51 protein-coding genes are annotated in these 50,639 nt (G+C 62.9%); 19 read left to right on the top strand and 32 right to left on the bottom strand.

Going from position 1 to position 50,639, the window contains the following annotated elements:
• Nucleotides 1-232: 232 nt before the first annotated feature.
• Complete coding sequence (locus tag FJ414_RS27825) at nt 233-1,150, bottom strand: hypothetical protein (protein ID WP_246672515.1); 918 nt, start codon at nt 1,148-1,150, stop codon at nt 233-235.
• Nucleotides 1,151-1,263: 113 nt separating this feature from the next.
• Here FJ414_RS27825 and FJ414_RS27820 point away from each other — a divergent pair, with 113 nt between their 5' ends.
• Nucleotides 1,264-2,643 carry a glycosyltransferase gene (locus FJ414_RS27820; RefSeq protein ID WP_140647567.1) on the top strand — a complete coding sequence of 460 codons (1,380 nt, stop codon included), beginning with the start codon at nt 1,264-1,266 and terminating at the stop codon, nt 2,641-2,643.
• A 150-nt stretch (nt 2,644-2,793) separates the two neighbouring features.
• On the opposite strand, the gene FJ414_RS27815 is transcribed toward FJ414_RS27820, so the two are convergent.
• Nucleotides 2,794-4,023 (bottom strand): MFS transporter, encoded by a 1,230-nt coding sequence (locus FJ414_RS27815; protein ID WP_181181734.1) that lies wholly within the window; start codon nt 4,021-4,023, stop codon nt 2,794-2,796.
• Nucleotides 4,024-4,134: 111 nt separating this feature from the next.
• Here FJ414_RS27815 and FJ414_RS27810 point away from each other — a divergent pair, with 111 nt between their 5' ends.
• Entirely contained in the window at nt 4,135-5,004 is an 870-nt protein-coding gene (locus FJ414_RS27810) for a helix-turn-helix transcriptional regulator (RefSeq protein ID WP_140647565.1), read from the top strand.
• Nucleotides 5,005-5,127: 123 nt separating this feature from the next.
• Nucleotides 5,128-5,697 (top strand): dihydrofolate reductase family protein, encoded by a 570-nt coding sequence (locus tag FJ414_RS27805; RefSeq protein ID WP_140647564.1) that lies wholly within the window; start codon nt 5,128-5,130, stop codon nt 5,695-5,697.
• Here the strand turns inward: FJ414_RS27805 and FJ414_RS27800 are convergent.
• From FJ414_RS27800 to FJ414_RS27770, 7 genes are all read right to left on the bottom strand, one after another.
• On the bottom strand, nt 5,694-6,629 hold the full coding sequence (locus FJ414_RS27800) for a ribose-phosphate pyrophosphokinase (protein WP_126059768.1): 936 nt from the start codon (nt 6,627-6,629) through the stop codon (nt 5,694-5,696). The two genes, FJ414_RS27805 and FJ414_RS27800, sit on opposite strands and share 4 nt — an antisense overlap.
• A 159-nt stretch (nt 6,630-6,788) precedes the next feature.
• Nucleotides 6,789-7,412, bottom strand: coding sequence for a hypothetical protein (locus FJ414_RS27795; protein WP_140647563.1), 624 nt, complete (start codon nt 7,410-7,412; stop codon nt 6,789-6,791).
• A 55-nt stretch (nt 7,413-7,467) separates the two neighbouring features.
• On the bottom strand, nt 7,468-8,619 hold the full coding sequence (locus FJ414_RS27790; protein WP_140647562.1) for a Xaa-Pro peptidase family protein: 1,152 nt from the start codon (nt 8,617-8,619) through the stop codon (nt 7,468-7,470).
• On the bottom strand, nt 8,619-9,407 hold the full coding sequence (gene pgeF / locus FJ414_RS27785; protein ID WP_140647561.1) for a peptidoglycan editing factor PgeF: 789 nt from the start codon (nt 9,405-9,407) through the stop codon (nt 8,619-8,621). The genes FJ414_RS27790 and pgeF overlap by 1 nt, the downstream gene beginning before the upstream one ends.
• An 88-nt stretch (nt 9,408-9,495) precedes the next feature.
• Entirely contained in the window at nt 9,496-10,563 is a 1,068-nt protein-coding gene (locus tag FJ414_RS27780; protein WP_140647560.1) for a class I SAM-dependent methyltransferase, read from the bottom strand.
• Nucleotides 10,560-11,414, bottom strand: coding sequence for a prolipoprotein diacylglyceryl transferase (gene lgt, locus FJ414_RS27775; RefSeq protein WP_140647559.1), 855 nt, complete (start codon nt 11,412-11,414; stop codon nt 10,560-10,562). Before lgt ends, FJ414_RS27780 begins: the two co-directional genes overlap by 4 nt.
• 106 nt (nt 11,415-11,520) lie before the next feature.
• Nucleotides 11,521-11,760, bottom strand: a complete 240-nt coding sequence (locus tag FJ414_RS27770) for a BrnA antitoxin family protein (RefSeq protein ID WP_140647558.1) — start codon at nt 11,758-11,760, stop codon at nt 11,521-11,523.
• A 227-nt stretch (nt 11,761-11,987) separates the two neighbouring features.
• Between FJ414_RS27770 and FJ414_RS27765 the strand changes: the two genes are divergently transcribed.
• The 3 genes from FJ414_RS27765 (at nt 11,988) to FJ414_RS27755 (ending at nt 13,482) form a co-directional block, all read left to right on the top strand.
• Nucleotides 11,988-12,290, top strand: a complete 303-nt coding sequence (locus tag FJ414_RS27765) for an accessory factor UbiK family protein (protein ID WP_140647557.1) — start codon at nt 11,988-11,990, stop codon at nt 12,288-12,290.
• Between the two features lie 313 nt (nt 12,291-12,603).
• On the top strand, nt 12,604-13,104 hold the full coding sequence (locus FJ414_RS27760; protein WP_040989643.1) for a YbjN domain-containing protein: 501 nt from the start codon (nt 12,604-12,606) through the stop codon (nt 13,102-13,104).
• Between the two features lie 18 nt (nt 13,105-13,122).
• A complete protein-coding gene (locus FJ414_RS27755; RefSeq protein ID WP_140647556.1) occupies nt 13,123-13,482 on the top strand; it encodes a tRNA-binding protein in 360 nt (119 codons plus the stop codon).
• On the opposite strand, the gene FJ414_RS27750 is transcribed toward FJ414_RS27755, so the two are convergent.
• From FJ414_RS27750 to FJ414_RS27735, 4 genes are all read right to left on the bottom strand, one after another.
• A complete protein-coding gene (locus tag FJ414_RS27750; RefSeq protein ID WP_140647569.1) occupies nt 13,474-14,538 on the bottom strand; it encodes a glycosyltransferase family 1 protein in 1,065 nt (354 codons plus the stop codon). The genes FJ414_RS27755 and FJ414_RS27750 overlap by 9 nt on opposite strands.
• A 275-nt stretch (nt 14,539-14,813) precedes the next feature.
• Entirely contained in the window at nt 14,814-16,229 is a 1,416-nt protein-coding gene (locus FJ414_RS27745) for an ATP-binding protein (RefSeq protein WP_140647555.1), read from the bottom strand.
• Between the two features lie 50 nt (nt 16,230-16,279).
• Nucleotides 16,280-16,999 (bottom strand): response regulator transcription factor, encoded by a 720-nt coding sequence (locus FJ414_RS27740; protein ID WP_095766537.1) that lies wholly within the window; start codon nt 16,997-16,999, stop codon nt 16,280-16,282.
• Nucleotides 16,986-17,513 carry a MarR family transcriptional regulator gene (locus tag FJ414_RS27735; protein ID WP_140647554.1) on the bottom strand — a complete coding sequence of 176 codons (528 nt, stop codon included), beginning with the start codon at nt 17,511-17,513 and terminating at the stop codon, nt 16,986-16,988. The genes FJ414_RS27740 and FJ414_RS27735 overlap by 14 nt, the downstream gene beginning before the upstream one ends.
• Nucleotides 17,514-17,775: 262 nt before the next feature.
• On the opposite strand from FJ414_RS27735, the gene FJ414_RS27730 reads away from it, so the two are divergent.
• The 3 genes from FJ414_RS27730 (at nt 17,776) to FJ414_RS27720 (ending at nt 19,983) form a co-directional block, all read left to right on the top strand.
• On the top strand, nt 17,776-18,669 hold the full coding sequence (locus FJ414_RS27730) for a branched-chain amino acid aminotransferase (RefSeq protein ID WP_140647553.1): 894 nt from the start codon (nt 17,776-17,778) through the stop codon (nt 18,667-18,669).
• A gap of 146 nt (nt 18,670-18,815) precedes the next feature.
• Nucleotides 18,816-19,124 (top strand): hypothetical protein, encoded by a 309-nt coding sequence (locus FJ414_RS27725; RefSeq protein ID WP_140647552.1) that lies wholly within the window; start codon nt 18,816-18,818, stop codon nt 19,122-19,124.
• 217 nt (nt 19,125-19,341) lie between these two features.
• The gene (locus FJ414_RS27720) at nt 19,342-19,983 is read left to right on the top strand and encodes an MBL fold metallo-hydrolase (protein ID WP_140647551.1); all 642 of its coding nucleotides are present in this window, start codon (nt 19,342-19,344) and stop codon (nt 19,981-19,983) included.
• 68 nt (nt 19,984-20,051) lie between these two features.
• On the opposite strand, the gene FJ414_RS27715 is transcribed toward FJ414_RS27720, so the two are convergent.
• From FJ414_RS27715 to FJ414_RS27705, 3 genes are all read right to left on the bottom strand, one after another.
• A complete protein-coding gene (locus FJ414_RS27715; RefSeq protein ID WP_140647550.1) occupies nt 20,052-20,465 on the bottom strand; it encodes a BA14K family protein in 414 nt (137 codons plus the stop codon).
• Between the two features lie 271 nt (nt 20,466-20,736).
• Complete coding sequence (locus FJ414_RS27710; protein WP_006202521.1) at nt 20,737-20,949, bottom strand: cold-shock protein; 213 nt, start codon at nt 20,947-20,949, stop codon at nt 20,737-20,739.
• A 238-nt stretch (nt 20,950-21,187) separates the two neighbouring features.
• Nucleotides 21,188-21,400: a cold-shock protein gene (locus FJ414_RS27705; protein WP_006202520.1), complete on the bottom strand. Its 213-nt coding sequence runs from the start codon at nt 21,398-21,400 to the stop codon at nt 21,188-21,190.
• 449 nt (nt 21,401-21,849) lie between these two features.
• Here FJ414_RS27705 and FJ414_RS27700 point away from each other — a divergent pair, with 449 nt between their 5' ends.
• Nucleotides 21,850-22,251 (top strand): Kazal-type serine protease inhibitor domain-containing protein, encoded by a 402-nt coding sequence (locus FJ414_RS27700; RefSeq protein WP_140647549.1) that lies wholly within the window; start codon nt 21,850-21,852, stop codon nt 22,249-22,251.
• 29 nt (nt 22,252-22,280) lie between these two features.
• Here the strand turns inward: FJ414_RS27700 and FJ414_RS27695 are convergent, their stop codons facing one another.
• On the bottom strand, nt 22,281-25,076 hold the full coding sequence (locus tag FJ414_RS27695) for an ATP-binding protein (RefSeq protein ID WP_140647548.1): 2,796 nt from the start codon (nt 25,074-25,076) through the stop codon (nt 22,281-22,283).
• A 321-nt stretch (nt 25,077-25,397) separates the two neighbouring features.
• On the opposite strand from FJ414_RS27695, the gene FJ414_RS27690 reads away from it, so the two are divergent.
• Nucleotides 25,398-27,032, top strand: a complete 1,635-nt coding sequence (locus tag FJ414_RS27690; RefSeq protein WP_140647547.1) for a tetratricopeptide repeat-containing sulfotransferase family protein — start codon at nt 25,398-25,400, stop codon at nt 27,030-27,032.
• Between the two features lie 55 nt (nt 27,033-27,087).
• On the opposite strand, the gene FJ414_RS27685 is transcribed toward FJ414_RS27690, so the two are convergent.
• The 7 genes from FJ414_RS27685 to FJ414_RS27655 all read right to left on the bottom strand — a co-directional run bounded on the left by FJ414_RS27685 (nt 27,088) and on the right by FJ414_RS27655 (nt 34,966).
• Nucleotides 27,088-27,441 carry a DUF1428 family protein gene (locus FJ414_RS27685; RefSeq protein WP_140647568.1) on the bottom strand — a complete coding sequence of 118 codons (354 nt, stop codon included), beginning with the start codon at nt 27,439-27,441 and terminating at the stop codon, nt 27,088-27,090.
• Nucleotides 27,442-27,549: 108 nt separating this feature from the next.
• On the bottom strand, nt 27,550-27,966 hold the full coding sequence (locus FJ414_RS27680) for a glyoxalase/bleomycin resistance/extradiol dioxygenase family protein (RefSeq protein ID WP_140647546.1): 417 nt from the start codon (nt 27,964-27,966) through the stop codon (nt 27,550-27,552).
• Nucleotides 27,967-28,111: 145 nt separating this feature from the next.
• The gene (locus tag FJ414_RS27675) at nt 28,112-28,294 is read right to left on the bottom strand and encodes a hypothetical protein (protein WP_041012788.1); all 183 of its coding nucleotides are present in this window, start codon (nt 28,292-28,294) and stop codon (nt 28,112-28,114) included.
• 92 nt (nt 28,295-28,386) lie between these two features.
• A complete protein-coding gene (locus FJ414_RS27670) occupies nt 28,387-28,776 on the bottom strand; it encodes a nuclear transport factor 2 family protein (protein WP_140647545.1) in 390 nt (129 codons plus the stop codon).
• 132 nt (nt 28,777-28,908) lie between these two features.
• Nucleotides 28,909-30,435, bottom strand: a complete 1,527-nt coding sequence (locus FJ414_RS27665) for an ABC-F family ATP-binding cassette domain-containing protein (RefSeq protein WP_140647544.1) — start codon at nt 30,433-30,435, stop codon at nt 28,909-28,911.
• Nucleotides 30,436-30,796: 361 nt separating this feature from the next.
• Nucleotides 30,797-33,931 carry an excinuclease ABC subunit UvrB gene (gene uvrB, locus FJ414_RS27660; protein WP_140647543.1) on the bottom strand — a complete coding sequence of 1,045 codons (3,135 nt, stop codon included), beginning with the start codon at nt 33,929-33,931 and terminating at the stop codon, nt 30,797-30,799.
• Between the two features lie 99 nt (nt 33,932-34,030).
• Nucleotides 34,031-34,966 carry a LysR substrate-binding domain-containing protein gene (locus FJ414_RS27655; protein WP_140647542.1) on the bottom strand — a complete coding sequence of 312 codons (936 nt, stop codon included), beginning with the start codon at nt 34,964-34,966 and terminating at the stop codon, nt 34,031-34,033.
• Nucleotides 34,967-35,065: 99 nt separating this feature from the next.
• Here FJ414_RS27655 and FJ414_RS27650 point away from each other — a divergent pair, with 99 nt between their 5' ends.
• A complete protein-coding gene (locus FJ414_RS27650; protein WP_140647541.1) occupies nt 35,066-36,289 on the top strand; it encodes a TauD/TfdA family dioxygenase in 1,224 nt (407 codons plus the stop codon).
• 16 nt (nt 36,290-36,305) lie between these two features.
• On the opposite strand, the gene FJ414_RS27645 is transcribed toward FJ414_RS27650, so the two are convergent.
• Complete coding sequence (locus FJ414_RS27645; RefSeq protein WP_140647540.1) at nt 36,306-37,562, bottom strand: hypothetical protein; 1,257 nt, start codon at nt 37,560-37,562, stop codon at nt 36,306-36,308.
• A 144-nt stretch (nt 37,563-37,706) separates the two neighbouring features.
• Here FJ414_RS27645 and FJ414_RS27640 point away from each other — a divergent pair, with 144 nt between their 5' ends.
• Nucleotides 37,707-38,756, top strand: coding sequence for a CapA family protein (locus FJ414_RS27640; RefSeq protein ID WP_140647539.1), 1,050 nt, complete (start codon nt 37,707-37,709; stop codon nt 38,754-38,756).
• Nucleotides 38,757-38,940: 184 nt separating this feature from the next.
• Complete coding sequence (locus FJ414_RS27635) at nt 38,941-39,912, top strand: DUF3137 domain-containing protein (RefSeq protein WP_140647538.1); 972 nt, start codon at nt 38,941-38,943, stop codon at nt 39,910-39,912.
• Nucleotides 39,913-39,915: 3 nt separating this feature from the next.
• On the opposite strand, the gene FJ414_RS27630 is transcribed toward FJ414_RS27635, so the two are convergent.
• A complete protein-coding gene (locus FJ414_RS27630) occupies nt 39,916-40,398 on the bottom strand; it encodes a DUF2314 domain-containing protein (RefSeq protein WP_140647537.1) in 483 nt (160 codons plus the stop codon).
• A 237-nt stretch (nt 40,399-40,635) separates the two neighbouring features.
• Between FJ414_RS27630 and FJ414_RS27625 the strand changes: the two genes are divergently transcribed.
• Entirely contained in the window at nt 40,636-41,262 is a 627-nt protein-coding gene (locus FJ414_RS27625; RefSeq protein WP_140647536.1) for a hypothetical protein, read from the top strand.
• Between the two features lie 59 nt (nt 41,263-41,321).
• On the opposite strand, the gene FJ414_RS27620 is transcribed toward FJ414_RS27625, so the two are convergent.
• Together FJ414_RS27620 and FJ414_RS27615 are read right to left on the bottom strand one after the other, a co-directional pair.
• A complete protein-coding gene (locus tag FJ414_RS27620) occupies nt 41,322-41,837 on the bottom strand; it encodes a hypothetical protein (protein ID WP_140647535.1) in 516 nt (171 codons plus the stop codon).
• Between the two features lie 266 nt (nt 41,838-42,103).
• Nucleotides 42,104-42,751 (bottom strand): hypothetical protein, encoded by a 648-nt coding sequence (locus tag FJ414_RS27615; RefSeq protein WP_140647534.1) that lies wholly within the window; start codon nt 42,749-42,751, stop codon nt 42,104-42,106.
• Nucleotides 42,752-43,628: 877 nt separating this feature from the next.
• Here FJ414_RS27615 and FJ414_RS27610 point away from each other — a divergent pair.
• On the top strand, nt 43,629-44,567 hold the full coding sequence (locus FJ414_RS27610; RefSeq protein WP_140647533.1) for a diacylglycerol kinase family protein: 939 nt from the start codon (nt 43,629-43,631) through the stop codon (nt 44,565-44,567).
• A 71-nt stretch (nt 44,568-44,638) separates the two neighbouring features.
• Here FJ414_RS27610 and FJ414_RS27605 read toward each other — a convergent pair whose 3' ends face one another.
• From FJ414_RS27605 to FJ414_RS27595, 3 genes are read right to left on the bottom strand one after another with little or no spacing between them, the layout of a single operon-like run.
• The gene (locus FJ414_RS27605; protein WP_140647532.1) at nt 44,639-45,556 is read right to left on the bottom strand and encodes an NAD(P)-dependent oxidoreductase; all 918 of its coding nucleotides are present in this window, start codon (nt 45,554-45,556) and stop codon (nt 44,639-44,641) included.
• Nucleotides 45,553-46,764, bottom strand: coding sequence for a mandelate racemase/muconate lactonizing enzyme family protein (locus FJ414_RS27600; protein WP_140647531.1), 1,212 nt, complete (start codon nt 46,762-46,764; stop codon nt 45,553-45,555). Before FJ414_RS27600 ends, FJ414_RS27605 begins: the two co-directional genes overlap by 4 nt.
• Nucleotides 46,761-48,377 carry a GMC family oxidoreductase N-terminal domain-containing protein gene (locus FJ414_RS27595; RefSeq protein WP_140647530.1) on the bottom strand — a complete coding sequence of 539 codons (1,617 nt, stop codon included), beginning with the start codon at nt 48,375-48,377 and terminating at the stop codon, nt 46,761-46,763. The genes FJ414_RS27600 and FJ414_RS27595 overlap by 4 nt, the downstream gene beginning before the upstream one ends.
• Before the next feature lie 189 nt (nt 48,378-48,566).
• On the opposite strand from FJ414_RS27595, the gene FJ414_RS27590 reads away from it, so the two are divergent.
• Nucleotides 48,567-48,962 carry an acyl-CoA thioesterase gene (locus FJ414_RS27590; RefSeq protein ID WP_140647529.1) on the top strand — a complete coding sequence of 132 codons (396 nt, stop codon included), beginning with the start codon at nt 48,567-48,569 and terminating at the stop codon, nt 48,960-48,962.
• Nucleotides 48,963-49,079: 117 nt separating this feature from the next.
• Nucleotides 49,080-49,283, top strand: coding sequence for a hypothetical protein (locus FJ414_RS27585; protein ID WP_140647528.1), 204 nt, complete (start codon nt 49,080-49,082; stop codon nt 49,281-49,283).
• A 169-nt stretch (nt 49,284-49,452) separates the two neighbouring features.
• Here the strand turns inward: FJ414_RS27585 and FJ414_RS27580 are convergent, their stop codons facing one another.
• Entirely contained in the window at nt 49,453-49,821 is a 369-nt protein-coding gene (locus tag FJ414_RS27580; RefSeq protein ID WP_140647527.1) for a helix-turn-helix domain-containing protein, read from the bottom strand.
• 90 nt (nt 49,822-49,911) lie between these two features.
• Between FJ414_RS27580 and FJ414_RS27575 the strand changes: the two genes are divergently transcribed.
• The gene (locus FJ414_RS27575) at nt 49,912-50,517 is read left to right on the top strand and encodes an NADPH-dependent FMN reductase (RefSeq protein WP_140647526.1); all 606 of its coding nucleotides are present in this window, start codon (nt 49,912-49,914) and stop codon (nt 50,515-50,517) included.
• Nucleotides 50,518-50,639 lie beyond the last annotated feature (122 nt).

The following is a 50,639-nucleotide window of genomic DNA, read 5'->3' as shown; positions in this document are numbered from 1 at the left end:
TCCAGGCGCGAATTGCGCAGTGCAAAATGACGGCTTAGGGTCTCGATGAGGGCGGTGTGAATCGTGATCGGCATCGGCAGATCCTTTTGGCGAAGAATCCTCCAATCAAATCACTTCAAGCCGTCCTCACCCTTGCGTCGTGTACTGTGGCGTTGAATCGCCGTCTCGATCTACTCGTTGTTGGAGCATGATCTTTCTCCGAAAACCGGTTCCCACTTTTCGGGATCATGCTCTAGGGCTGTCGTCCCCGACCGGGTTTACCGAGGAGGCGCGCGAATTTGCGCCCCACTCTCGGCCGCAGTTGCGCTCGCCAATCGGGGATGTCGCCCAAGGATATGCTGTCTGCAGCCTTGGCCTTTCGCGCGAGCCAGGTGACATCGACGATTGCGCTGCCGATTGCGAGCAATCGGTTCGTCAGCATCTGCTCGTTGAGGATCGCCCTTGCCTTGCCCTCGAAAAGAGGCAGCGTTTCGTCCGTGAGATCGAACCGGGAATGCCATCCAGGGCCTTGCCCGGTCCCGGCTCCGGTAAGCCATCCAATCAACAGCTGTCTATAGGGGCGCGAGACCGGTGCGTCTTCCCGGAAGGGCGAAAGCGGATTCCCGCTGAAAATCGGCGCGCCATCGGTCACGCCGACCATCGATCCAAGCGCCTGCAAATGCCTGGGCCGCATCAGGATGAACGAGCTACGGAGCCAAGCCTGCGAGGGAATTCCAAACATCGACACCGGCTCATTGAAGAAATCGATATGGCCGAGCACCGCATTCAAGCCCGACAGATGCCGCACGACGTCCTGGTCGATCAGCTTGAGATGGTCCGGCGTGTATTCGGCGAATGCAGACGTAGCGAGATGGACCAGGTCATAGTCATTCACCCGTTTGCCGATGTGGGCAATGCCGCTGTCCCAGGCGGAGAATTCCCAGCTGGAATTGGAGCCCCCGATCAATTCGACTTCGCGATCAAGCTGGACGCTCCGACCTTCCGGCAGGCAATTGTCGATCACAAGCGTGTGGTGCGCCACGTCTGGCATTTGCGCGGCAAACATCGCCTTCAAATCCTGCAGCGCGGTGGGATATCTGGCGGTGCCATGGCGCGCCAGAAGCGTCAGGATTCGCAACTTGGAAGGATCTCGTCCGTTGCCCGACGTCAAATGCTTCCTTCCCCTTCAGACCGAGCTGATGCTCTCACCTTTGCAATCGCCAAGGCCTATCTTGGGCGCACCTGGCACCCATCCACCAACATAATGTCCAGACTGGGCGTCCAATGGTAGTGTCCCGCTTAAATTGGGGGCCAGAGAATGATTGCGACGTTGAGACGGCCACTTCATGCCGGCGGCTTGGCCATCACGTCGATCCGATGAGGTATGTTTCGCTTGGAACGTTTCCGATCCGGCGGCCGGTCCATGGCGGTCAGTTGAGGGCGAATGCCATCCACAGGGTCTTGCGGGATTGCGGATGGGAAACACGCCATGTCGTGGTCACTCCCAACCGCGGCGCCAGGCGGGAAATGGAGGCCGGCGATCTTTTCATCGAGATGCCGCGCAGCTTTCGCAAGAAGATGGCCCGGCGCAAATGGCGTTCCGATGTCGCCGCCGCTGAATTCATCGCAGGCAGCAAGTCCCATCGCCGCGAAATCGCAAGATTTCTCGACGGCTTCAGGCCGGATGTCATCGCCCTGGAGCAGTGCTGGCTTTGGCCGGCCTTGCGCGAGTATGTTGAAACGTGCTCGCCCGAGGCACGCTTTTCAATCGTGTACAGTTCGCACAACGTCGAACAGGAAATGCTGGCGCAGGAGGCCATGATCGCCGGCGCGGAAATGGACCGCTGGAGTGCTCAACGCGCGGCGGACATCGAGCCCGATCTTGCCGCAAAGGCAGACCTGATCGTCGCCGTCAGCGAGCAGGATGCAACCTATTTCCGCAAGCTGAATCCAAGCGTGGTGGTCGCCGCCAACGGCATTTGGCCGCGGGAAATGCCTATCGGCCTCGATCGTTGGGCGTCGCGGTTCGCCGGCCTGCGCACGGCGCTGTTCGTCGGCTCGGGCCATCCGCCCAACGCCCGCGGTTTTCTCCAGATGACGGGTCCGAACCTCGGTTTCCTCTCAGCCTCGGAGCGGATCGTGGTGGTCGGCGGCGTTGCCGATCAGATACGCAACGATCCCGGATTCCTGCTGCACCGTGGCACCGACAATGCACGGATCGAGCTGCTCGGCGTGCAGCACGGCGCGACCCTCAGCGCGCTGATCGAACTTGCCGATGTCGTGATGCTTCCGATCCTTGAGGGCGGCGGCACGAACATCAAGACCGCGGAAGCGCTGTACAATCGCAAGCCCGTCGTGGCGACGACTTTCGCGTTGCGCGGCTACGAGCAATTCAAGCATTGGCGGAATGTCCGGCTGGCCGACAGGCCGGATGACTTCCGGGATCTGCTGGCGCAGGCGCTCAGAAGTGAACCGGAAGAGTTGAACTCCGCGGATATCGCGCAGCTCGATACGCTGCTTTGGACTTCGACGCTTCGGAGGCTTCCCGAGCAGTTCGCAGCGCTGCCGAGGCGGCAACGCCAGGCGACGGCGAACCCGACCAATGGCCGAGGCCGCTTTCTTCGCGGCCTTCTGCAACGCCTGGGTTTGATCGGAAAGAGCTAATCTCGTGCGCATGGGCGCCGAGAAAAGAACCTGCGTTTTGGGCAATGCAAGCGCTGCGCCATGAGATGCCACCGGATCCGGGACCTTCAAGGTCTCAAACCCGGCGGCGATTATTGGCTGAACGGCGGCTTGGCCGCCGATCTCGCCGGCTCAGGCCTTCCGCGCTTCCTTCATGTCGGGCAGAAACACGGTCAGCAGGCCGAGGAAGGGCAGGTACGAGCAGATCTGGTAGACGAAGTCGATGCCCTTCATGTCGGCGACGACGCCGAGCACCGCGGCGGCGATGCCGCCCATGCCAAAGGCGAAGCCGAAGAAGATGCCGGCGATCATGCCGACGCGCCCCGGGACCAGTTCCTGCGCGAAAACGACGATGTTGGAGAAGGCCGACGACAGGATCAGGCCGATCAGCACGGTAAGCACCATCGTCCATTCCAGATTGGCGTAGGGCAGCGCCAGCGTGAAGGGCAGCACGCCGACGATGGAGAACCAGATCATCGCCTTCTGTCCATAGCGGTCGCCGAACGGACCGCCGAGCAGGATGCCCAGCGCCGAGGCGCCGAGGAACAGGAACAGCATCACTTGGCTCATCTGCACCGAAACGCCGAACTTATGCATGGCGTAGAAGGTGTAGTAGCTGGAGAGCGAGGCGATATAGGCGTTCTTGGTCAGCACCAGCAGCGTCAGCACGGCCAGCGCCCACATCACCTTCTTGCGCGCGAAGGGCGAGACATGAGCGGCCTGCTTGCGGGTGGCCAGCGAGGCGCGCAGACGGTTGTACCAGCCGCCGACCTGCCACAAGACGACGATGCCGATCAGCGAGCCGACGACGAACCAGGAGATGCTGGTCTGCCCGAACGGCACGACGATGAAGGCGGCGAGCAGCGGGCCCATGGCCTGGCCGAAATTGCCGCCCACCTGGAACAGCGATTGCGCAAGGCCGAAGCGGCCGCCAGATGCAAAGCGGGCGATGCGCGAGGATTCCGGATGGAAGATCGCCGAGCCGATGCCGATCAGCGAGGCGCCGATCAGGAGCAGCCAGTAATGGCCGGCATGGGCGAGCACCACCAGGCCGACCAGCGACGAGGCCATGCCCCAGGGCAAGGAGTAGGGCATCGGCTTCTTGTCGGTGATCATGCCGATCACCGGCTGCAGCAGCGAGGCCGTCACCTGGAAGGTGAAGGTCAGAAGGCCAATCTGCCAGAAATCGAGACCGTAATTGTCCTTGAGCAGCGGATAGATCGCCGAAAGCAGCGACTGCATGATGTCGTTGACGCAGTGGCAGAAGCTCACCGCAAGAATGACGGTGAAGGCCGTCGCCTGCGCCGAGATGTTGCTTGCCGGCGCCGGTGCGGCGACGGAGGTGGCGGTCGTATCAGTCAAGGCAATGCTCCGTAGTCTTTTGGCGGCGTACCGCAGGCGGCCTTATAGGCCTGTTGCCAAGCGACTTCTTTCGTGGTTTGGTCCAATAATTTCGCAAGTGGGCCACATCCGATGCCGAATAGCCGGGAGATATTCAGAGGCGACGCCGCCGAGCTCGGCCGGCTGCATGAAAGCCGCTGGCAATGGCTGGAACAGGCCGTCGGGCCGGCGGTCGCGCTGCCGACGGAATATCCGGACGGCTATCGCGTGCCGCAGCACCGCCACAGCCGCAGCCAGCTGCTGCACGCGCTGGTTGGCGTGGTCCTGGTGACGACCAGGCACGGACGCTGGATGGTGCCGCCCGACCATGCGATGTGGATACCGGCCGGCACCGAGCACGCCGTCGAGATGCTCGGCGACGTCTCGATGCGCTCGGTCTATGTGATGCCGGACGCCATTGCCGGCCTGCCGGAAGGCTTGCGCGTCGTCGGCATCACCGAGCTGATGCACAGCCTGATCGTCGAATCGGAGAAGCTGCCCCAGGGCGGCGAGCTCGAAGGGCGTGCCGCGCTCGTCATGGGACTTTTGCTGCACGAGATCCCGAGCCTGCCGGAACGGCCGCTCGGCCTGCCTTTCCCGTCCGATCCGAAGCTCGCGGCGCTTTGCCGGCGCTTCGTGGCAGCCCCTTCGCCGCATGCGACTATCGACGAATGGGCGGATGCCGCGGGCATGAGCCGCCGGTCGTTCACCCGCGCCTTCCACCGCCAGACCGGGCTGTCGCTGTCGACCTGGCGCCAGCAGGCCTGCCTGTTCGCGGCGCTGCCGAGGCTTGCCGACGGCGAGCCGATCACCAGGGTGGCGCTCGATCTCGGCTATGACAGCGTGCCGGCCTTCATCACCATGTTCAAGCGCATGCTCGGCGCGTCGCCGCGCGGCTATATGCGTGGCGCGCGCGATGCCGGTGAAAACCCGCGCCGAACAGGCGGCCCGATCGCCGCGTGAAGCAGCGCCCGCGGTATTGAGCCGGTTCGCCCGTTCTCGGCACAGGTTCTATTTTCCAAATACTGATTGCGAATTGCAATCAGTTGTGCTCTTTTTGCTGGAGGCAAAATCGGAGGAAGCCTAGTGGCGACGATCGTCTATGCCATGCTGACATCGCTGGATGGCTATATCGCCGGGCCGAGCGGAGACATCGACCTGCCGGTTCCCGATGAAGAATTGCATCGGCATTTCAACGACGAGATGCGACGGACATCCATCGCGCTTTGCGGGCGCAGGATGTATGAAACCATGCGCTTCTGGGACAGCCCGGAGCGCGGGATCGCCGCTGAAGAGGTCGAGCGGGATTTTGCCCGCGCCTGGCGGGAGACGCCGAAGGTCGTGTTTTCGACCACGCTTCAGGAGGTTGGGCCGAATGCCCGTCTGGCGAAAGGTGACGCGGAGGTCGTGGCAAGGGCGCTCAAGGCGGACACGGATGGCGAGATTTCCGTCTCCGGCGCCGAGCTTGCCGGGCACCTTGCGCGTGCCGGCCTGATCGACGAGTACCGGCTTTACGTGCATCCGGTCGTGCTGGGCGGCGGCAAGCCATATTTCCGGTCCGGCCTGTCGCTGGCGTTGAAGCCGCTCGGCACGGAGCGCCTTGCGCAAGGGGTGACGCTGCTGCGCTATGCGCCCGCGGCGACCAGTTCTGATTAATCGAACAGGCTCGACACCGATTCTTCCGTGGCCGTGCGCGAGATCGCTTCGCCCATCAGGTCGGCGATCGAAATGACACGGATATTCGGCGCGTCGAGCACGCCCTGCGTCGGCTGGATGGAATCGGTGATCACCAGTTCCTGCAGCTTCGATCCGGCGATGCGGGCAACGGCGCCGCCGGAGAGCACGCCGTGGGTGATGTAGGCGGTGACGGAGGTCGCGCCATTGGCGAGCAGCGCGTCGGCCGCGTTGCAAAGCGTGCCGCCGGAATCGACGATGTCGTCGATCAGCAGGCAGTCCTTGCCGGCGACGGCGCCGATGATGTTCATGACTTCCGATTCGCCAGGGCGCTCGCGGCGTTTGTCGACGATGGCGAGTTGCGCGTCGAAACGCTTGGCCAGCGCGCGCGCCCGCACCACGCCGCCGATGTCGGGCGACACGACGACGACGTTGCCGAGCTGCTTGTACTTGGCTTTCACGTCGCGGGCCATCACCGGCACCGAGAACAGATTGTCGGTCGGGATATCGAAGAAACCCTGGATCTGGCCGGCATGCAAATCGAGCGTCAGCACGCGGTCGGCGCCGGCGCGGGTGATCATGTTGGCGACCAGTTTGGCCGAGATCGGCGTGCGGCCGGAGGCGCGGCGGTCCTGCCGCGCATAGCCGAAATAGGGGATGACCGCCGTGATGCGTCGTGCCGAGGAGCGCATGAAGGCGTCCATCATGATGAGCAGTTCCATCAGATGGTCATTGGTCGGATAAGAGGTCGACTGCAGGATGAAGACATCCTCGCCGCGCACGTTTTCCTGGATCTCGACGAAGATTTCCTGGTCGGCGAAGCGCCTGACGCTGGCCTTCCCCAGCGGGATGTTGAGATAGCGAGCGACCGCTTCGGCCAGCACCCGGTTGGAATTGCCCGCGAAAAGCTTCATGCACCGTTCCTGGTGAAGGATGGAGAGGCCGGAGAGACTCTCATAAGCCTTTTATGCGGGCTTTTAGCGGGCCGGGCCGGTATTGCAAGCCTCGTTGTGGGGAATCCTTCCGGCGACCGCAACAAACACGGAAAACATCGCAAGCCGGCAACAGTTCGGTCAACCGGCGCCGCCGCCGAGCCAGGCGGCGAACTGGTCGATCGTCTGGTCGGCGATGGCCTGCATGGTCGCGGGCGCCACCGTGGGCCAGCCCTCGCCGCTGCCGGCCGCAGGCGCCTTCTGCTGGCCATTGATGCGGTGCAGGCGATTGCCGGAGGGGTCGTAGATGTCCCAGACATAGATCACGGTCGTGTCCTTGCCCTCGGACATCGTCGAAAAATAGCCTTTCAGCACATGCGTAGCCGTCTGGTCCGTGCTGCCGACAAGCGTCAGGCCGCGCTGCCGGGCTCGGGTCTGCAGTTCCGCCGTCAGGGGCGCCGCGGCCTCCACCGTGGCGCCGACGATCGGCGCCACCTGCAGCCGCGTCCTGGCGAGGGCGGCGGTCTGTGCCGGCGTTGCGCGTGTCGCGGGCGACGCTGCGATGGAAGGCGCGGGCGAGGGGGCGGGCGCGGTCGTGGTCGGAGACGTGGCCGTTGTCGATGAACCCTGCGGGGCAGGCAAAGACAGGGCCGAACTCGCCGGCGGGGTGATGGCCGAAGGTTCCAGTACGTCCTTGGCGTTGGTGCAGGCGCCAAGCGCCAGCGCCGCAAGCAATGACACGGTCGTCACCCGCGATCGTCTCATTTGCCTGAAAACTCCCTACTGGCGAACGCCCCCGCGTGAACCAACCATTATGGATTCACTGCACGATCAAGTCGAGATCATGGCGCGACAGCGGCTTCGGCGCCGATTCCGTGGTGAGGTAGGTGCGGCCGAGCGTCATTGCGCTCTCGGTCTCGGAGTCCATGATGATCATATGCGCGAACAGCGTCATATTGGGTGCGATCGGTTCCGTGTTGCCCTGGTAGAACATCGGCATGTCCATCCAAGACGGCGTGAAGCGGGCGCCGACCGAATAGCCGCAGGCATTCAGCCGATGCTTGGTCAGATTGTGCGCTTCGAGCGTGCGGGCATGCGCGTCGAAGACGTCGCCGAACGTGTTGCCCGGCGTCATCGCCTTTTCGACCGCGAGCAGGGCGGCACGGGAAGCGTCGAACAATTCCTGGTGACGTTTCGACACCTTGCCGGTCAAAACGGTGCGCATCATGGGAGCATGATAGTGGTGGAAGACGCCGGCCCATTCGAGCGTCAGCTGGTCGTTCTTGGTGAGCTTGCGGCGGCCGGCCTTGTAGCGGCAGAGCAAGGCATCGGCGCCGGAGCCGATGATATACTCGTTGGCGGGATAGTCGCCGCCGCCGGCAAAGACCGCGCCCTGCATGGCGGCAAGGATGAGCCCTTCGTCGCCGCCCTGCTTGATCAGGGGCAGGGCGGCGTCCAGCGCGTCGTCGGAAAGATTGGCGGCCTTTTCCGCCTTGGCGATTTCGGCCGGACTCTTGAACAGGCGCAGGCGGCCGACGATGCCGGAAGCATCGGCGATCTGGCCGAAGGTCTGCAATTGCTCGTCGAGGCGGCGGCCGTTGTAGGCGGTCAGGCCATGGGTGTCGTATTCGACGCCGATGCGGGCGCCGAGCAGATCGAGGTCGTTGAGCAGGTTGCGCAGGTCGATCGCCGGGTTGGCGCCCTGACGATCGGTCCACAGCACGATGTTTTCGATGGTCGAGGTCTGGCGCGCCTGCCTGAGATCGGCCGAACGGGTGAGCAGCACCATCGAACCGTCGGCCTTCACCACCAGGCACTGGAAGAAGCAGAAGCCGAACGTGTCGTAGCCGGTCAGCCAGTACATGCTCTCCTGCGCGAACAACAGCACGGCGTCGAGCTTCTTCTCGGCCATCTCGATCAGCAGCCGGTCGCGCCGCGCGTCGAATTCCGATCGTTCGAAATGCAGCGCCATTACTCTTTCTCCAGGACGATTGCCGAAACCTGGCGCCCGTAATCCGCTTCCTTGCGGTGTGTGGTGCGCCGGTAGGAATAGAAAAGGTCTTCTTCCGCGTAAGTGCAGCGGCCAAGGCCCTCGGCGGTCACGCCGGCCTTGCGCAGCCGGTCGACCGTATATTGGTTGAGGTCGAACATCGAGCGGCCGGCGGTCTTCGATGGCCTGAAATAGCGGGGGTTGTCGGCATCGGCCTCGACGAAGCGGGCGACGAATTCCGGCCCGACCTCGTAATTGTCGGGGCCGATGGAAGGACCGAGCACGGCGACGATGCGCTCGCGGCGGGCGCCGAGGCCTTCCATGGCAAGGATGGTGTTCTCGAGCACGCCGGTGAAGGCGCCTTTCCAGCCCGCATGGGCGGCACCGATGATGCGCGCCTCGGCATCGGCAAACAACACCGGCCCGCAATCGGCGGTCGAGGCACCGATGGCGATGCCCGGATGGTCGGTGACGATGGCATCGGCCTTCGGGCGAGGGCCCGCGAAGGGTTCCCTGGCCACAATGACATCCGGCGAGTGGACCTGGTGCGCTGTCAACAGGTGATCGGCCGGCACCCCCATCCAGTCGGCAACGCGCCGCCGGTTCTCGGCGACCAGTGTCTGATCGTCGCTGGAGCCCGTGCCGATGTTGAGCCCCCGATAGATGCCGTCGGAGACGCCGCCGATGCGGGTGAAATAGCCGTGGCGCATGCCTTGCGCCTTTTCAAGCAGCGGCGAGCGTACTGGATCTGGTCTGGTCTGATTCAGCATGGTTGGGTTTGTCGTCCGTGCAAGGCGGTTTCGTCAAGGCGAAGTTCGGACGACAAAGAGGGCCAGGCGGCAGGACGCGCCCGCCGGCTCAAGCAGCTCTCGTCGCCGGCAGGATCTTCATAACCTTGAAAAGCTCGCCCATCGCGTCGGGGCCGGCCAAGCGTTCGACCGCGTCGGAGATGGCTTGACGGGCTTGCTCATCAGCGTTCGCACCGAGCGCGCCGGCGCGCTCGATCAAGCCCATGCCAAGCAGGAATTCTCCCTGTGTCGTCATCTCGACACGAAGCCCATGAGGATGGACCGCTGTCGCAAGGGCGGCGAAATCGACATGAGATGTGAGATCGGCCTCGCCGGGGCCGGCCAGCACGTCTTCACGCCGATGCCGGCGCAAGGCCTGCAAGGTGTCGCCGATGCCAGGCTGCAAATAGCCGTAGTCGATAAAGAGGCCCGCGCCGCCCTGGGCAGCGATGCGCGCCGCGATCGCCGACATCAGTGCTACACGGGCCGGCGCCACTTCGGCGATCGCGCCTTCGGGCGCGTTGGAGGCATCTTCGGGCAACAGCGTGGGGTCGAGCGAGCCCGCGCCGGCAAAGAAGCGCAGCTCGTCATTGTCGTCGAGGCCGACCATGCGCTCGCGCCAGCTTTCGCCGACATGCACGAACTGCCGGATCGGCACTGCGTCGAAGAGTTCGTTGCCGACGATGAAAAGCGGCTGCCGCGGCAGCGTGTCGACGGTCTGATACCAGTCCAGCTTTGCGTCTTGGCCGGCAAGCGTCTCTCTTTGGATTTCGACAAGGCGCGGGCTGGTCTCGATGAGGGCAAACGAGGCCTTGCCGGTAAGTGCCGGGTCGAGCCGCGACCAGGTGCGCAGCATGTCCTTCATCAAGGTGCCGCGGCCGGGACCGATCTCGGCGAAGGTCGCGGGCAATGGCCGGCCGGCACCTTGCCAGGCCCGGTAGAGCCAGACCGCGACGAGCTCGCCGAACATCTGGCTGATCTCGGGCGCGGTGATGAAGTCGCCGGCGGCGCCGAAGGGCTCGCGCGTGGTGTAGTAACCGGCGTCGGGATCGAACAGGCAGAGCGCCATATATTCGCTGACCGGGATCGGCCCCGTCGCGCCGATCAGGCCTTTGATGCGCTCCTTCAGCCGGGTCATGCCGTCCGCGGTTGCGCCATCGGCTTTGCGGTGACCATGGCCCAGATGCCGGCGAGCACCATCGGCGTGGACAGGATCATGCCCATGGTCAGCCAGTTGGTGCCGAGCAGGTAGCCGAGCTGCTGGTCGGGCTCGCGGAAGAATTCGACGAAGATGCGCGACAGGCCGTAGCCGCAGATGAAGGCGCCGCCAACGAAGCGCGGCGTTTTCAGCTTGAGGCGCGAATGGGTGAGGAAGCGCAGCACCAGAAACAGCACCAGGCCTTCGAGCAAGGCCTCGTAGAGCTGGCTAGGGTGGCGAGTGAAGGGTCCGCCATTGGGGAATTCGATCGCCCATGGCACGTCCGAAGGCCGGCCCCAGAGCTCCGAATTGATGAAGTTCGCGACACGGACCAGGCCCAGCCCAACCGGCACGCCGGCCGACACCACATCGAACAATGTCCAGGTGTGGATGCGGCGCTTGAGCGAAAACAGCGTCATGGCGAGAATGACGCCGAGAAGGCCGCCATGGAACGACATGCCGCCCTGCCAGACGGCGAAGATGTCGAGCGGATGCGCGATGTAGCGCGGCAGGTCGTAGAAGAGCACGTAGCCGGTACGTCCGCCGAGCACGACGCCGATCGCCGCCCAGACGATGAAGTCGTCGAGGTCCTCGGGCTTCATCGGCAGGCGGCCGTCCGGCCAGAGGCGAGAATTGGTGACGAGGCGCTTGGCGTACCACCAGGCGAACAGGATGCCGACGATATAGCCGACGCCGTACCAGTGCACCGCGAGCGGCCCGATGTTGACGATGACCGGATCGATGTTGGGGAAGGGCAGGGAGGCCAGCGGCAGCAGGAAATATTCGCTCAAACTGGGGTCTCCCGGTTGCGGTCGTCTGTCGGGCGCGGACCATGCGGCAGGGTTTTGGCAGGGTCAAGGCAAGGTGGTGATTGCCTTGATTGTCACAGAGGTGGTCTTAAACCGGTGGCTTGCCGACGACAATTTGCCTTAGAGCGTCGTTGATCCTGTCCTGCCAGCCGGGACCATCTTCCTGGAAGTGGTCCAGCACAGCTCGATCGATCCTGATCGAAACAAGCTCTCTGACGTTTGGCGCGGTGGCGGGCTCGCGAATCGGGGGCGCCGGTTTTTTGACTGGCTTGAAGGCGGCTTCCGCGGCGGCCATCGGATTTGTCGGTCGGCGTGGGGGCGTTGCCATTGGTTGACCCTGGACTGAAGAGCGCTGAAGCAATACGCAACACACTAGGCGATTGGCACACTAGGCGATTGGGTGCCCTCAAGTACAGTCGGGGGCGCTTGCGGAGCTTTGCATAAGGCAATTCACCGCCATGCGCCATAGCAACGCACAGGACGCATCAACCCTTAACGTTCTTGCATTCCGCGGCGCTCGCCACTACGTCAAAGCGACAAAAGCGAGGATCTGCCATGTCGACCGGACCGAACCGCATTCTCGATGAATTCGCAAAGATCATGACCGACGCCGCGGGTGCCGCGCAGGGCGTGCGGCGCGAAGTGGAGACGGCGTTCCGGGCTCAGGCCGAGCGCATGCTGAACTCCATGGATATCGTGCAGCGCGAAGAGTTCGAGGCCGTTCGCGAGATGGCGGTCAAGGCGAGGGAAGACAACATCCAGTTGGCGACGCGCGTCGAGGCGCTCGAGGCCAAGCTTGCCGAACTGACCGGACAAGCCGCACCTACGGGTGCTGCAAAGCCCCGCGCAAAAAAATAATCGTTAAACTTTTCCACATAGCGCGATCCGAAAAATCGCTTTGCCGTGAATCGCTTACCGGCATTGCATGAATCTCTGTGACAGCCACCTTTCCACATGCGGATGACGCAGTGCGAAAAATTGGGCTGTTCACGCGACTCCCGATCAATAGACTGAATTTGTTGCATGATTCGAAGCAGGGTCATGCGCCGGGCGGTGGGGTCCGGTTGGGTCTTTGCGTTGGGAAGTCCTGACCGTCCGAGTTCTAGACAAGATTGTTCGTCGTGTGTGCCCCGCGGAGCGTGTGGCGCTCCCCTGAACACAGGAAGCATTCATGGAACTCCTCGAACTCGAATTCTCCCGCGAAATCCACCCGGTGGATGTCATCGAGCAGGTGGCCCACAACAACGACTGGTCCTTCGAGCGCGCCGGCGACGACGAGATTTCGATTTCGGTGGCCGGCAGCTGGACCGATTACCATGTCTCCTTCTCCTGGATGGAGGATTTCGAGGCGCTGCATCTGGCCTGCGCCTTCGACATCAAGGTGCCGGAAACGCGCGCGCTGGAAGTGATGCGGCTGTTGTCGCTGATCAACGAACAGATGCTGTTCGGCCACTTCGATCTGTGGGAACAGGAAGGCGCGATCATGTTCCGGCAGTCGCTGCTGCTTGCCGGTGGGGTCGAGCCCTCGAGCCAGCAGGTCGAGGTGCTTCTGTCGTCGGCGTTAGAGGCATGCGAATGCTATTTCCAGGCCTTCCAGTTCGTCGTCTGGTCGGGTACATCGGCCAAGGACGCGCTCTCCAGCGTGCTCTTCGAGACCCATGGAAACGCCTGAGCCAGGCCGATATCGCCGATGAGTTCCAGCAGCGGGCGCAAGCCGGAGATCAGCTTTGCCGATTTCGACCGTATCGACATCCGTGCCGGCACGATCGTCGAGGCCGAGCCGTTTCCGGAGGCGCGCAAGCCGGCGATCAAGCTGAAGATCGATTTCGGTCCGGCGATCGGGGTGAAGAAGTCGTCGGCGCAAATCACCAAATACTACGCGCCGGAAACGCTGATCGGCCGCCAGGTCTTCGCGGTGGTCAATTTCCCGCCGCGCCAGATCGGCCCGTTCATGTCGGAGGTGCTGACGCTTGGCTTTCCCGATGAAGAAGGCGCGGTCGTGCTCGGCGCCATCGAACGCAAGGTGCCGGACGGCGGGCGTTTATTCTAGGACGAGCCTGGGGCGACCTGGAGCCAGCTGATCCTGATCGGCGCGTTTGCTTGGCATTCCCAGCGCTTCGTCGACCACGTCGAGGAACATTTCGGCGCAGGCCTGCCAGCTGTAGCGCCTCGCGCGCTGGCGTGCCTCGGCGCGATCGACGTGAAGCGCCTTCATCGCCGCCTCGCCCAGATCGTTCGATACGGCCCCCCCGACGCCATCGCCGACAATGTCGATCGGGCCGGTCACTGGATAGGCGGCGACGGGCGTTCCGCTGGCCAGCGCCTCGATGATGACATTGCCGAAGGTGTCGGTGCGGCTCGGAAAGACGAAGACGTCGGCCGACGCATAGATCTCGGCCAGTTCGTCGTTCGGGCGGTGGCCGAGGAAATTCGCCTTGGGATAGCGCGCCTTGAGCTTTGCCAGCTCCGGTCCTTCGCCGACGATAACCTTGCTGCCGGGCAAATCGAGATCGAGGAAGGCGGTCAGGTTCTTTTCGATCGCGACGCGGCCGACGCACAGGAAAACCGGGCGGGGGAAGCCGGTTTCCTTGCGCTTGTCGGGCCGGAAATGGTCGGTGTCGACGCCGCGTGTCCAGGGCCTCAGCTTGTTGAAGCCACGCGCCGCGAGATCGTCCGCCAGCGATTGCGTCGCGACGAGCGTGCCCTGTCCCGAATTGTGGAAGTCGCGCAGCCAATTGTAGGCCCAGCTCTCCGGCACCGGCAGGCGGGCGCTGAGATATTCGGGAAAGCGTGTGTGGTAGCTGGTGGTGAAGGGGCGGCCGATCCTTCGGCAATGGCGGCGCGCCATGATGCCGAGCGGACCTTCGGTGACGATGTGGATGTGGTCAGCCTTGGCGGCGTCGATCATACGCGCGACATGGCCCGGCGTCGTCAACGCGAGCCGGATGTCGGGATAGGTCGGCATCGGCAAGGTGCGAAAGAGGTTCGGCGTCAGGAAATCGAGCTCGACGTCGAAAGGTTTCAGCGCCTCGGTGAGACGTTCCAGCGTGTGCACCACGCCATTGATCTGGGGCCGCCATGCGTCGGTGACCATCAGGATCCGCATGGCGATCCCGATGCGCATGACGGTCCTTTGCCGCGATAGTTCCTGGTCGCGCCGGCGTGGTGCCGGAACGGCAGCCAGGCAGCAGCTCGCGCCTCGCTCCAGCGCACCCGGGCGGGCACGGGATCGAAGCGGGGCGGCAGGGCCGAATCAACGAAGGTCGCGCGCTTCATGCGCGCTCTTGACCATGATTTCATGACGGGCGGATGAAGCTGCTTTTTTGATCGAGCATGATCTTATCCGAAAACCGGCTTTCACTTTTCGGGATCATGCTCGGGCTAGGCAGGAACCTTGATGACGGCGCGCAGGCCGCCGAGCGGGCTGTCCTCGAGACCGATGTCGCCGCCGTGGCTGCGGGCGATGTCGCGGGCGATCGACAGGCCAAGTCCAGTGCCGCTGGCGTCGAGGTTGCGCGCCTCGTCGAGCCGCAGGAAAGGCTTGAAAACCTCTTCGCGCTTGTCGGGCGCGATGCCGGGGCCGTTGTCGTCGATGATGACGGTGAGCGAGCCGCGGCCGTGATTGGCGTGGACCTCGACGGTCTTGGCATAGCGGAAGGCATTGCCGATGACGTTCGACAGCAAACGGGCAAAGGCGTTCGGCCGCACATGCACCGTCGGATCGCCGGTCAGCGTCGTCGTGAGCTTGCAGCCGCGCAATTGGGCTTCCTCGCCGAGTTTCTGGAAATAGGTTTCGAGATCGAAACGGCCGGTGTCCTCCGCACCCTCGCCGCGGGCAAAGGAAAGATAGCCCTCCAGCATCGACTGCATGTCGTCGATGTCTTGGTTCAGCGCCGCCTTGGTCTCGGATTTGCCGCCGGCCAGCGCCAGTTGCAGCTTGAAGCGGGTGAGGATGGTCCTGAGGTCGTGGCTGACGCCGGTCAGCATCGCGGTGCGCTGCTCGATCTGGCGCTCGATGCGCTCACGCATCTGGATGAAGGCGAAGCCGGCGCGACGGACTTCCTCGGCGCCGCGCGGGCGGAAATCGCGCGGCATCGGCCGACCCTTGCCGAAACTCTCGGCGGCCTCGGCGAGCGTCAGGATCGGCCTGATCTGATTGCGCAGGAAGGGGATGGCGATCATCAACAGCACCAGCGAGGTGCCGACCATCCAGATCAGGAAGATGTGGGTGTTGGAGGCATAAGCCTGGCTGCGCCGCACGAAGACGCGCAGCACCTTGCCTTCAAGCTGGACGCGAACCTCGACGACGTTGGAGTTTCCGACCGTGTCGATCCAGAACGGGCGGTTGATCTGCTTCGTGATCTCCGACGACAAGGCCTCGTCGAGGATCGAGAAGAACGGTTTCGGGCCGGGCGGCGGCAGCGGATCTGGCGGCAGCAGATCCACCTTCAACTGCATGCGGTCCTGGGCGATGCGGATGATGTTGGCGTAATCGGCGTCGTGCGGATAGGTCTCCATCATGTCGATGACGGCCGCTATATCCGAGATAGTCGCCTGCGACAGGCGCTGCGTGACCGTCTGCCAATGGCGCTCCATGAAGACGAAGGCGACCACCGACTGCAGCAGGATCATCGGCGCGATCACGATGATCAGCGAGCGGGCGTAAAGCCGCTTCGGCATATAGAGCGCGACCAGGCGCCAGAACCGGTTCCAGGCGCGCGGCATCGCCCTCAGCGTCCGCAATGCGAGATCGCCGAGACCGCTTCCTTTCGGCTTGTCCAGTTGCGTGGTCGCCATTCGCCTTCCGCTCGTCGATGGCCGTTCAGCAAAGGGCCTTCGACGGTAGCTTATTCGACGCTGAGCCGATACCCAATACCGCGCACCGTCTGCAGCCACACCGGATTGGACGGATCGCGCTCGATCTTGCGGCGCAGCCGGTTGATCTGCACGTCGATGGTGCGCTCGCCGACATCCGATTCATCGCCCACCAGCTCATGGCGCGGTATGGTCTCGCCCGCCCGCGCGGCGAAGATCGCGAGGATCTCCTGCTCGCGGTCGGTCAGCTTAAGCGCCTCGCCGCCGCGCTTCAATTCGCGCTTGGCGATCTGGAACGTGTAGGGCCCGAACACCAGCTGCTCCACCTTCGGCGTCGCCGCCGGGCCGCCACGGCGCAGGATGTTGTTGATGCGCAGGATCAGCTCGCGCGGATCGAACGGTTTCGGCAGGTAGTCATCGGCGCCGGCTTCCAGCCCCGTGATGCGGCTGTCGGTCTCGGACAGCGCCGTCAGCATCAGGATCGGCACGTTCTTCTCCGCCCGCAGCGCCTTGGTGAGGTCGACGCCGGTTTCACCCGGCATCATCACGTCGAGCACCAGAAGGTCGAAGTCGAGGCCGGCGAGCTTGCGCCTGGCCTCGCCGGAATTGCCGGCCACGGTGACGCGAAAACCGTTCTCGGACAGATACTGCTTGAGCAGGTTGCGGATACGCGTGTCGTCGTCGACGACCAGGAGATGCGGCGCGTCATCGTCGGGCGCTGACGGATGATCAACCTTCTCAATGGTCTCCATGGTTCTTCCCCGATGTTTGCGCAGGCACAATGTCGATCTGCGCTCTTAGTTCCGGATTGACCATCGCTTCCAGGAAGCGCTCGATCGTGGCGCGTTCGGTGGTTCCGGAATCCTCCAATGCCGCACGGATGCGGCGTGACTGTGGCCGTGCCAGCGCCAAGGCCAAGGCGCGACCCTTGGCGGTCGGATAGAGCTCGCGCTGCCGGCGGTCGCGCGGACCCTGCACCTGGACGATATGGTCGGTGTCGATCAACTGCTTCAAAACCCGCGCGAGGCTCTGCTTGGTGATCTTCAGCACATCGAGCAGTTCGGCGACGGTGAGGCCCGGCCTGCGGTTGACGAAGTGCAGCACGCGATGATGGGCGCGGCCGAAGCCGTAATCGGCCAGGATCTGGTCCGGATCGGAGGTGAAATCGCGATAGGCGAAGAAAAACAGTTCAATGATGGCGAAGTCGATGCCGTCCTCATCGGCGATCGCCGTCCTGATCGGTTTACCGGCTGCGGGGCTCGTCATCATTTCTCCATGCGAGGCGGGGAATTATGTCAGTACTATTGACGTAATTTCCGAACAATGATAATTTTTGACAAGCTTTTCGGCGGATTGCGAACGAAAAGGCAAGGGGAAGCCGTTTTTCTGGAACTTCCTGAGTTTGCCACGGATTGAATATCCGCCTACGCTTTCAAGCATTGGCTAGTCTTTCGGATCCTGTGGCGGGGCCGGTACGAAAGGCTTTAAAACACAACGATTTGCGGGCACTCGCCCGCGGGAGGTTTCCATGGCATCCGTTCCCTTCGATCAATTGGACGGCTTCATCTGGATGAACGGCGAGTTCGTCAAATGGGCCGACGCCAAGATCCATGTGCTGACCCATGGCCTGCACTATGCCAGCGCCGTCTTCGAGGGCGAGCGCGCCTATGGCGGCCAGATCTTCAAGCTGACCGAACATAATGAGCGCCTGCATGAATCGGCGCGCCTGCTCGGCTTCAAGATTCCCTATCCGGTCGCCGAGATCGACGAGGCCTGCCGCACGCTGTTGAAGAAACAGGGTTTCCAGGACGCCTATGTGCGCCCGATCGCCTGGCGCGGCAGCGAGCAGATGGGCGTTTCGGCGCAGAACAACCGTATCAACTGCGCCATCGCCATCTGGCAGTGGCCGAGCTATTTCGACGCCGCGCAGAAGCTCAAGGGCATTCGCCTCGATGTCGCCGAATGGCGCCGCCCTGATCCGCGCACCGCGCCGTCCAAGTCGAAGGCCGCGGGCCTCTACATGATCTGCACGCTGTCCAAGCACGCCGCCGAGGCCAAGGGCTACGCCGACGCCATGATGCTCGATTGGCGCGGCCAGGTGGCGGAAGCCACCGGCGCCAACATCTTCTTCGTCAAGGACGGCAAGATCCATACGCCCACGCCCGACTGCTTCCTCGACGGCATAACCCGCCGCACGGTGATCGGCCTGGCGAAGGACCGCGGTTTCGAATTGATCGAGCGCGCCATCATGCCGGAGGAACTCGAAGGTTTCGAGCAGTGCTTCCTCACCGGCACCGCCGCCGAGGTCACGCCGGTTTCCGAGATCGGTCCATACCGATTCGAGGTCGGCGAGATCGCCAAGACGTTGATGAATGACTATTCCGCCGCGGTGCAGCCGAAGCACGCAATCGCTGCAGAATAGCGATAGTCACAGCTTTTTTGTGCAATAGGGGCGGTTTTCGAGCCGCCCTTTTTATTTAAGCGCCCGCGCATTTGACTTTCAAACAATTCAGCGTCTCATGATGGCGTCGGCCCGAGGAGGCTGGCGGCTATGGAGGGACTAGTTACATGGACAGCAACACGATTATCCAGATCGTTGTACAGGTAATTGCCGGCGTTATCGGTGGCCAGGCGGTTGGCGCGGCGCTGAAGCAGGCGGCGATGGGCCAAGTCACCAAAATCCTCGGCGGCGCGATCGGCGGCGTCGGCGGCGCGGCCATTCTCGGCAGTTTGCTCGGCGGCGGCGGCGTTGACGCGGCAGCGGCGGCGGGTGGCATCGGCAGCGCGCTCGACCTGAAGAACCTCCTCGGCGGCGTTGGTGGTGGCGCGATCCTGACCGGCATCATCGGCGCGGTCATGAATGCGATGAAGAAATAGGTCGGGTTCTTTCGGACCTTTGCCATGGGCGGCCTTGGCCGCCCATTCCTTTTGGGAACATGGCCGGCGGCCTTGGCCGCCCATTCCTTTTGGGAACATGGCCGGCGGCCGCCTCGGCCGCGCATTTCCTCCCGAAGTTCGGACAATGGTGGACGAGGTTCGCCGGGCTGTCTACATCAGGCGACACTTCGAAGGAAACCGGTGGGGAAGGAAAGCCATGGGTCAGCTCAATGCCAGCATCGTGCCGGTCACGCTCTTCCAGCAGAACTGCACCATCCTGTTCGACATGGACGACAGGAACGGCGTCGTCGTCGATCCCGGCGGCGATGTCGACAAAATACTGTCGGTGCTGAAGGACAATGCCATCACCGCCGGCGCGATCTGGATCACGCACGGCCATATCGACCACGCCGGCGGCGCGATGGAACTGAAGGATGCGCTGGGCATCGACATCATCGGCCCGCACGAGGCCGACAAGCCACTGCTTGCCAATCTCGAGAACCAGGCCAAGCGCTTCGGCCTCACCGACCCGGTGCGCAATTGCGTGCCGGACCGTTTTCTGACCGAAGGCGAGGTCGTGTCCTTCGGCGGCCATCGGTTCGAGGTGCTGCATTGCCCGGGGCATGCGCCGGGCCATGTCGTCTACTACAACCGGGCGGCCAAGTTCGCGCATGTCGGCGACGTGCTGTTCCGGGGCTCGATCGGGCGCACCGATCTGCCCGGCGGTGACCATGCCGCGCTGATCGCCTCGATCAAGGACAAGCTTCTGCCGCTTGGCGACGACATCGGTTTCATCTGCGGCCATGGCCCGGGCAGCCGCTTTGGCGACGAGCGGCGGACCAATCCGTTTCTGACCTGACCCCGCAGGCAAAGAAAAAGCGCCGCTGGAGGCGGCGCTTTTGCCCGGGGCAGGGAACCCTGGTTTTCTTAATTAGCAACGCAGAAATGCTGGGCGCCATCATTGCCGGTGAAGGTGCCGGTGCGCGAATTGAAGCTGCGGTAGCGATCCGAGCAATACTCGTACCAGCCGCGGGTCCACGGTTCGGCGTAGCGGTCGGCATAGACGACACGCGGCTGCTGCACGTAGTAGCGACGCACCGGCCGGTCGACATAATAGCCGTCATCATAGGCCGGGTCGTAATAGCGCGGCCCAGGGTTGCTGAGCGCACTGCCGATCAGGGCGCCCGCCGCGAGGCCGACGACGCCGGCAGCAAGGGCGTCACCGCCGTGACTGCGGTGATGGTGCCAGCGCCAGTCGTCGGCATTGGCCGCCGAGAAGGTGGCCAAGGTGGTCGCGGCAATGCCAACGCTCAGGATGGCGGTCTTGAGAAAGCTATTCATTTTCGGTCTCCTTCGCGCCGGCCCGCGCATTTTTTCGGGGGATACGGACCGGCTTTAGCAAAGGTTAATAGAAGACCGTGGCTGAACGGAGGCTGAACGGAAGTCGGCGCAAACGATTTTTCGTGGCTTGCCGATTTTCAAGCCCGGGCGACTTTTGGAGCCTGGGCGATTTTTTTGAAGCCGGGGCGACTTTTCCGGGCCTGGGCACGATCCATTCCGGGCGGGAGCGGTCCCGCCTGAAAGGCCTCCGTCGGATCCGTCGTGGGCCGGCTTAGCCGATCGACAGATTGACGGCCTTCGGACCCTTGCCGCGCTTGTCCGGCTCGGTGTCGAATGTCACTTTCTGCCCATCCTCAAGACCGGGAAGGCCCGACGCCTGCACAGCCGAGATATGGACGAAGACATCCTTCGCGCCATCATCGGGCGTGATGAAGCCGAAGCCCTTGGCATGGTTGAAGAATTTGACGGTGCCGGTCTGCGGCATGGGAAACTCCTTTGATCCCATCAAGTCAAGTCTCGGGCCGGCAAACTGCCCGAGAGGAAATTTGTCCTTTATTTTAGCGCTATCGGCAAGAGAAAGTTTTCGCCTGCCGATCCAAGCATTTGCGCACAAAAAAGGCGCGACCGTCTCGGTCGCGCCTTCGCAATTTCAGGCCTGTGCAGAAGCCGGTTCATGATCCTGCCGCACCATTGCATCCGCAAGGATAAGGCTGTTGCGGGGATCAGGCGGCGCGCAGGTTGACCGCCTTCGGGCCCTTGCCCATGCGGTCCGGCTCGACGTCGAAGGTGACCTTCTGGCCGTCGACCAGCGTACGCAGGCCTGAGGCCTCGATCGCGGAAATGTGGACGAACACGTCCTTGGCGCCACCATCCGGCGTGATGAAGCCGAAGCCTTTGGTGGCATTGAAGAACTTTACGGTACCGGTCTGGGCCATTGGGGAAACTCCTTCACCCGTGTCAGTCTTGTGGTTCGCCCGCTGCCTCGCGCCTCGGGCAAATCCCGGTGGTTGCTTCGGCGGTCATGCATTCGCGCATGGTCAAACCCCCCGCCGAAAAACGGGGTTGTCAGAGATTCACACTTATCGGGGAAAGGTCGTCCAAAACGTTCCGCTCTCCGGGTCGCAAATGCCCGAACATGATTTTTATTACACGGAAACGTGATGCTTGCAAGACGACGCTCGCGGGCGGCCCGCGGCGCGTCCAACGCTGGGGCCTCGATAGACCCGGCCTCATCACCGGTCATCGGCCAGAGACGGGCCAAGCATGGGCCAGAATGAGGGTAGCGACCATGGGTCGTGCGCTCCACAAACGATGGTTGCGTTTACCGCGCGGGATGCGAGTATATCGCGAGCCGGCATCACGCGTCAGGATGGAGGGGGGACATATGCGGTTTCTTGCGGTCTCGCGGCAGGGCGTCGTCATTTTCATGCTGTCCGCGCTGCTGGCAGCCTGTACTGTCGTCGTCGACGATGGGCCGCGCCCGCGGCCGCCCCGGCCGCATCCGCAGCTCTGCACCATGCAATACGAACCGGTCTGCGCGCGGCGCGGCGGCGACCGCCAGACCTTCGCCAATGCCTGCCTGGCCGAAAGGGAAGGCTACCGCATCGTGCGCGACGGTCCTTGCCGCGATGGTGGTGGTGGAGGCGGTGGCGGCGGGGAGCAGACGTTCTGCACGCGCGAATACGCGCCGGTCTGCGCCAGGCGACATGGGCAAGTGCGCACCTTCCCGAACGCATGCGAGGCCCGCGCGGCGGACTATCGCATCGTCGGCGACGGGCCGTGCTGAAGAGGACTGTTGAGCTGATATCGTGTTAGTTAAGCACTTGGAGAGGGGAAAAAATTAGCCCATCGGTCTGCAAAGCATCCTCTGATTTCTACCTTTTCCCGGTAGGCTTCAAAAGAAAAATCGGAAGATTCGGAATAATAAACGTCTAGCAGGTCGGATCTAATTTCCTCAGAAGCTAGCAGCGTCTTATTATACACGGAATCAACTCTTTCTCCGATCTCCACAATGGCGTGTCTTTTACCGAATCTCTCGATTTCATCGGATCTGTCCACTAGATCAACCATCCAACGAGTAGGTCGGACCAAGCTCTTCAGACTTTCTGCCAATTCAATAGGCATTACTCCAACGATATAATCATATTCCCCGAATTGGACTAAGTCTCGCATTGCGCGAAAATTGTGTGATAGGGTTGATGGGGAGGATGGCGGGATGCCCCTGCACGAGAACCACTGATCTTCAAACCTCTGATTAATATTTTGTGAACCGTCGTATGTTTTGCCGACATTCATGATCGTCCGTATTCCAGTCGACCTTACTATATCGTAATCATATGGAATTATGTCCGGCCCTCTAAATAGAAATGCCCCTCGATCAAAATAAATATACGGGGAGTGTTCCTCACCTATGACAAATTTTTTCATACTTTTAATCTCGCTATGGAACGTGTCGACCGATCTAGCGAATGATTCGAATAGGAAATCGTCTATGTGATCCGTTATTTCTTGATCAAAGGAGCTAAATTGCGTCCGCGAAAGATTCAATGGCGCAAATGCGTCGGGGTCCTCTAGAGTTAACCAGAATTTCTTTCTTCTTTTGATGGAGCTATCCCCATAGTATGCGCGGTCTTTATCAAAAGATAGCGAGTTAAAAAGCTCACCAAGTCCGTATAGGCTATCTATTGATGAGTAAGGTCCGCTATCGGAGATTTGTCTAACGGCAATTCCGTTTACAAAATCTGGTCGATCTACTCTTTCATTGCTTAACCCCCATCGAACATTCTTAAACTTATTGGTGTTAAATGTGTTTATCGGATCAGAATTATTTTCGTCAACATGTATAATTTCTTCATCGCCATCTTCGGATAGATGTATATCAACTCTTGGCGATGACTTGTCGAACGAATAGTAATGTTTATGATCCTTAAGGTACGCGTAAAGCTTTCCTGCGCGATGAGAGTCTGTTTCGATTTCTATCTCGCATCCAATGTCGCGCTTGGCTGGCTTTATCTCTATCTCCTTGTCATGCAGACCTGCGGAAAATTCATGGCCCATAGCATCGTTTGCATTCCAACGGCGCGTCTTTACTGAGATCTTTGGCCCGATCAAAAAAGCTGCAAGGGCGCCCACACCAAATCGGCCCGAACGTGCAATGGTGGAATGGCCGTCGTCGTCGACATAGGTTGCTTGCCAGCTCTTTGATGTTCTGTATGACGCGCCTGCATTTAGGAAATAATTTTTGAGTATGTCGATATCCATTCCAACTCCATTATCGACAATTCGAAATGAAGCGGTTGACTCGTTGACATTCAGAAAAACATCGATCTTTCCAATTTCTTTCTTTAAATGTGGGGTGTCCAGTGCCTTCGCTTCAATTACCGCGTCGCGAGCGTTCTGGAGCAACTCGCGAACGCCGTAGCCTGGGTGGTCGCCGTACAGCGGCGATAGAAGTAGGGAAAGCATTTCGGTTTCAGCAACCTTGAATGAGATGCTATCGGGCACAAAATCTGGGGACGCAAAGTTTTCAAGAACATTGCTCCGGATTCTGCGGACAGACAGATGCAGTCGATCCAACCTCGATGCTTCTTGCCGACCGTAGACTTCCCCCAGGACTGCCCACGTTTTATCCATTTCTGACTGCAGGTCCGTCAGCCACCCCTTGACCCTGAGGAAATCGGAAACATTTGACGGACGGCTATCAATTAGGATTGCGTCGGGGTCGTCGTGAGTTCGAGTGATGTTTATGACGCTTTGGTGAACTCGCCATTCGCGTTGTGAGATAGGGCTTTTGATTGGGTGTATTGTTCGAAGCGTTGGCGCGCGGGTCGCTTGAATTTGCGCGTAATCGGCCAATCGAATCAGGCCCATCAAATAGACGATATGTATCCGATTGAAGTCGCGAATATCAAATTCAGAACCGATGTAAGGGAAAGTGGTTCGCAAATCCATCCCATGACTTCGGGCGATGTAGCCAATTAAGTCGCGTATCCGGTTGTCGAATCCGGGCAGCATTTGCGGAAGAGAAAGATATTCGCTAAGTCCTAAAGCGATATCGTGTGCCAACTGCGGGTGGTTTCTTCTAAGAAATTCGCCAACAAGTAACCTTTGCCTGTCGGTGAAGTCGAGAATGTTGGAGGGAAGATTTGGTATTGGTTCTATGTCGCCAAAAATAGATATTAAGGTATCCTGATTAAATCTTTTTGCCTCTTGTACGAAGTTCTTCCATAGACTTGGCCATGTTATTTTATCGATCTTATTGTATATTTTTATGTGGTTTTCATTTACCAGCTTTAAAAACTGCTTCTCGGTTAGGTGCATCCCGCAATCGTGACAGAAGCAAGAGCAAAGAAGAACAGATATGTCCTCTGCTGAAACGACGGGAAACGAATCTCTTGAAATAAATTCCATCGCCGAGCTAAAAACTTCTAGCGAGTGCCTCTCGGAGTGATCGGTATAGTTTTTAAAAAATGGAATTCCAGAAACCTTAAACCATTCTGAAAATCGATTTGCCGCTGTGATAGCACTCGGAGCATATTGAGCGTCTGACTTAAAGAGTGAGAAGATTTCGTCAGGGATAATCTTCTCAACTGTCTCAATGGTGATTGACATTTGACATCCATAATGTGCGGCCGGCAGCGATCTTAGACGGCCTTGGACGGTTGTGACGAGCTTTCAAAGGCATAGAACGAGCGTCTTTCCACAGATGATATTTTTGCTGACCCTCGAAATGGCGATGGAATTTTAAGCGTCATGTCCGCCGGGGCCTCGGCCAAACGTGTGGAGTCTAATTCGTCACTTGAATCCCGTACCCGCATGGCTTAGGTCCGGCGGACCAACAAATACGGCAGGTTTCCCATTAGCAAAGATCACAGAAGAGCGGCAAACGCCGGCGGCAGGCCAGGTGGCTCGGCCAGCCCGCTCGACCCGTATGTGCAAAAGGCGCTGCAACTGCATCAGGCGGGGCGCCGCCAGGAGGCCGAGGCGCTCTACCGGCAGGTCCTGGGGCAGCAGCCGAACCATGCCGCCGCGCTGCATTTCCTCGGATTGCTGCTGCACCAGACCGGCAGGAGCGAGGAAGGGCTCGATCTCATCGAGCAGTCGGTGACGCTGCAACCCGAGAATGCCGACTTCCTCAACAATATGGGCACGGTCATGCGTGACCTCGGGCGCGTCGCCGCCGCGATCGATTTCTTCCGCGGCGCGGTCGATATCCGGCCCGACCAACTGGCCGCGCGCGACAATCTCGGTTCGTCGTTGACGCAGCTCGGGCAGTTCGACGCCGCCGAGGAGATCTATCGCGGCACGATCGGCCGCAATCCGTTCCATGTCCGCGCGCGTGTCGGTCTCGCCGAAACGCTGCAGGAAGCCGGGCGGCTGGACGAGGCGATCAAGCTGTTCCGCGAGGCGCTGTCGATCCGGCCGAAGGACGCCGAGCTGCTCTACGGGCTGGGCGTCGCGATGATGGAGAAGGGCAAGCTCGACGAGGCAACCGATCTCGCCCGCCAGGCACTGGCGATCGCCCCGAACATGGCCAGGGCCTGGCTGCTGCTTACGCAGGTCAAGCGCCAGACCGAGCGCGACAAGGAGCTTTCCGGCATGGAGGCCGAGCACGCCAAGGCGCCGCAGGGCAGCCTGGCGCGCATGCAGCTCTCCTTCGGCCTGGGCAAGGTCAATGACGACCTCAAGGACTATGGCCGCGCTTTCGACTATTTCGCCGAGGGCAATGCCATCCGCCGCAAGGCGATCGACTACGATCCCGCGCGCACGCGCGGCGAATTCGAGGCGATGAAGGCGGCCTTCGACACAGCCTTTTTCGAAAAGCACAAGCCAAGCGGCATTTCCGACGACACGCCGATCTTCGTCGTCGGCATGCCGCGTTCCGGCACCACGCTGGTCGAGCAGATCATCGCCAGCCACCCGCAGGTCCTTGGTGCCGGCGAGTTGAACATCCTGAAGACGGCCGTCGGCAAGCAGTTTCCGATGAACATGCCGGGCGGCTTCCCGGCCGGTGTCGCCGACATGCCCGGCAAGGCGTTCGCCGAAGCCGGCCAGGCCTATCTCGACATGCTGCATACCCGCTATCCGGGGTACCGCCATGTCACCGACAAGATGCCGGGCAACTTCCTTCTGGTCGGCTTCCTGCACATGATGCTGCCGAAGGCCAAGATCGTCCATTGCGCGCGCGACGCGGCGGCGACGTGCCTGTCGATCTTCAAGGTGCATTTCCGCGGCGACAGCCATCGCTACGGCTATGATCTCGGCGAGCTCGCCGATTTCCACAACCTCTACACCGACATCATGGCGCACTGGCACAAGGTGCTGCCGGGCGTCGTGCACGATGTGCGCTACGAGGATTTCGTCGCCGACCAGGAAGGGCAGACGCGGGCGCTGATGGCGTATCTCGGCCTGCCCTGGGACGACAAGGTCCTGTCGTTCCACGAGACGGACCGGCCGGTGCGTACCGCATCGGCGGCGCAGGTGCGCCAGCCGATGTATCAGGGCTCGGTCGATCTGTGGAAGCGTTATGGGGACCGGCTGAAGCCGCTGCTGGATAAGCTAGCGTAGCAGGGCGAAGCCTCTCGGCTTCGTCATAGGATGACGAAGCGAAGGGCCGAGTTCCTCAAAGCTCCACGAACGGCTGGAAGCCGCCGAAGATCATGCGCTTGCCGTCGAACGGCATGGCAGACCAGTCCATCTTGAGGCGCTCGTCGGCCATCACCTTGGCCATGACCGCGTCGCGGCTCTGTCTGGACTCGTAGACGACCCAGGCGAAGATGACGATTTCATCGTCCTTCGCCTGCACGGCGCGCGGGAACGAGGTCAGCTCGCCATAGGGCACGTCGTCGCCGACGCATTCGACGTAGGCGAGCGCGCCATGCTCCTTCCAGACGGCGCCGGCGTTCGCAGCCATTTTCTTGTACGCATCAAGATTTGCCTTCGGCACGGCGAGCACGAAGCCATCGACATAGGACATGGTGGACTCCTCTTTGCTGAAATCAGGCGCCGGGCCGGCGGGGGTGCGACCCGGCGCGAGTGAGCGCGACATGCCCGCCATTGGCGGGCGCCGCTGCTCGCCAGGAAATCACTTCACCGGCGCGTTCATCGCCCAGGCGACGCCGAAGGGGTCTTTCACCTGGCCCCAGCGGTCGCCCCAGAACATCACCTGCAGCGGGGTGACGACCTCGCAGCCGGCATCGACCGCGCGCTTCCACCAGGCATCGATATCGTCGCCGCCGAGATGGAGCTGCAGCGTGTAGCCCTGCGCCGCCTGGTGCGGATGGCCGTGCTCGGGATAGGCATCGCCCAGCATCAGCGTCGAGCCGTTGACGTAGAGATGGATGTGCATGGTGCGGCCCTTGTCGTCCGGCGGATAGGCGAACACTTCCTCCGCGCCGAAAGCCTTCTTGTAGAATTCGGCGGCCTTGATGGCGCCGTCGACCTGCAGGTAGGGAGTCAATCCGCCAAGGACCTTGGCGCGGGGCGGGGTCTGGTCGTTCATTCTCGTGTTCCTCTTCACGGGGTTGATCTGGCCACCCAAGGACGGACGAACCGGCGGCGATCCTACATGCCTCCCGAAAATTTCTTAAAGGGCCGGTTCCCGGCAGCCGGGGCGACCGGAGAACAATCGCATTGGATATGCCACTTTATATGACCTTCGCCGAGAAGGTGGCGGCACGGCGGCTTTCCCGCGTTTCGAAAATCTCCGGAAAGCCGATGTCCTTGCGCAACTCGGCGGGCAGCGAAAGCAGGATGCGCTCGCTGCGATGACGGGCACGCGCCGCGGCATACCGGTTGGCGAGGCGGCCGATGGATGACAGTACCGACATGTTGGTTCTCCCTGGTTGATGCCGGCATCACGGTGTCGGCATCCCAAGGACGAGGCGGCAACAGGCGATCCGACAGATCGCCTCAATCTTTTTCAGAACACCGACGCCGCCAGCGCGGTATCGTAATATTCCACCATCTCGATGATCTCGCCGTCGCGCACCGTCCAGAAATTGGCGGTCCGCATGATGAACTCCTCGCCGGTGGCGCGGCGTGTCATGTAGATTTCGACCTGCGCGGCGACCTTGTCGCCGCCGTCGATGATCTCGACAGGGACGAAGTGCCGGTATTCGAAGTCATCGTCGAGCGCCAGGAGCCTGGCGAGGAATTCCTGCTTGCCATGCGCGGTGCCGGCATGACGCGATTGCCGGGGATCGGCAATCCAGCGGAATACGACATCCTCGGCGCAATGGGCGAGGGCGCCCTCGATGTCGCGGTCCGCATAGGCTTTGTAGAGATTGCTGACGATTTCCACTGCACGCATGGCCCGTTCCCTCCATGGCTGAGCAATTCAAGATGCTCCTTTTTTAGCAGATGGAAAAGTATTGCCGGGCCGGCAGCAAAGCCTGCCGGGCCGGCGTTGCTTCGAATGCTGGCCCGGCAGATGTATCGTCTCTCAGCTCGGCGTTTCGGCGACGGAGCGGAAGAACGCTTCCGGGTCGTCGACTTCGGTCAGCCGCCGCCTGTCGATCAGCCAGAAGCGATTGCCGACGGCGCGGATGAAAGAGCGGTCATGCGAGGCAAGCAGGCAGCTCGCCTGATGCTTCAGCAATTCGTCCTCCAACGCTTCCTGACCGTCGATATCGAGGTGGTTGGTCGGCTCGTCGAGCAGATAGAAATTGGGATGGATGAGCCGCAGTACCAGCATCATCAGTCTCGATTTCTGTCCGCCGGACAGAAGGCCGATCTTCCGCTCCTGCATTTCGATGGCGATGCCGGCGCCGGCGAGCAGAGAACGGGCGCGCTGCTCGCCGACATCGAAGCGGCGCGAGAGCATCGCCAGCGGCGTGTCGTCGCCATCGATGCCCGACAACGCCTGATCGCTGTAGCCGAGCGCGGTCGAGGGCGTCACCTTGACGTTCGCGACCGAACCTGGCGCGGCGACGGCGTCGCGGATCATCGCGATGAAGCGCGTCTTGCCGACGCCGTTTCGGCCGAGCAGCACGATGCGATCGTCTTGGCAGATATGGCGCTTGCCGGTCCTGAACAGCAGCGTGCCGTCAGGGGTTTCGACCGCCGCGTCCTCGAGCGTGACCAGCACCTTGGCGTGGGTGCCGCGGTTGGCGAGCCTGATCGCGCCGGCCGAGCGTTCGCGGTGAGCCGCCACCGCCGCATCTTCCAGCTTCTCCGCCCGCTCCTTGAGCTGCCTGGTCTTCACCGTCAAAAGGTCGCTGCCGGAATTGATGCCGATATTGTTCAGCTTGGCGGCCTGCTTGCGCAGCTGCTGGGCGATTTTCATGTCGCGCTCGAACTTCCGCGCCGTCGCCGCATCGACCTCGTCGAGGGCCTGCCTGGCGCGCGAATACGGCAAGGCGAACACCGGTGAGTCCTCCGGACGCAGGAACAGTGTGCGGTTGGTGGTGGCGTCGAGGAAGGCGCGGTCGTGGCTGGCGATGATCACCGGCACCTCGCGGGGCAACGCGTTGAGCCATGTCTCGAGTTGGCTGATCCTGGCAAGGTCGAGATGATTGGTTGGCTCGTCGAGCAGGAGCACGTCCGGATCGGTGACCCAGACGCGCGCGACCAGCGCCAGCCGCTGCCAGCCGCCGCTCAAGGCGCGCATTCTCCGCTCGCGCATGTCCTCCGGCACGTCGAGCGAATCCAGCACCACGTCAACGCGCCAGAGCTCTCTGCCGCGCTGTTCGGGCGGCAAAGCATCGGCGACGACGTCATGGAAGCTGCGGTCGAGCAGCGCGTCGGGGACGGATTGCTCGACATGGCCGACGCGCAAGCCGCGCGAGCGGGTGATGTCGCCGGTGGTGGCTTCGAATTCGCCGGCCAGGCATTTGAGCAAGGTGGATTTGCCACGGCCATTGGCCGCGACGATGCCGAGCCGGTCGCCGGCGCCGATGATAAGGTCGAGATTGGAAAAAAGCGGCGCACTCATGGTGACGCCGAGGGATTTGAGGCTGATCAGGGCCATGTCGATATCTCTGGTCTTGCCGACTTTGTTGGAGCATGATCCCGAAAAACGGTTCCCATTTTTCGGGATCATGCTCTAGCGGCTCAATGCACTTTGACGGTGCGCCGGCAGGCCATCAGGCCACGCTCGGCGGCACCACGAAGGGCAGACCAAAAATCGAAGCGGGAAAACCCGGACCGTCCTGGTCAGCCCTGCAAGCAAGCTCGCAGGGCACAAATCGGGCCACGCTGACGATGGTGATAGTAGTTCATGCAGCCCTCCTTTCCAGACGTTCGAGTATGCCGAGCGACTACATCAAAGGCGAGGGTGAGGGCAAGTGGGCCGCACTTTCTTTCTCCCACAAGCGGAGAAGGAAAAGGCGCTACTGCCCCGGCCGACCAGTCTTGCCCGGCCGGCGTTTCTGGCGGCGCTCGTCGGCTGGATCCTCGTAGGAGCCGATGCCGGCGCGCTGGCGGACGATGGGTTTGTCGCCGCGTTCCTTCGCGCCCCCCTCTGTCCTGCCGGACATCTCCTCCCCCGGGGGGGAGATCGGCTGCGGCTTATCCGGCTTCTTGCCTTCGACGGGCTTCTCGGTGCGGCGCACCGTCATCTCGTCAAGCGAGTTCTTGCGGAACAGCGGTTTGCTGCGGTCGCCGGGAATGCCGAAATCGGAACCATGCGCTTCCTGCGCGCTCTGCTTCTTGAACAGCGAACGCGAGACGGCGCCGGCCGGGGTCGTCATGTCGGTGCCGGGGCCCATGTCGTCGATCGACGGCTTGGCGAAAAGCGGCTTCTTCACCGGCACGGCACCGTCGGCGCCCATCTCGTCGAGATGCGGCTTGCGGAACAGGTTGGGCCGGGCAGCTTTGGCCGCTTCCTCGGCGGCACGCGCTTCATCGAGCTTGCGGAACCGCTCCTGCTCCTCGGCGGTACGATGCTTGGCGACGCCCTTGTTGTGCTTGCCCTTTTCGCGGCCCGATGCAGGACTTTGCCCTTCCACCTCGCGCGCCAGCGGATCGTCGGAGATGGCGAGCTCCATCTCGCGCAGCCGCTTGATCTCGTCGCGGACGCGCGCCGCCTTCTCGAAGTCGAGATTGGCGGCGGCATCGCGCATCTGCTTGTCCAACGCCTCCAGATGGGTCTTGAGGTTGTTGCCGATCATCGCCCCGGCATCGTCGGTGAACTGCGAGATGTCGGCGCGGACATGGTCCTTCTCGTAGACCGAGTCGAGGATGTCGGCGATGCGCGACTTGACCGATTCCGGCGTGATGCCGTTGGCGACGTTCCACTCCATCTGTTTCTCGCGGCGGCGGTTGGTCTCCGCCATCGCCCGCTCCATCGAGCCGGTGATCTGGTCGGCGTAGAGGATGACCTTGCCATCGACGTTACGGGCGGCGCGGCCGATGGTCTGGATCAGCGAGGTTTCCGAACGCAGGAAACCCTCCTTGTCGGCATCGAGAATGGCGACGAAGCCGCATTCGGGAATGTCAAGGCCTTCGCGCAACAGGTTGATGCCGACCAGCACGTCGAAGGCGCCGAGGCGCAGATCGCGCAGGATCTCGATGCGCTCCAGCGTGTCGATATCGGAATGCATGTAGCGGACGCGGATGCCGTTCTCATGCAGGTATTCGGTGAGGTCCTCGGCCATGCGCTTGGTCAGCACGGTGACCAGCGTGCGGTAGCCGGCCCGGGTCGTGTCGCGGATCTCGCCGACGACGTCGTCGACCTGGTTCTTGGCCGGACGCACCTCGACCGGCGGGTCGATCAGGCCGGTCGGGCGGATGACCTGCTCGGCGAACACGCCGCCGGACTGGTCGAGTTCCCAACCGCCCGGCGTCGCCGAAACCGCCACCGACAGCGGGCGCATGGCGTCCCATTCCTCGAAGCGAAGCGGCCGGTTGTCCATGCAGGAGGGCAGGCGGAAACCGTACTCGGCCAGCGTCGCCTTGCGGCGGAAGTCGCCGCGATACATGCCACCGATCTGCGGAACGGTAACGTGGCTTTCGTCGATGAAGACCAGCGCGTTGTCGGGAATGTATTCGAACAAGGTTGGCGGCGGATCACCCGGCTGGCGTCCGGTGAGATAGCGCGAATAATTCTCGATGCCGGCGCAGGAACCGGTCGCCTCCAGCATCTCCAGGTCGAAGCGGGTGCGCTGCTCCAGCCGCTGCGCCTCCAGCAGGCGGCCAGCCTTTTCAAGCTCTTGCAAGCGAAGCTTGAGCTCTTCCTTGATAGACTTGATGGCTTGATTCAAGGTCGGGCGCGGCGTCACATAGTGCGAGTTGGCGTAGATCTTGACGCTTTTCAGCTCGCCGGTCTTCTGGCCGGTCAGGGGGTCGAACTCGGTGATGGACTCGATCTCGTCGCCGAACATCGAGATGCGCCAGGCGCGGTCTTCCAGGTGGGCCGGGAAGATCTCGATGGTGTCGCCGCGCACGCGGAAGGAGCCACGGACGAAATTGATGTCCTGGCGCTTGTACTGCTGGGCGACGAGATCGGCGAGCAGGGCGCGCTGGTCGAGCCGGTCGCCGACCTGCATCTGGAAGGTCATCGCCGTATAGGTCTCGACCGAGCCGATACCGTAGATGCAGGACACCGAGGCGACGATAATGACGTCGTCGCGCTCGAGCAGCGAACGCGTCGCCGAATGGCGCATGCGGTCGATCTGCTCGTTGATCGAGGATTCCTTTTCGATGAAGGTGTCGGTCCGGGGCACATAGGCCTCCGGCTGGTAATAGTCGTAGTAGGAGACGAAATACTCGACCGCGTTTTCGGGGAAGAATTTCTTGAATTCGGCATAGAGCTGCGCGGCCAGCGTCTTGTTGGGCGCCAGGATCAGGGCAGGACGCTGCGTTTCCTCGATCACCTTGGCCATGGTGAAGGTCTTACCGGAGCCGGTGACCCCGAGCAGCACCTGGGTGCGGTCGTTGCTGCCGACACCTTCGACGAGATCCTTGATCGCCGTCGGCTGGTCGCCGGCCGGCTCGAAATCCGACACCATCTTGATGGCGATGCCGCCTTCGGACTTTTCCGGGCGCTCGGGGCGGTGCGGCGTCCAAAGCACGCCGTCCTTGTGCAGGGGATTGCCGGATTCGATCAGTGCCGACAGTGCTGCCACCGTGGCGGTGACGCCGCTGGACGTCATCGTCTCGGCTTCTTCCAGCGAGACGTCGAGGCCGGCGATCGGATTGAGGCCGGCCGCGGTGCGCTCGCGCGCCGACGCAGCACCCCCCATCGAGGTGCCGCGCGCCGTGCGGCCGGGCGCCGACGAGCGCTCGGGGATCTTCTTCGGGGCCTTCGCCTTCGGCTGCTTTTCCGCCTCGCGCTCGATCTGCCCGGCCCAATCGGAGATCGAGCCGGTCAGCGGCGCGCCGGAAAAGTCGGCCTGTGGCGCCTCGCCAAAACCACCGGGCTTCAGCGGCTCGGCCGCATCGAGGAATTCCGTCAGCGGACTGCGCCGCTTCGGCGCGTCATCTTGCGCCGGCGAAGGCGTCTTCTTGTCAGGATGTCTGGCCATGACCCGAATATGGGTGGACTCGGCCGAAATGGAAAGAGCCGAGTGAAACGGCGCCGGCCGCGCGCGGACGCTGCTGACAGAAGGCTGTCAGGAGAGGCGTCATGACGTAGTGAGCCGGAGATCGCTGGTGTCCGATGTCGCGGTCGAGGCAAGCGCCGCGGCGACGGCGGCGGCGCGGCGGGCCTTCGGTCCGTCCACCGGCCAGACCAGACGGCGCCTGATGGTCAATGCCGGAATCTCACTGGCAATCTCGACGAGCTGCCCGGAGCGGAAATGCTGTCTCAGTACCAGTTCGCTGGCGAGCAGCGCGCCCATGCCGGAGATTGCGGCCTGCGCGGCCAGCACGGTCAAGGGGAACCGCGGTCCGTGGTCGATGTTCTTGCGCTGTCGGCCGGCGGCGGTGAACCAGTTCTCCCATGTGGGATAGACGTCGTCGCCCATGGTCTGATCGATATGCAACAGAGGCAGGCGGTCGAGCATCCCGGCGCCGTCCCGGTCGGAGCGGTTCCCGATCAGCGCAGGGGCACAGGCCGGGACTACCCTTTCGGTGAAGAGCTCGGCCGAAGCGAGATGCTTCGCCGAGCTGTTGCGGTAGCTGATAGCGAGGTCGATGCCTTCGTCCAGCATCGAATCCAATGCGATCGACACGACGACGCGCACATCCAGCCTGCCGAGAGCCGCGCGGACATTGCCAAGGCGCGGCGCCAGCCAAAGCGAGGCGAAGGACGGATCGGCCGCTACGGTGAACGTATCGGCGCGACGCTCGAAACGCAGCCGCCGCAGCCCGGACGCCAGTGCGTCGAAGCCGCGGTCGATGTCGGGCAGCGCCGCTTCGGCGATGCGCGTGAGCGCGATGCCGTTGCCCTTGCGCCTGACCAGCTTGACGCCAAGCCGATCCTCCAACTGCCGCAACTGATGGCCGACGGCGCCCGGCGTGACACCGAGCTCGTCGGCGGCGCGCGTGAGACTGCCGGTGCGCGCGGCGGCGGCCAGCGCCCGCAAAGCCGACAAAGGGAGGTCGCGAAGGAACGTCATGGATTGAGTTTACCTCAAAACTTGCGAAAACAAACTCGTTTGCTATGTGGGCTACCGCCGACCTAGCGTTGAAGCCAGCTCAACTTAGGATGCCAGGTCATGCTCGATATGCAAACGCAGTCCGTCCCCGCCGGCCAGGCTCTTGCGACACCGCGCCGCTTGCGATCGATGCGCAACGAGGGAACACGCATCACGATCGAATTCGACGATGGCAGCGCCGGCCGGCTGTCGATGCGCTGGCTGCGGCTTGCCTGCGAATGCGAGATATGCGGCGACACCGCTTCCGGAAAGCGCTGGCTGACGCCCGCCGACGTTCCCGCCGATATCCGGGCGACGTCGGTCGAAATCTCGTCCGACGGGACAATGGATGTGGTCTGGCAGGACGGCCATGCCTCCCGTTTCGCGGCGGGCTTTCTGGCCGTCTATGCCGGACGGGTCGGCGATTTCGGCGCGCCACACTTCCATCCGGAACTGTGGAACAGCGATCTCTCAAGGCGGCTCGGTCGCTTCGCCTTCGATGCCGTGGTCGAGGACGACGAGGCGCTTTTCCACTCGCTGCGCGCCTTGCGCGACCACGGCGTCGCCATGCTGACCGGCGTTCCGGCCGAGCCCGAGGCGACGCTGCGTGTCGCCGGCCGCTACGGTCCGGTGCGCGAGACCAGCTACGGCAAGGTCTTCGATCTCATCTCACGACCTGACGCGCGGGTGGCCGGAGAGACGGCGCGGGCGCAGATCCCGCACACGGACGAGCCGTTCCGCTATTCGCCGCCGGGCTTCATCTTCTTCCATGCCATCAGGACCGGCGCCGGCATTGGCGGCACCTCGTTGATGGTCGACGGTTTTCAGGTCGCCGAACAAATGCGCACGAACACGCCTCATTTGTTCGACCTGCTGACCCGGCATGGCGTGACATTCCATCGCGAGCACGCCGGCGACGTGTTCTTCAGCGCCGAGGCGCATGTCATCAGCCTAGACGCGACCGGCGCTGTCACCGGCATGCGCTTCAACGATCGCTGCCTGGCGCCGCAGGCCGGCGCCGTCGACGAGATCGACGGGCTGATCGAGGCGCTTGCCGAGCTGACGCGGCTGATCTGCGATCCGGCGAACCAGTTCCGGCACCAGCTGCAGCCCGGCGAGGTGCTGGTCTTCGACAATCAGCGGGTCCTGCACGGGCGCACCGAATTCGATCCGACATTGGCGGTCCGCCACCTCAGAAGCTGCAATCTCGACCGTGACGGCGTCCACAGCGCGTTCCGCACACTGGCCCGTCGCTTCGCGCCGCAAGAGGCACAGGCGGTGCTTTACCAGGGGGCTATTCTTTAGCCTGTGGAATAGGTCCTCAATTGAACCACAGCGCAAAGGTCAAAAAACCGGCGCCGCCGAATTCGCGCTGGATCTGGTCGAAATCGTCACCGGCGAGGATCCTGCCGCTTTCGAGATAAGGCGCGATGCCGGGGCCGGTGATCGACAGCACGAGGTCGAAAGGTTTCGGCTCGTCGAAGAAGCGCTTCATGTTGATGCCCCTGCCGGTGACGCGGAAATGCGGCAGCAGCACGCGGCCTTCGAGAAGGTCCTCGGCCATGGTCAGCGCGGCGAGCCAGGCGGTCACCTGCTGCTCGCCGACCTCGAGGCCGGTCAGCGGATTGACGCCTTTCTGCTGCGGTCCAGGCAGCCATTCGCGGTCATTGTCGGTCTCGGCCAGGATCGCTTTCCAGTCCTGGCGCGACAGCCTGATCATCTCCAGCAAATGGCGGCGCGCGGCCTGCCGGCGCTCCGGCTCGACCACCGGCCAGTTGACGAGGTGCACCAGCGAGACGAAGTCGGCGAAGCGCCATTCCGAGGCAAAGATGTTGCCGCTCATGCCGCCATCCGGCGGTACCAGCGCATCCTGCAAGGGCAGTTTCGCGCGCGGGAACAGCATGTGGAAAGAGCCGTCGAACATGCCCTTGAAATCATGCGCCAGCCAGAAATCGGCCTGCGCCATCAGGAACTCGGCATAGCCTTGCAGCCAGAAGCCGTCGGCGCGGTCGAAGCGGAAGGTGAGCGAGGGTGCTGCATCGCTGGTGTCGATGCTGCCACGGGCAAGCGAGGCCATGATGGCGGCGATGCTTTCGTCGGGCGCGAGCTTGCCATCCTCGTTGAGGTCGATGCCGACGCGGGTGAGGTCGACGACCATGCCGATATCGGCATCGGCCGGCACCGAGCCCAGCGTTGCAGCGGATTTTTCCAGCCGGTCACGGAAGGCGACAAGGATGGCGCGGAATTCTTCATAGGTCAGCGGTTGCGGGTTGGGATTGTCCGGCACGGGCAATTGCATCAGCGGCAGCATGAAGGATTTCGGGCTCTCGAAACCGTGGCGATGCAGGCCGGTGGCGAGGAGTTCCAGGGCGGTGAAGAATTCGCCGGCGCCCGCGGCATAGGCCGCTGCCGGGTCCCTGGCCGCTGTCGCCTCCAGCATCGACAGCGCCGCGTTGCGGTCGGCAACGCTCTTCGCCTCAAACATGGACTTGGCCGCGTCCGGCGTCTCCGCCCACGCGAAGGATGCCGGCAGGAATGCAAACAAGGCTGCTGCAAGGATCGCTCTACGCATCGTCATTGCCCTCCACTCATACCGCGAGCATACACGTATTTGGTTCGAGGCGTTCTCCGGTCCTGCAGATCAGCGGGTCCGTTTTCGCAATGGCGCCCGGCTTCAACCGGCCCGTCAGACAGTCTACACAGGGCGAAACTGGACCTGCCCGTGTCGAATTATCCGCTTTCCTACAAACTGTCGTGGCTGCCGCGCCTGCTGCGACCGTCGCTTGCCGGCGACAGAAGCGGCTTCGCGGCGCCCGCGGCGACGTTGCTCGATCCGCAGCCAACGCGGAAGGTGCGGCTGGCGTTCGTCGGCGACATTTCGGCCGTCGCCAATCGCGATGCGCCGGAATGCGATCCGGCGATCACGACGCTGCTTTCGTCCGCCGACCTCGTGGTCGGCAATTGCGAAAGCCCGATCGTCGAACGCCCACGCGCGGCGATCGGCACGCGGCTCGGCACGCATCATGCGATGCGCGAGCGTTTCCTGGCCGATGCGCTTGCAGCCGCCGGCATCGCGCGCGACAGGCTCGTGCTGTCCTTGGCCAACAATCATGTGCTCGACCAGGGGATTGCCGGTTTCGAGGAAACACGCGCGGCGCTGAGCCGGCTCGGGATCCGGACCATCGGCACGGTTGCGGGCGGACCGGTCCAGCGTCATGCGGCCGGATCGCTGACGATCGGCTTTGCGGCTTTCGCGCTCTGGCGCAACACGGACGCCGCGCCGTTCGAGGAACACATCTCGATGCGCAGCGATCCCGCCGAATGGCCGAGCGACGCCGTTTCCGGCATCGATCTCATCTGCGCCGTGCCGCATTGGGACTGGGAGTTCCGGCATTTTCCACGACCTGCGACCCGGGCGTTGGCGAGGCGGCTGGCGGATCACGGCGCCGGGCTGATCGCAGGGCATCACACGCATGTTTTGCAGCCCATCGAGCGCATCGGCGACAGCTTCGTCGCCTATGGGCTCGGCGATTTTCTCGGAACCGCCTTTGCCAGACTGCCGTGGCCGGCACGCATCGGCTCGGTATTCGTTGTCGATGTCAGCGCCGATCCGGCCACGCGCGGCGCCATCGCCGCCTACAAGATGCATTTCTTCATGCGGCTGCGGGCAGGCAGCCATGAGCGGCTGGTGCCGGTGGAGGCGCTCGACGGGGCGCCCAAGTCGCGGGTAACGGCCCGGCTGGCGACGATTTTCCCAGCCTCGCGGAACTAGAGCAGTTCTTCGTTTCACGGAAACGACGAACTGCCCTAGCTATTTGTTTTGACGCAATTCCGGACGGAAAAACCGTTTCACATTTTTCCTGGAATTGCTCTGGCCGCCGGTCGCCGCGAGCGCTGGCGACTTTCACGCAAAAGCCGCTATCATGGCCGCATCTCAGCGGCGGCCGGGGGTGGCCATGGAAGCAGTGGATTTCATGCCGAGCGAAGCGGCGATCGCAGGCATCAGGCGCGGCATCGAGGACTATGAGGCGAAACGGGCGTCAGCCCAGAAACAGGTCCGCTGGCGGATCCCCGTGTTCGTCGGCCTGGCCGTCGTCTTCGTCGCGCTCATTGCCTGGCTGTTCAACGCCGCCGCCGATCCTCACGAACAGTGGCTCTCCACGCCGCATGTCTTTCTCTATCTTGGCGGCATGGCTGCGGCGGTGGTGCTCTATTTCCAGGCGCTGAGGCCGGCGACCCGGCTGCAGCAATCCTTCCGCGACACGCTGCTGCCGATGATCTTCGGCTTCGTGCGCGACGTGCGCTACCAGCACGGAACGCGGCCGAACTCCTTCGACAGGATGCCGCGCGAAACCGTCGGCGCTTTCAACCGCCAGAGCTTCGACGACGTCATTTCCGGGCGCTACGAGGATTTTCCCTTCGAGCTCTACGAGGCCAAGCTCTGGGAAGGCTCCGGCAAAAGCGAGACGATCGCCTTCAAGGGCGTCATCGTCGCCTTCGAGACCATCGAGCCGTTCCCGGGCACACTGGTTGCCGCACGCAAGGCCGGCAAGGTGGCGCATTTCTTCCGCGGCATGTTCGCCAGCAAGATGCAGGAGCTGTCCTCCGGCGTCGAAGACCTCGACGCCGCCTATGAATTCCGCACCGACAATGTCGAGGCGGCGCGGCCGCTGGTCACCGGCCGGATGGCGCGGGCGCTGACCTGGCTGCGCGAGACATGGCCCTACGACCCGGCGCGGGTGGCGCTCGGCGGCAGCGACGGCTTTCTGTTGATGCCGCGGTCGAAGAACTTCTTCGAGCTTCCGGATATCTCGCAGCCGATCGACTACAACATTCATGTCGCGCCGATGATCACCGATCTCGGCGCCATGCTGGCGACGGCGGCGCTGGTGCGCAAGGTCGGCGCGAAGGACGAAGCGGCCGGATAGGGTTCAGCAATCGAAGCCGTATGCAGAACGCATGTAATCCGCCTCTTCCTTCGACATCTTCTTGAGCATCACGCAGACGGTGAAGCTGCCGACCTGGCGGCCGTTCCTTGTGTAGCCCCAGTCGGAGATGTCGTCCCTGGTGAATTCGATGTTCTGGCCAAGGACGACGTTGCGGACGATTTCCGGCTCGTTCGCCAATATGCCGACGAAGCCGGCGTCGGTCCGCTTGAAGGGGATGACCCAGAAATGCTCCGTCGCATTTCCGTCGACGATCATCACCTTCAGCTTGAACTTGTCGGTTCCCGGCGGCGGAGCGTCGGCCAAGGCCAGGAATTCATCCAGGCTGGATCGCGCCTTTGCGATCGCCGCCGCCATCTCGGCGTCGTCGGAGGCGATCATCATGGCCTTGTCGTCGCCTTCCGCCCAGGCATGCAAAGGAGCGAGCGCCAGCAGCAGGCATAGCGCGATACGAACGGCAATTGTCATGACACCCCCAACCCCAGTCAAGGCCACTATCTTCCTGTAATATGTCGGCATTATCAATCGAACTGCGGTTCGCCGCCAAGCTATTGAAGCCATCGGCGGACGCCTGCCATTGCGGCAATCATCCGTGGTTTTTGCGAAGTGGCCCACGCTGATCGTCAGCCGGGTATGATAAGCGGGAAGACCCGGCTGCCGAAGAAATCGAATACGTTGAATGGAACTGCGCGGAGAGGGCAGGATATGCGACCGAGATTTGCGGCAGCGGCGTTCGCGGCGATCGTGGTTTGCGCCGGGCCTGCCCGTGCCGACGACCCGAAGGCGTTCAAGCTGACCATCGACGGCGTGAGCGTCGATATCGATCCGGGCGAGGATGTCGACGTGACCTTGCCTGGCGGCAGGACCAGCAAGGTGCGGATCGATCACAATGATTTCGCGACCTTCTCCGGCGGCGCATTCTCCTTCGTCCATTCGAGCAGCAATTCGGTCACCAAGACCGATCTCGGCGACGGCATCGCCCAGTATCTCATGGCTTCGGCGCTCGGCACCCTCGTCGTGGTGCAGAAATACGACAGGATGAATCCGGTTTCCCTCAACCAGCTGATGCTGCAGGAGATGACCAAGGAAACGGTCCAGGCGGGTGGGCAGCTGACGCAGCAGCCGACGAGCCGCAAGCTGGCCGACGGGAAGGAGTTGACGGGCCTCAAGGCCACCGTCAAGACGCGCACAGACAGTGCGGATTTCGAGATCGTCGGCTTCGGCACCGCCGATCGGGGACTGCTCTTCATCACGCGCATCGGCGATCAGGACAATGCGACCGAACAACCGCTGATCGACAAGTTCTGGGAGACCTTGAAGATCAAGCTGTAAGGTGTCCGATATTCAGGTGAGGCCGGCCCGCCCTGAATCTCCACACGCCTTGGACTGGCTTACAGACCCGTCAGGCCGGCCAGCCAGTTCGCCGAGCGCTTCGCCGCGTCCACCGTTGCGCCAGCGGCGCGGCTGAGATCGGTCTTGACCACGGCATAGCCGGCCTTGGTGCGGTAAAGCACCGCGCGGCCGCCATCGACCGACCTATCGAAGGCGACGGGCTTTGCCGATTCCGTTTCGCTGGCGGTCACCGTTGCGCCGACCGGGGCGCTCGGGCGATGGTCGAGCTCGGGCGGCAGCGGGGCGATGGTTTCGACGACGCGGTTCCTGGGCTTCAGATCCGGCCTGGAGGCTTTCGCGGCAAGCTCGGAGGAAGAGGCCGAGCCCTTGACGCGGCAGATGCCTGAAACCAGCGGATAGTTGAAATTGCGCTGGTGCAGCATCTGGCTCTTCATCGCCGCCTCGCAGTCGGCGATCGTCGTCCATTTGGCCGGCGTCTCGCCGATATATTCGCACAGCTTGGCATCGCAGTCGCAGCCGACGATGGTCATGGCGACAAGGGCGGTCTTGATCACGGTCTTGTCCCTTCGAAATTGCCTCTCCAACCGCTTGCATCAATCCGCGCCGAACAAGGCGGGATTTGGCCGCCATTGTGAAATGTGGATGACGGGGCGTTTCCGAAGGTTGCTCAGTCGGCGACTGTGGCCGAAATGCCTCAGTCGTCGGCGTAGACATGTTCCAATTCGGCACCGGCCTTGGCCAGAGCGGGCAGGACCAAATGCAGCTTGCGCACGGCGACGGTCAGCGCCGTGCGGCGCGTGTCGGGCGATACAGGGATCGGCTAGCTGAACAGGATGCGCGAGCCGTCGGGGGCGGTGATTTCCGCGCCCGAGGTCGCCGTGATCATGATCTCGTCCTTGCCGCCGATCTCGACGAAGGAGATTCCCTTGTCGATCAGGCGCGGGACCATCCCGGTAAAGGCTTGCGAGCGGCTGGTGACGAAGATGGTGCTGTCGCCGCCGAGATCGCGCTCGAGAAGCGTATCCGGCTCGTTGCGCGCCGCCTCGCCGACCGGGCCCTTGGCCCAGACATGGACGTCGGGTGGGCTCGGATCGCCGGCGGCGGCCAACGCCGATTTGCCGAGATCGGCGCACCATTGCTTGACCGTGTCTGCCAGGCCGAAGGCGAGCTTGCGTTCGCTGGTGCGGATGGAGTCGTCGCCGGCGGCGGGCTCGACCGCAAACAGGCCGGCGCGCTCTTCGGCATAAGGAAAATTGGACCAGGGTCTGGTGTCGAGAAAGACGGCATGGTCGCCGGCTGCCTTCGCCTGATAGATATCTGCCGCGACGCGCTTGCCGGCGGTTGCCTCGGTGATGCGGCCGACCGTGTTCTCGTAGGCCCACTGGATGGCGTAGTCGATCGTCAGGCCGGTGCCGATGAGCGTTGGCGCGACGTAATCGAGGATGTCGATGCCGCGAGCGGACGTCACACGGATAATCGTTGCATAGTGGTAACCTGTTTTGCGCTTTGTGCGGAGCCGGGCTGTTCGCCGCTCCAAAATCGGCTAACGTTCAGCGTGACGTGAAGGGGGATGCTTCATGCCGCTGATCCGCAAGCTTGCCGTCGCCGGCGCCGGCGATCTCCGCCGGCAGCACTCGCCCGCTGGCGAGGCATCGCGCCAAACTGCCTGGAAAGCCATTCCCAAAAAGACAGTTGGCGCTGGGATTTCTCCCAGCGCCTCCCTGTCAGATCAGGAACCGGTTAAGGCAGCAACTCCCGAAAAGTCGTCGCGCCAAGCCAGCCTTGATTTTGACGGTCCTGCCAGTCGCCACCCGAGGGCAGCTCCCGTTCCAGACCACGCCGATCTCCACCCTTGCGGGCTTCGCCCAGCGTGCCATCGAAGGTTTTTACCGGCCTTCATGGCAGCATCGGTCCGCCGTCGGCGTTGGCACGCTTTCCGCGGCACCCGTAGGTCTCGGCATCCGTCCCTCCAACAGGCAAGCCTGCTCTCGTTCTGGGCCGTACGGGCCTCAGGAAATCCGCCTTGCGCTTTTGCCTTTCGGCTGGGGCGTTCAGTGGCCGCCTGAGATGGGTTGAATGTACGCCGGGTAAGGGGTCTGGGGAATGCCGGCGTGCCTGTGGATAGCGGGATTATCGGGGACCAATGGCAAAAGCTTCGGAAGCTGCCGGCCGAACCCCTTAGACAGCCTGCCCCGCTTTTTTAACGACCTTGGATGTTCGAGCCTTGCTCCGCCGCCCGGTCCGCGTTTCAATGTCGGCAAAAGAGTTTGGGCCGGCAAAAGACTTTGGGCGCCGGCGCGGACTCCGCCGCGCATTTTGCGCGGCGTGCCTCGGGGGAGGTCGGCTTGAAGGTCGGGGTGGTACTCAATCCGATTGCCGGAGGCGGCAGGCTCAAGCGGCATTGGGCGGAGGCGGCGGCGTCGCTCGAGACGAATTTCGGCGATTTCGATCTGCGCGAGACGCAAGCCTGCGGCGACGCCGAGCGGCTGGCGATCGACCTCGCCGCCAGCGGATGCGACCTGGTGATCGCGGCCGGCGGCGACGGCACCGCCAGCGAGGTGGCCGACGGGCTGCTGCAGGCACGGCAAGAGAGCGGCCGCGAAAGCGCGCTTGGACTTCTGCCTTGCGGCACCGGCATCGACTTCGCGCGCGGGCTTGGCCTGCCGCGCGGCATAGGCGCCTCGGTCAAGCAAATCGCCGATGCCGAGGGTCGCAAGATCGACGCCGGCCGCATCTGCTACATCGACGACCATGGCGCGCTGGCCAGCCGCCACTTCATCAATATCGCCAGCCTCGGCCTGTCCGGCGCGACGGATCGCGCCGTCAATGCCGACAAGCGCAAGGGCAGGGTGTCGGCCAAGGCGCTGTTCTTCTGGCGCACGGTGCTGGAGTTCGTCCGCTACCGCTTTCAGGACGTCCGGATCACCATCGACGACGGCGAGCCGGTCGAGGCGCGCATGGCGCTGGTGGCGGTGGCCAACGGCAAATTCTTCGGCGGCGGCATGATGATCGCGCCGGACGCCGAACTCGCCGACGGCCAGTTCGACATCGTCATCCTGCGGGCCGCCGGCAAACTCGGCTTGATCCGCGACCTCCGCCTGCTCTATGGCGGCCGCCATCGCAACCATCCGGCAATCACCATCCTGCGTGGCCGCAAGGTGCTGGTCGAGCCGCTCGGCGATGTCGAGAAAAACGGCGCGCTGGTCGACATAGACGGCGAGTCCCCGGGCCGGATTCCAGCGACCTTCGAGATCCTGCCCGGCGCGCTGACGCTGCGAGGTTGAATCAACTGGCTGAGAGTTTGATTCCGCTGGCACGGCCAGATGGTTGAAATAGCTGGCTGTTTTTTGCGGGTTTATAGTTCCAGCTTGGCCGGGAAGCCCGGCGCGCGCAGCTCCGTCCCGACCGCATCCTCCAGAAGCTTGACGATCTGGGTCGACCAGGCATCGCCGCCATAGGCGCGCTTGCCCTCCTCGAAAATCGCATTGATGCGTGACGCCAGGTCGAGCGGCGCGCCGAAATCCCTGCCCATGGCCAGCGCGAAGCCGAGGTCCTTCAGCGCCAGGTCCATGGTGAAGCCGATGTCGTAGGAGCCGTTGAGCACCAGCTGGCTCTCGGTCTCGTGGACGAAGCTGTTGCCGGATGAGGCGACGATGGCGTGGTAGGCCTGGGCGAGGTCGAGCCCGCCCTTTCTGGCCAGCATCAGCGCCTCGCCGGCGGCGACGAGATGGATGAAGGCCAGCATGTTGGTGATGACCTTGATCACCGCCGCCGAGCCGACAGGGCCCATCAGGAACGACTTCGCGCACATCGCCTCGATGGCTAATCGATGGCGTTCGTAGAGTGCGGCATCGCCGCCGACCAGCGCGGTGATCCTGCCCGCCGCCGCCAGATGCACGCCGCCGGTCACCGGGCATTCCAGCGTCTCGATGCCCTTCGCCGAGGCGATTGCGGCAAGCCGCAGGATCTCGTCGCGGCCGTTGGTCGACATCTCGATCCAGGTGCCGCCCGCCGGCAGGCCTTGGAGCAATCCGTCGGGGCCGGCCAGCACCGCTTCGCTGACCTTCGGCGATGGCAGGCAGGTTATCGCGTTGCCGGCGCGGGCGGCGGCCTGGGCGGGACTCGCAGCCGCCGTGGCGCCGAGCGCGACCAGACGCTCGACCGCCGCCGGGTCGCGGTCGACGACGGTGACGGCAAAGCCGTTGCGCAGCAGGCTGGCGGCAAGGTTGCCGCCGAGATGGCCAAGCCCGATGAAGGCGTAGGCGAGAGTCACGGCATCAACGGGATCTGCATCATCTGCAGATGCAGGTCCTTGCCGTTATAGGGATGCGCGTCGCAGACTTCCTCGTTGAGCTCGACGCCGAGGCCCGGCTCTTTCGAGGGGATGACGTTGCCGTCCTGCCATTCGATCTTCTTCTTGAGCAGGTTTTCGTGGAAACCGTCCCACTGCTTCAGCGATTCCAGGATCAGGAAATTGGGCAGCGTCACCGCAAGCTGGATGTTGGCGGCGCCGACGATCGGACCGCAATAGCAGTGCGGCGCGACCTGGATGTGGTAGGCCTCGGCCATGGCGGCGATCTTCTTGGTTTCGAGGATGCCGCCGGAGCGGCCGAGATCCGGCTGCAGGATGGTGGCGGCGCGGTTCTCGATGACACGGGCGAATTCGAACTTCGTCGTCAGCCTTTCGCCGGTGGCGACCGGGATCGACGTGCCGCGGGCGACCTGCGCCATCACCTCCGGCATGTCCGGCGGCACCGGCTCCTCGAACCACAGCGGATCGTATGGCTCGATGGCGCGCGCCATGCGCAGCGCGCCGGATGCGGTGAACTGGCCATGCGTGCCGAACAGGATGTCGGCCCTGGTGCCGACCGCCTCGCGGATCGCCTTGATCATGCGCGCCGAAAGGTCGATGTCGATCAGGCGCGGCTGGTGGCCGTCATAGGCGGTGTAAGGGCCGGCCGGGTCAAGCTTCACGGCGTTGAAGCCCTGCTCGACATATTCGAGCGCGCAAGCGGCGGCCATGTCGGGGTCGTTGTAGACGTTCTTGCCGCGCGCATCTTCCGAATGGACGCTGCCGGTGTGCGGATAGAGATAGGTGTAGGAGCGCAGCGTCTCATGCACCTGGCCGCCGAGCAGCTTGTAGACCGGCTTGCCGGCTTCCTTGCCGACGATGTCCCAGCAGGCCATTTCGAGCGCCGAGAAGCAGCCCATGCCGGAGACGTCCGGCCGCTGGGTGAAGCCGGAGGAATAGGCGCGGCGGAAGAAATTCTCGATGTCGTGCGGATCGCGGCCGACGAGATAGCGCTCGGCCATGTCCTCGATCATCCTGGCGGTGACATGCGCCGAGAAGGTGGCGTTGTAGGCTTCGCCATAGCCGGCCACGCCGCCGTCGGTGGTGAGCTTGACGAAGATGAAATACTTGCCGCCGATGCCGGGCGGCGGGTTGCCGACAACCCAGGTCTTCACGTCGGTGATTTTCATTTGTGGTCCTCCAGAACCAGATCGGCGCCTTTCCATCCGGTCAGGATCGAGGCGGCATTGGTGTTGCCCGTGATGTTGTCGGGGAAAATCGAAGCGTCGATGACCCGCAAGGCGTCCAGCCCGTGCACTTTCAGCCGGGGATCGACCACGGCGCGCGATGCGTCCGGCCCCATGCGGCAGGTCGAGACGGGGTGATAGACGGTGCCCGAGCGTTTCCTGAAATCCTGGATCAAGTCGGCGTCCGACTTTATCGAGGGACCGGGCAGAACCTCTTCCTCGATGATCTCTGCCATCGCCGGCATCGCGGCGATCTTGCGCACGAACTTCACCGCCGCCAGCATCTCGTCGACATCGGCATTGGTCGAATAGGCATTGGCTGTGATCTTGGGATAGTCGCGCGGGTTGTTCGAGCGGATCATGATCTCGCCGCGGCTCGAGGGCCGGCAGTTGGACAGGCCGATCGAGAAGCCCGGCCAGGGGTCGGGCGTCAGGATCGGGCGCTCGCCGCTCTTCGGGATGACGGTCGAGAAGGCCTGGAAATAGAGCTGCATGTTCGGCCGCGCCATCGACGGGTCGGTGCGGAAGAAGCCGCCGGCATTGTTCATCGACAGCGACAGCGGGCCTGAGCGTGTCAGTATGTATTGCATGCCGACCAGCAGCTTGCCCCACCATGGGCGCAGGATCTGGTTGAGCGTCGGGACCTTGCCCTTGAAAGTATAGTTGATGCCGACATGGTCCTGCAGGTTGGCGCCGATATTGTCGTTGGCGTGAATGATCGGGATGTCGAGATTGCCGAGCAGCGCCGACGGGCCGATGCCGGAAAGCTGCAGCAGCTGTGGCGAGTTGATCGAGCCACCGCAGAGGATCACCTCGCGGCCGGCGCGGACAGTTTTCGTTTCGCCGTTCTGCTCGTATTCGACGCCGACGGCGCGCTTGCCCTCGAACAGGATTTTCGTCGCCAGCGCCTTTGTCTCGACGCGGACGTTGCCGCGCTTCATCGCGGGCCGCAGGAAAGCTCGGGCCGCCGACATGCGGCGGCCGTTCTTCGTCGTGATCTGGTAGACGCCGACGCCTTCCTGGGAGGCGCCGTTGAAGTCCGGATTGAACGGCAGTCCGGCCTGTTGGGCAGCGGCAAGATAGCGCTTGGTCAGCGGATGCACCGCGTTCGTGCAGTCGGTGACGCGCAGCGGGCCGCCGACACCACGCCACCGGTCGGCGCCGGCCGCATTGTCTTCCATCGCCTTGAAGGAGGGCAGGAGGTCGTCATAGCCCCAGCCGGGATTGCCGGCGGCGGCCCAGGCGTCGAAATCCTCGCGCGCGCCGCGAATGAAGACCATGGCGTTGATGGAGCTCGAGCCGCCGAGCAGCTTGCCGCGCGGCCAGTGGTCGGCATTGCCGGCGAGACCGGGATCCGGCTCGGCCTTGTAGTTCCAGTTGACGGCCGGATCGAAGAAGGTCTTGCCGTAGCCGAGCGGCATCTGGACGTAGAACCGCTGATCGGTTCCGCCGGCTTCCAGCACCAGAACCGAGAAGCGGCCCGACGCCGACAGCCTCTCGGCAACGACCGAACCGGCCGAACCGGAACCGACGACGATGAAATCATAAGTCTGCATGATGGTGTGGGCGGGCTCCGCGGTGTCGGGCTTACCCTAGACATTGCCGGCTCGCGGCGTCGCCGTGGCTTCCGGCATGGCTTGTGAAAAAAGCGACCGGCGAAGCGGCGTACATTTCGCTTTCACCAAAGCTTGCGACATGGCGGTCGCATTGCTACGCAACAGCAACCGACCTCCAAGGATTTCGCCATGGTGCATTACGCGGACGGAAAACCTCTCGGCGATCTCACTTTGAGGACGCTCGCCATGCCCTCCGACGCCAATGCCGCCGGCGACATCTTCGGCGGCTGGGTTATGGCGCAGATGGACCTTGCCTGCGGCATCCGCGCCGCCGAGCGCGCCAAGGGGCGCGTGGTCACCGCCGCGGTCAAGGAGATGTCCTTCGCCAAGCCGATGAAGATCGGCGACACGCTTTGCATCTACACCCATGTCGAGCGCGTCGGCCGCACCTCGATGGTGCTCAAGGTCGAGGCCTGGGCGCAGCGCTATCTTTCCGATCTGATGGAAAAGGTCACCCATGCTGATTTCGTCATGGTCGCGCTCGACGGCGAAGGCAAGCCGAAGCCGGTTCCGGCCGAGATCTGACGGGATACCTGATTCTCCCAGGCTTGCCGTTTTGTAACAACGCCCGCGCGGGAGATGCGCGTCGCGACATCCAATGGTTGCCTTCGCGCCCCACTTTGAGGTCGCGAGGGGACAACAATGCGTCAACATATGCTGAACGGCTGGCTCGTGGCAGCCCTTATTGCTCTGGTCTGCCTGCTCGGCGTAACGGCCTATGTGGAGGTCAGGAAAGACCTTCCACGCGTCGCCTGCATGCGGGATCGCACCGTGGCCGGCAAGAGGGCCGCGCAATCGGAAAGCTGCTCGACGGCGTGTTGCGGCAGCACCAATCCAAACGCCTGATGCGTGGCCGGCTAAAGACAGCCCTTCTTGTCGAGGCGGTTGCGCGGAGACGCCAGCGAGGCTAGCGGCGAGACCGCAGCGGATTTGATCGAAGCGAAACGCGAGACAGGGCCGGCGCCGAGCCGCACGGTTCATCCAATGGTTCAGAAACCATTGAACTACAAGGGTTTCAAGCCTGCTGGCTGTCGAATTTCGCGCGCGCTTCGCGGACCCGATTGGTGTTCTTGCGCGCCCATTCGCCGAGTGCGCCGACCGGCACGAGCAGCTCGTGGCCGAGTGGGGTCAGCTCGTAATCGACACGTGGCGGAATGGTCGGAAACACTTTTCGCGTCACGAACCCATCGCGTTCCAGACCGCGCAAGGTGGTGGTCAGCATCTTTTGCGAAATGCCGCCGACGGCGGCACGCAACTCGTTGAAGCGCATCGCCCCGTCGCCCAGCTTGCCGACCACGAGCACGGTCCATTTGTCGCCGACCCGTTGCAGGATCTCCGACACGGCGCGGCAGTCCTCGGTGATGTGCGGGTGCCTCAGTAACAAAAACGTGCCTCCTTGCGCGCCGATTTGTCAGTATCACATATAGCGCCGGTATCCAAACGATACCAGAAATTCCCGCAAGGAGAGCCCCTTATGTCCAAACCCAAAATCGCCATTGTCGTCGGTTCGACGCGCGCCGCCCGCTTCGCCGACGTGCCGACGCAATGGATCGCCAAGATCGCCAAGTCGCACGCCGATATCGACGTCGAGATCGTCGATCTGCGCGACTGGCCGCTGCCTTTCTTCGACGAGGTCGCTTCCTCCGCCTGGGCGCCGTCGCAGAACGAAGTGGCGCAGCGCTGGCAGAAGAAGGTCGCCGAGTTCGACGGCTTCATCTTCACCGCCGCCGAATACAACCATGCTCCGACCGGTGTGTTGAAGAACGCCATCGACTACGCTGCCAATGAATGGAACAAGAAGCCGGCCGGTTTTGTCGGCTATGGCTCGGTCGGCGGTGCGCGCGCGGTCGAACAGCTCCGCCTGATCGCCGTCGAGCTGCAGATGGCGCCGGTCAAGTCGGCCGTCCATATCGCCTGGGGCGATTTCCTTGCGGTGCGCCAGGGCGAAAAGAAGCTCGAGGACATCGAGCACCTGAACCAGGCCGCCGCCGCGCTGGTCAACGACGTCGCCTGGTGGGCGAAGGTGCTGAAGGCCGCCCGCGCCGCCGACGCGATCGCCGGCGAAGCCCAGGCCGCTTAAAGAGCCTGCGTGGACTATCCTCCCGAGGGGCGGCGCTTGCGCCGCCCTCAGACTGCTGACGAACCCCGTCGATTTTCGGCGGGGTTTTGTTTTATGTGATTGAAGAGTTTTGAGAAGTTGGT

This window comes from Mesorhizobium sp. B3-1-6 (genome assembly GCF_006439555.1).
In the GTDB taxonomy this organism is placed as follows: Bacteria; Pseudomonadota; Alphaproteobacteria; order Rhizobiales; family Rhizobiaceae; genus Mesorhizobium.
Note: the sequence above shows the minus strand (reverse complement) of the source record. Positions and strands in the feature narration are given on the sequence as shown.

What these genes read in the sequence shown, in the direction of transcription:
- FJ414_RS27755 (WP_140647556.1), top strand. Translation starts at nt 13,123, where the DNA reads ATGAGTTCCAGCAGCGGGCGCAAGCCGGAGATCAGCTTTGCCGATTTC.
- FJ414_RS27590 (WP_140647529.1), top strand. Translation starts at nt 48,567, where the DNA reads ATGGTGCATTACGCGGACGGAAAACCTCTCGGCGATCTCACTTTGAGG.
- FJ414_RS27585 (WP_140647528.1), top strand. Translation starts at nt 49,080, where the DNA reads ATGCGTCAACATATGCTGAACGGCTGGCTCGTGGCAGCCCTTATTGCT.
- FJ414_RS27710 (WP_006202521.1), bottom strand. Translation starts at nt 20,949, where the DNA reads ATGCCGCAGACCGGCACCGTCAAATTCTTCAACCATGCCAAGGGCTTC.
- FJ414_RS27745 (WP_140647555.1), bottom strand. Translation starts at nt 16,229, where the DNA reads ATGGCGACCACGCAACTGGACAAGCCGAAAGGAAGCGGTCTCGGCGAT.
- FJ414_RS27645 (WP_140647540.1), bottom strand. Translation starts at nt 37,562, where the DNA reads ATGACGATGCGTAGAGCGATCCTTGCAGCAGCCTTGTTTGCATTCCTG.
- FJ414_RS27810 (WP_140647565.1), top strand. Translation starts at nt 4,135, where the DNA reads ATGCCGAATAGCCGGGAGATATTCAGAGGCGACGCCGCCGAGCTCGGC.
- FJ414_RS27575 (WP_140647526.1), top strand. Translation starts at nt 49,912, where the DNA reads ATGTCCAAACCCAAAATCGCCATTGTCGTCGGTTCGACGCGCGCCGCC.
- FJ414_RS27765 (WP_140647557.1), top strand. Translation starts at nt 11,988, where the DNA reads ATGTCGACCGGACCGAACCGCATTCTCGATGAATTCGCAAAGATCATG.
- FJ414_RS27720 (WP_140647551.1), top strand. Translation starts at nt 19,342, where the DNA reads ATGGGTCAGCTCAATGCCAGCATCGTGCCGGTCACGCTCTTCCAGCAG.
- FJ414_RS27635 (WP_140647538.1), top strand. Translation starts at nt 38,941, where the DNA reads ATGGAAGCAGTGGATTTCATGCCGAGCGAAGCGGCGATCGCAGGCATC.
- FJ414_RS27600 (WP_140647531.1), bottom strand. Translation starts at nt 46,764, where the DNA reads ATGAAAATCACCGACGTGAAGACCTGGGTTGTCGGCAACCCGCCGCCC.
- FJ414_RS27795 (WP_140647563.1), bottom strand. Translation starts at nt 7,412, where the DNA reads ATGAGACGATCGCGGGTGACGACCGTGTCATTGCTTGCGGCGCTGGCG.
- FJ414_RS27800 (WP_126059768.1), bottom strand. Translation starts at nt 6,629, where the DNA reads ATGAAGCTTTTCGCGGGCAATTCCAACCGGGTGCTGGCCGAAGCGGTC.
- FJ414_RS27700 (WP_140647549.1), top strand. Translation starts at nt 21,850, where the DNA reads ATGCGGTTTCTTGCGGTCTCGCGGCAGGGCGTCGTCATTTTCATGCTG.
- FJ414_RS27780 (WP_140647560.1), bottom strand. Translation starts at nt 10,563, where the DNA reads ATGACCCGGCTGAAGGAGCGCATCAAAGGCCTGATCGGCGCGACGGGG.
- FJ414_RS27655 (WP_140647542.1), bottom strand. Translation starts at nt 34,966, where the DNA reads ATGACGTTCCTTCGCGACCTCCCTTTGTCGGCTTTGCGGGCGCTGGCC.
- FJ414_RS27820 (WP_140647567.1), top strand. Translation starts at nt 1,264, where the DNA reads ATGGTAGTGTCCCGCTTAAATTGGGGGCCAGAGAATGATTGCGACGTT.
- uvrB (WP_140647543.1), bottom strand. Translation starts at nt 33,931, where the DNA reads ATGGCCAGACATCCTGACAAGAAGACGCCTTCGCCGGCGCAAGATGAC.
- FJ414_RS27665 (WP_140647544.1), bottom strand. Translation starts at nt 30,435, where the DNA reads ATGGCCCTGATCAGCCTCAAATCCCTCGGCGTCACCATGAGTGCGCCG.
- FJ414_RS27685 (WP_140647568.1), bottom strand. Translation starts at nt 27,441, where the DNA reads ATGTCCTATGTCGATGGCTTCGTGCTCGCCGTGCCGAAGGCAAATCTT.
- FJ414_RS27730 (WP_140647553.1), top strand. Translation starts at nt 17,776, where the DNA reads ATGGCATCCGTTCCCTTCGATCAATTGGACGGCTTCATCTGGATGAAC.
- FJ414_RS27770 (WP_140647558.1), bottom strand. Translation starts at nt 11,760, where the DNA reads ATGGCAACGCCCCCACGCCGACCGACAAATCCGATGGCCGCCGCGGAA.
- FJ414_RS27760 (WP_040989643.1), top strand. Translation starts at nt 12,604, where the DNA reads ATGGAACTCCTCGAACTCGAATTCTCCCGCGAAATCCACCCGGTGGAT.
- FJ414_RS27790 (WP_140647562.1), bottom strand. Translation starts at nt 8,619, where the DNA reads ATGGCGCTGCATTTCGAACGATCGGAATTCGACGCGCGGCGCGACCGG.
- FJ414_RS27650 (WP_140647541.1), top strand. Translation starts at nt 35,066, where the DNA reads ATGCTCGATATGCAAACGCAGTCCGTCCCCGCCGGCCAGGCTCTTGCG.
- FJ414_RS27670 (WP_140647545.1), bottom strand. Translation starts at nt 28,776, where the DNA reads ATGCGTGCAGTGGAAATCGTCAGCAATCTCTACAAAGCCTATGCGGAC.
- FJ414_RS27715 (WP_140647550.1), bottom strand. Translation starts at nt 20,465, where the DNA reads ATGAATAGCTTTCTCAAGACCGCCATCCTGAGCGTTGGCATTGCCGCG.
- FJ414_RS27725 (WP_140647552.1), top strand. Translation starts at nt 18,816, where the DNA reads ATGGACAGCAACACGATTATCCAGATCGTTGTACAGGTAATTGCCGGC.
- FJ414_RS27680 (WP_140647546.1), bottom strand. Translation starts at nt 27,966, where the DNA reads ATGAACGACCAGACCCCGCCCCGCGCCAAGGTCCTTGGCGGATTGACT.
- FJ414_RS27735 (WP_140647554.1), bottom strand. Translation starts at nt 17,513, where the DNA reads ATGACGAGCCCCGCAGCCGGTAAACCGATCAGGACGGCGATCGCCGAT.
- FJ414_RS27630 (WP_140647537.1), bottom strand. Translation starts at nt 40,398, where the DNA reads ATGACAATTGCCGTTCGTATCGCGCTATGCCTGCTGCTGGCGCTCGCT.
- FJ414_RS27705 (WP_006202520.1), bottom strand. Translation starts at nt 21,400, where the DNA reads ATGGCCCAGACCGGTACCGTAAAGTTCTTCAATGCCACCAAAGGCTTC.
- FJ414_RS27675 (WP_041012788.1), bottom strand. Translation starts at nt 28,294, where the DNA reads ATGTCGGTACTGTCATCCATCGGCCGCCTCGCCAACCGGTATGCCGCG.
- FJ414_RS27595 (WP_140647530.1), bottom strand. Translation starts at nt 48,377, where the DNA reads ATGCAGACTTATGATTTCATCGTCGTCGGTTCCGGTTCGGCCGGTTCG.
- FJ414_RS27625 (WP_140647536.1), top strand. Translation starts at nt 40,636, where the DNA reads ATGCGACCGAGATTTGCGGCAGCGGCGTTCGCGGCGATCGTGGTTTGC.
- FJ414_RS27740 (WP_095766537.1), bottom strand. Translation starts at nt 16,999, where the DNA reads ATGGAGACCATTGAGAAGGTTGATCATCCGTCAGCGCCCGACGATGAC.
- pgeF (WP_140647561.1), bottom strand. Translation starts at nt 9,407, where the DNA reads ATGCTGAATCAGACCAGACCAGATCCAGTACGCTCGCCGCTGCTTGAA.
- FJ414_RS27695 (WP_140647548.1), bottom strand. Translation starts at nt 25,076, where the DNA reads ATGTCAATCACCATTGAGACAGTTGAGAAGATTATCCCTGACGAAATC.
- FJ414_RS27750 (WP_140647569.1), bottom strand. Translation starts at nt 14,538, where the DNA reads ATGCGGATCCTGATGGTCACCGACGCATGGCGGCCCCAGATCAATGGC.